Raw genomic sequence first — 57,671 nt, forward strand, 5'->3', positions numbered from 1 at the left:
AGGCATCCGCAGCCCCCGCTGCCGCACCGCCTCGTACACGCCCAACGCCATCTGGTCACTCGACGCGAAGATCGCCGTCGGCGGCTCGGTGAGCCCCAGCAACCGCACCCCACCGGAGAACCCGGCCTCGTGGTAGAAGTTGCCCGCCTGGATCAATCGGTCGTCGATCGGGATCCCGGCGGCTTCCAGGGCCGCCCGGTAGCCGTCCATCCGCGCCCGGCTGCACATCAACTGCGGCGGCCCGGCGATGAACCCGATCCGCCGGTGCCCCAGCCCGATCAGATACTCCGTCGCCCGCAGGCTGCCCGCCCAGTTCGTGGCGCCGATGGTCGGCGCGTCCTGAGCCGGTACCCCGGCCGGATCGACGATCACGGCCGGGATGTTCAACCGGCGCAACTCCGCCTGCTGCGGCGGTTCGAGGGTGGAGGTCACGAAGATGACCCCCTCCGTGGACCGGGTCCGGATGTTGTCCAGCCACTGTTTGGCAGAGGAGGAGCGTCGGTGGATGGCCGACACCACGGTGCCCACCCCCGCGGCGTGCGCCACATCCTCCACACCCCGGATGATCTCCACCGCCCACGGACTGTCCAGATCGTTGAAGACCAGGTCCACCAACCCCGAACTCGCCCGCATACTCGGCGGCCGACGCCGGTAACCATGCCGCGTCAGCAACTCCTCCACCCGCTCACGGGTCTGCGGAGCCACATCCGAACGACCATTGATCACCCGGGACACCGTCGGCACCGACACCCCCGCCAGGCGGGCGATGGCCGCGATGGTCACTGTCCGGTTGTCGTTGGCAGCCATGCGCCCTTCCTTTCTCGCTCATCCCTTGACACTGCCGGCGGGGGGCGCCGACGAGCTGGCGTTCGGCTCCGACACGGGCCGAGCGCCGCCCGCTACTGCTTCTTCGCGACCCGGGTGATGTCCTTGACGATCTGGTCCGGCTGCTTCGTGCCGGCGATCAGCTGGGCCACGCTCTCGTTGACCTGCTGACCCACCGCCGGCGGGTACGCCTGGTCGAGATAGAGCTGGAAGCCGGTGGCGATGCCCAGGTTGGCCGCCACGACCTGGTTGTTCAGATCCTTGATCCCGCCGGCCGCGGCCTGGTTGGTGGGCAGCACCGCACCGGTCTGGGCGGCCCGGCGCTGGTTGCGTGCCTGCAGCAGCGTCCGCAGGAAGTCCACAGTGGCGGCCGGCGCGTCACGACCGACCACGAAGCCGTTGCCGCCCCCGAACGCGTCGGTGACCGAGCCCTTGCCATCCTCGACCGCCGGGAAGGGGAAGAACGCGAGCCGGTCACCGAGCCCGCGCTTGCTTGTCGAGGAGGAGGCCTGCACCGACGGTGCCCACTGGCCCATCAGCTCCATGGCGGCGTCCTCGTTGCCCATCGTGGCGGCCTGCCCGGTGTCGGAGCCGTACTCCGCACGCAGGTAGCCCTTCTGGAAGGGCTGCATGTCGACAAGTTCCCGGAGCCGCTCACCGGCGGCGATGAAGACCGGGGTGTTGAAGTTGCGGTCCTCGGCCGCGCGCTGCAGCGCTTCCAGGCCGCCGATCCGCATCGCCAGGTACGCCCAGTAGTAGTGCCCGGGCCACTTGTCCTTGCCGCCGAGCGCGATCGGGGCGATGTTGACAGCCTTGAGCTTGGTCACCACCCCCAGCAGTTCGCTCCAGGTCTTCGGCGGCGTCTCGATGCCGGCCTTGGCGAAGTGGTCCCGGTTGTACCAGAAGCCGACCATGCCGATGTCGAACGGGATTCCGTAGATCTTGTCGTTCACCGTGTACGGCTGCAACGAGGCGGGCAGCAACTGCCCGATCCATCCCTGGACCTCGTTCGTGATGTCCTTGACCAGGCCGGCCTCAACCTGCTGCTGCAGCGCGCCGCCGCCCCACGACTGGAACAGGTCCGGTGGCATCGCCGCCTCGACCGCGCCGTTCAGCTTGGTCTTGAAAGCCTCGACCTCCAGCGGCTGCACCTCGACCGTGACGTTGTTGTGCACGTTCTCGTACTGCCGTGCCAGATCAGCCCAGACGCTGAGCATCGGCTCGGCGTCCTGGACGTGCCACCATCTGATCTTCTGCGGGCTCGCGGAAGCGCCGCTGTCCCCATCCCCACAGGCGCCGAGCAGGAGCGCGCCGGCGCCCGCGCCGGCCAGCCCCAGCAACGACCGGCGGGAGAGGTGCGATGTCATGGTTCATCCCTTCGGGAGGCGTAATGCACGGAGGGAGCACCACCGCGATCAGCGGCGGTCATGAAAACGGGATCGCAAGTTTCGCTTCGATACCGGTATTTTCGATGTGATGGCCGGCACGTTACGACGGCTTTGCGCCGCCGGTCAAGGGGGTGTCGCGAGCCGACGCGAGCCGATACCGTGAGCGCAATCTTGGCACTTCCGGAGTATTTCCGGGAAAAAACCGGGATCGTGACCTGAAGGAGTCGAACATGTCGACCGAGATCGCAGACGTGGCTATCGCCCGGTCGATCCGCAACCCCGTCCTCACCGGCTTCCATCCCGACCCGTCCATCCTGCGGGTCGACGACGACTACTATCTGGCGACCTCGACCTTCGAGTGGTACCCGGGCGTCCGGGTGCACCACTCGAAGGATCTCGTCCACTGGCGGGAACTGGGCGGGATCATCACCGAACGCCGCCTGCTCGACCTGCGCGGCTGCGGCGACTCCAACGGGATCTGGGCGCCCGACCTGACGTACCACGACGGACTGTTCCACCTTGTCTACAGCGACGTCGCCAGCTTCGCCAGCGGGTACTGGGACGCGCAGAACTTCCTCACCACCGCGCCGACCATCACGGGACCGTGGTCGGACCCGGTACGGCTGCACTCGCACGGCTTCGACGCCGCGCTGTTCCATGACGACGACGGCACCTCCTGGCTGTTGGCGATGAGCGCCGACTGGCGGCCGGGCCGCGACCGCTTCGGTGGCATCGAGATTCAGCAGTATGACCCGGCCCGGCGGCAACTGGTCGGCCGACCCCGGATCATCTTCACCGGCACCGATGTCGGGCTGACCGAGGGACCACACATCTACCGGCACGACGGCTGGTACTGGCTGGTCACCGCCGAGGGCGGCACCAGCTGGGAGCACCAGGTCACTGTCGCGCGGTCGCGCGACCTGTTCGGACCGTACGAGGTGGACCCGGCCGGACCGCTGCTCACCTCGGTCGGCCGGCCGGACCTGACGCTGCAGAAGGCCGGCCACGGCAGCCTGGTCCGCACCCAGCGTGGCGAGTGGTACCTGGCGCATCTGGTGGCCCGGCCGTACACGCCGCTCGGCAACTGTGTCCTCGGGCGGGAGACCGCACTACAGAAGGTGGAGTGGCCGACGGGAGGCTGGCCGTGCGTCTCCGGTCGCGTTCCGGCCGACGAGATCCCCGCCCCGGACCTGCCGGCCCATCCGTGGCCCGACGAGTCGCCCACCGACCACTTCGACGGCCCACTGCTGGGCGCCGGCTGGTCGACCCTGCGCCGGCCGGCGACGGACGACTGGATCGACATGCGCTCCCGCCCGTCGCACCTGCGCGTGCACGGTGGTCAGTCCCCGGTCGGTAAGCAGACGCCGAGCCTGGTGGCGCGGCCCGTGGGTGCGGTCCGCTGCTCACTGGAGACCGTCGTCGAGTTCGACCCGGGCGACTACCGGCACCTGGCGGGCATCACCGGCTACTACAACACCGAGAACTGGCACCACTTCTACCTGACCCGGGCCGACGACGGCCGGTCCGTACTGGAGTTGCTCAGCTGCGACGGCGGTCGCCGCACCGCGTACCCGCAGCTGACCGTCGACACCGGCGGCCGACTGCGGGTGGGCCTGCGGGTCACCTTCGACGGTCCGGCCCTGCGCTTCGCGTACGACCTGGGGGAAGGCTGGCAGCAACTGCCTGTGGAGCTGGACGCGACGATCCTCTCCGACGAGCACGCGGCCAGGATCACCGACGGCGAGCCGGCGGCCTGGGGCTTCACCGGCGCTCTGCTGGGCCTCTGGGTGCAGGACATCGGCGGTGACGGTCGCTTCGCGGACTTCGACCACGCCACCTATCTCGAACACTGACCCGGTCGGCCGACGGTGTGCGCCGTCCGCCGATCGACCCGCTGCCGGCGGGCCCTCGACCCGGGCCGGCTCGACCCCGTCACGGAACCCGCGGGAGCGAGCCGGCCCGGCCAGCTTCCCGGATGTGTCAGGAGGTTGACCGGCCGCCCCGGGAGCGGAGCTGTATCCGGAAGTTTCCGGTTGGAAACTGGACGTTCCAGCAGTGCCCACGGCCCACTTCCGGAAGTTTTCGTGGTTGACTGCGGCCATCGACGGGCCCTAACGTTTCGGCCAAGTTACCGATCGACATCCGGAAAAATATCGGTGCCCTCCGCGACCATCTGACGGTCCGGTCACGGCACCGTTCACCGCTGCCAACCTGCTCAGCACCGGCCCGGAACCTGCACTTCATGATCGACATCTGTCGATTGAAGACCGAGAGGAACGCAGATGAAGTTGAGACGGTGGATGACCGTAGGCGCGGTCGCCGTCGCGACCGTGACGACGTTGAACATGGTGCCGGCGACCGCCGGCCGACCGTACGACCCGACCGCGCAGACCTTGGGCGCCCTCGGCCTGCGCCACGGCCTGCAGATCGGCACCGCGGTCAGCGCGGACGCCCTCAACGACACCGCCGACCCGGAATACCGCAAGATCACGGCATCCGAGTTCGTCTCGGTCACCGCCGAGAACGCGATGAAGTGGGAGAGCCTCGAACCCACCCGCGGCACCTACAACTGGGGCCCGGCCGACCAGCTCGTCGAGTTCGCCAAGCGCAACCGGCAGAGCGTACGGGGTCACGTGCTCGTCTGGCACAACCAGCTGCCGCAGTGGCTGACCGAAGGGGTCGCCGACGGCTCCATCAGCAAGCAGGAGCTACGCGACCTGCTGCGCAAGCACATCACCACTGTGGTCAAGCGCTACAAGGGCAAGATCTGGCAGTGGGACGTCGTCAACGAGGCGGTGAGTGACCCCTGGGACAACCCGCCGACCCTGCACTACAAGGGCTTCTGGGCGCAGAACCTCGGCCCCGGCTACCTCGCTGACGCGTTCCGGTGGGCCCGCGCCGCCGACCCGAAGGCGCTGCTGTTCTACAACGACTACAACATCGAGGCGTTCGGCTCCGGCAACCCGGCCGACGACAAGACCCAGTTCGTCTACGACATGGTCAAGCGGCTGCGCGCCCAGGGCGTACCCATCGACGGTGTCGGCGCCCAGGGCCACCTCGGCACCCAGTACGGCAACTTCAGCACCTTCCAGGTGACCGAGGCGCTGAAGAAGTTCACAGCGCTCGGGGTGGCGACCGCGTTCACCGAGGTCGACGTCCGTAGCCAGATGACCGAGGCCGTCCAGGCCGGCAACTCCGAGGAGATCAACCCCAGGTTGCAGGCGTCGGCCGCCAACCACAGCGTGCTGATGAAGGCCTGCCTGGCGGTGCGCAGCTGCCTGTCGTACACCGTCTGGGGTTTCAGCGACAAGCACTCCTGGGTGCCGGGTTGGTTCGAGGACCCGCCTGAGGGTCTGGCCACCATCATGGACGAGAACTACCAGCCCAAGCTGGCCTATCACGAGATCAAGTCTGACCTGATCCTCGCCGGCCCGCCGTACGTCCTGCCCCGCATCGCAGCCAAGCCCCGCCGCTGACGTTCGTCACGGCGGGCGGACCAGCCATCCACCACCAGCGGGCCGTGCGGGGCGTCAACCGCCCCGCACGGCCCACCCAGCGGAAGGTCCGAACGATGTCGTCAATCACGCAGCCCCTGCGTCCACCGCGTGCCGCGCCCGGGCCGGGCACCGGCCCGCCGCCGGTACGGCCCACCGAGGTGATCGGCACCGAGCGGGCCGTGTGCCTCACCTTCGACGACGGACCGCACCCGGAACACACCCCGCACCTGCTCGACATCCTGGCCGCCCACCATGTCCGGGCGGTCTTCTTCGTGCAGGGCGATCGCGTCATCGAGCACCCCGACCTGGTACGCCGGATCGCCGCGGCCGGCCACGCGCTCGGCAACCACAGCATGCACCACGACGACATGGCCTCCTGGACTGCCGGCCGGATCGCCTCCGACCTGCTGGAGACCAACGCGGTCATCCGGCACGCCGTCCCGCACGCCCGGGTCCCCTACTTCCGGGCACCCTACGGCGCCTGGGGCCAGACTCCCGGCGTGGCGACGGCGCTCGGGATGCGGCCGATGGGGTGGCGGCTCGCCGTGACGGACTGGGAGCCACCCGGCACCGACGAGCTGCTGCGACGCCTGATCGAGGGCGTGGCACCGGGCGCTGTGGTGCTGCTGCACGACGGCGGCGGCGACCGCAGCCAGACCGTCGACGCCGTCGACCGGGCCATCCCGACCCTGCTCGCCGACGGTTGGCGCTTCGCCCTGCCCGCCAGCGCGGACGGGCGCTGACGGCACCCGCCCGGCACGCAACTCACCGCAGCAGGGACAGATCCGGCCCGGAGCCCGCCGGCGCGGATTCGCGCGGGACGTGCAGCGACAGGTCCGGGGACAGGGCGGCGAGGAAGTCCGGCGCGTCGAAGGCCGCGCCCGCCGACGCGACGCCGACGGTCCTGGTGCGGCCGGTGAGGATGCGGTCGACGGCCTCCACCGCGAGCGGCGCGCTTATCGCGTAGATGTCCTGACCGGTCGCCGCCAGCCGACGCGACGTACCGCCGGCGCGGACGAGAACGTCGACGACGAAGGTCTGCCCGGATCGGCCACGCCCGTCGACGACAGTCGGAGCCGACGTGTCCGCAGCGGACAGGTCCGCCGCCGCCGTGGCCGCCATGTAGGTGCGGACCAGGGGGACGGTCAGGTGGCTGGGCACGGTGACGACGTCGGCCATGGTGAAGTCCCCGATGACGCGTCGCGGGCCGAGCGGCGCCGGGAAGGGCCATTGCAGGGTCGGCAGCGCGTCGTCGTGGTATTCCAGCTTCCCGCCGGTGTAGCGGACCCGGCGGTGACCGCGCCGCTGTGCCGACACCGATCCCGAGGCGCGGGTTCCGGCGGTGGGCCGCCAGTTGCTCAGACCGTAGGCGACGTGCACCTCGTCCGCCGCCGACCAGTCATCCATGACCGTGGTCACCAGCAGGTCGCCGAGACCGCCGAAGAAGGCCATCGCGGGGACCACCACGATGCCCGCGGCGCGGGCCGGCGCCGCGAAGTGCCGGAAGGTGTCGAGGTTCGCCTCGATCTCCGCCGCCACGTCGACGTACGGGATGCCGGCGCGCAGCGCCGCCGCCACCAGCGCGGCGGCGGTCGACGCGAACGGCCCGGCGCAGTTGATCACTGCGGTCGCGCCGCGCAACGCGCGGTCGAGGGAGGCCGGATCGTCGACCGACGCCTGCCGCGCTTCCAGCCCCGGTCGGGTGCGCGCCAGCGCCAGTAGCTTCTCCTCGTCGCGGCCGACAAGCAACGGCAGGTACCCGCGCTCGCCCAACTCATCGACCACGAACCGGCCGGTGTGTCCGTACGCGCCGAACACCGCCACCTGTGCGTCCGATCCCATGCCTGCTCCCTGCTCGAAGTGATCCTCCGGGCATCACTCTGTCGGGGTTCGTCCGGCGGCACGAGTGTCTGGAACGACACGACCCGTACAATTCCCGACATGAGCGCTGCCCCGCACTCCGTCGCGATCGCCACCACCGACGGCATGCTCCACTTCGAACTGGCGCTTGCCTACGAGGTCTTCGGCTCCGCGCCGGACGCCGTGCCCGGCCCCTGGTACGACGCCCGGGTGTGCGGCACGCACCCGGTCCGGGTCGGTCGGTTCCTGCTGGAGCCGGACCACGGGCTCGACCGGCTGGCACAGGCCGACACGGTGATCGTGCCCGCCCTGGCGGATGTCACCGACGATCCACCCGGCAACCTGGTCGAGGCGGTACGCACGGCACACGCGTCGGGTGCGCGGGTGGTGTCGCTCTGCACCGGCGTCTTCGTGCTCGCCGCCGCCGGCCTGCTCGACGGGCTACGGGCGACCACCCACTGGGCCCACACCACGGACCTGGCCGCGCGCTATCCCCGGGTGACTGTCGACCCGGACGTGCTCTACGTCGACAACGGCCGCGTGCTCACCTCGGCGGGCAAGGCCGCGGCCATGGACCTCTGCCTGCATCTGGTCCGCCGCGACCACGGCCCGGCGATCGCCAACGTGGTCGCCCGTCGCCTGGTGGTGCCGCCCCACCGGGCCGGCGGACAGGCCCAGTTCGTCAGCACACCGGTGCCCGCCCAGGACGGCCATCCGCTTACCGCACTGCTCCCCTGGGTCATGCACCGGCTCGACCAGCCGCTCACCGTCGAGGATCTGGCCCGCCGGGCGAACCTCAGTTCCCGGCAGCTCACCCGCCACTTCCGCTCGGCAACCGGCACCACGCCGTTGCAGTGGCTGCTGACGCAGCGGATCCGGCGGGCGCAGGAACTGCTGGAAGGCACCGACGACAGCATCGACACGATCGCGGTGGCCGCCGGCATGGGCACGGCGACGACGTTGCGCCGGCACTTCCACCGCACGGTCGGCGTGCCGCCGGACACCTACCGGCGGACCTTCCGAGCCTGAGTCGGGTGCTCGCGCGGCTGTGCGCTGCCGGAGAGGTGAACAGTGCTGGTGGGCGATACTGGGTTTGAACCAGTGACCTCTTCCGTGTCAAGGAAGCGCGCTCCCACTGCGCCAATCGCCCGTGGTGAACCGGCGACACCCGTGGATGTGGCCGGACCGCGAGCGGACGACGGGATTCGAACCCGCGACCCTCACCTTGGCAAGGTGATGCGCTACCAGCTGCGCTACGTCCGCATGCTCCCGTCAAGCGCCGGGAACGGGCCTACTGTACCCGACGGCAAGATCGCCTGTGGCGCCGCCCCCGGGACGCCTGTGATTGCGCCGCTCATCCCCCGGGTACAGACGTTCCTCGACAGCACACCGCACCCCCCGGACAAAGGAGGCTGTCGTGGGTATCGGCACCAGCATCTTTCTGTTGGCGCTCGGCGCCATCCTCACCTTCGCGGTAAACGCCAGCATAGGTGGGCTCGACCTGGACGTGGTCGGGTGGATCCTGATGGCCGCCGGCGTACTCGGCCTGATCATGACGACGCTCGTCTGGGGCCGCCGTCGGCAGACGGTCGCCACCACCACCGAGGAGCCGGTGGAGTACCGCCGGGTCGAGGAGCGTCGGGACATCGCACCGCCGCTGTGACCGGCAGCGGGCGGTGGCGGTCACCTGAGGGTGGCCGCCACCGCTGCGCGCCGGCTCAGGCGGAGCCGACAGCCAGTTCCGTGGTGACCGGTGCGTCCCAGTCGATCCGGTAGCGCTGCTCCGGGCCGAGGGTCCGTTCCGGGTTCAGGAACGTCCGCAACGCCAGCGGCATCATGAGCCGCATCATCCGTTTCCCGACCGGCCCCACGGTCTTGGTGGAGGTCGTCTGCCGGCCCCGCCGGAGGACCTTCTCGACCCGTCGACGGCGCAGTCGCTCGTACGCGTCGAACGCGGCCGGCAGTTCGGCGTGGTCCCGCAGGCAGCGGGCCAGCTGCACGGCGCTCTCCACGGCCAGCGACGCACCCTGACCGGAACTGGGCGAGGGCGCGTGCACCGCGTCACCCACCAGCACCATCCGACCGCCGTGCCAGCGCGGTACCGACGGCATGCTCTCGATCGATCCGATGGCCACCAGGCCGTCCGGTTCGGTGTGGGCGAGCACCTGCCGGGCCGGTACGTCGTCGGCGAACACCTCACGCAGCCGGTGCAGCCACTGCTGTCTCGGGATGCGACTCGCCTCGGCGTAGCTGGTGGGCCGCCGGTCCGGCACGTTCGCGAACCAGGCGGTACGACCATCGGGCTGCACCCAGTAGCCGAAGAAGGCCCGAGCGCCGAAGACGAAGTACATCGCCTCCGGATCGGCGTCGGGCACCGCGTACCGGGCCGCGCCGCCGAGGTTCAGCAGCGGCAGCACCTGGGGCGCGGGGGCCTGCGGGTCGATGAGCGTACGCACCCGGGAGCGGATGCCGTCCGCGCCGACCAGCAGGTCGGCGCTGGCGGTGGAGCCGTCGGCGAATCGGGCGAGCACCCCGTCGTCGCTCTCCTCGGCGTCGACGAGCCGCTTGTCGTACGCGATGCGCACGCCCTGGGCCTCGGCCTGTTCGCGCAGCACCCGGGCCAGGTCGTCGCGCCACAGCCCGAGGGTGACCGGCTCCACCGCCACGTGCGGGAAGGCACCGATGCGGCCCCCGCGACCGTCGGTGACCACTGTCCGTCGCATGGGCAGGCCGACGCCCTCGACTGCCTGTTCCGCACCGACACAGTCCAACGCGGCCAGCCCGTTGGGCGCCAGGGTCAGGGTGACCCCGCTCCCCTCGGTCACCGCCGGGTACGCCTCGTGGACGGTGGCCTCGATGCCGGCGCGACGCAGCGCCATCGCGGTCACCGGACCGGCGATCCCGCCGCCGATCACCAGCGCGGTTCGGACGGCTGTCATACCCGACCCCCCATGGTCTCCTGCCAGGACTTCGCATAGTCCGGCTGTTTGAGTGACTCGATCAACTCGGTGACGAACCTGCGCTCCGCCTCCAGCAGCGCAAGCGCGTACTGCTCCTCGACCAGGAAGATCCACGCGACGCCGTCGGCGCGGGCCTCGTCCATGGTCGTGCGGGTCTCCTCGATCCGGCCGGCCAGCGCCGCCGACCGGCGGCGCAGCACCTCGACCGCCTCGTCGGGCGGGAGCAGGCTGAGCAGTGACAGCGCGACGGCGAAGTGCGGATACTCCGCGCGCGGCTGGGCGAGCAGGGAACGCAGCCAGTCGTGCACCTCGTGCCGCCCCGCTTCGGTGATCGCGTAGACCGTGCGCTCGGGCCGGGCGCTGTCCCGGACCGTCTCCTGCGCGGTGACGAAACCGGCCCTGTCGAGTTGCTCGATGACCATGTAGAGCGAGCTGCGGGTGTACCGGATGTGCCGGTCCTTGCCCGTCTGTTTGAGGCGGCGGCCCAACTCGTAGGGATGCATCGGCTCCCACAGCAGCCAGGCCAGCACGGCCAGGGCCAACGGGTTGGGCACTCTCCGACGTCGCTCCACCACACCCCCTTTAGTCAGGGCTGACTATCCAGCACTGACTAAGGGAGCGTCAACCCCGGGTCGGTGACTGTCGTACGGAGACACGTGAAAGGCCCGCTACCGGATCTCCGGTAACGGGCCTTGTCTGCTGGATCTGATGGTGGGCGATACTGGGTTTGAACCAGTGACCTCTTCCGTGTCAAGGAAGCGCGCTCCCACTGCGCCAATCGCCCTTGCCGTTCTTACCGAGGTGGGGACGGGATTTGAACCCGCGTACACGGCTTTGCAGGCCGTTGCCTCGCCTCTCGGCCACCCCACCGAGGTTGCCCCCGTCACGCGTGGCGGCAGCTCCGAGCGGACGACGGGATTCGAACCCGCGACCCTCACCTTGGCAAGGTGATGCGCTACCAGCTGCGCTACGTCCGCACGCCCCGGGCATTCCCGGTGACGGATGAGAACTCTAGCCGAGCGGTGGAACGGATGCCAAATCGGGCTCCCGTCCCGGCGAGTCCGGAACTGTCCGGCTTCCGACTGTCGCAAGCCGGATCAGCAGGGGTTTGGTGACCGGCCGTATCCGCCTCGATCGGATACGGTGACGGGCGTGACGAGACGTGCGGCCGAGATCCGCCTGGATGCCCTGCTGCGCACCGCATGTGACGTGATCGGGCAGCGCGGGTTGGCGAACACCCGCACCGCGGACGTGGCGCAGGCCGCCGGGGTGAGTCAGGCACTTGTCTTCTACCACTTTGCCACTAAGGAACGGCTGCTCGCCCAGGCCTTCGCGTACGCCGTCGAGCAGGATCTGGCCCGGCTCGACGCGGTGACCCGCTCCAACGCCCCACCACTGACCAAGCTCCGCCGGATCCTGCGTCTCTACACCCCGGCCGGGCGTGCCACCTCCTGGTCCATGTGGATCGACGGCTGGGCGGAGTCGCTGCGTACCCCCGAGTTGGAGAAGGTCTCCCGCAAGCTCGACCTGCGTTGGCGGCAGGACCTCGCCACGGTGATCTCCGACGGGGTCCGGGAGGGCATCTTCGTCTGCACCGACCCGGCCGGCGCCGCCTGGCGGATCAGCGCCGTGATGGACGGCCTGGCGGTGCAGCTCGCGGTGCACGAGCGGGTGATCTCCCGCCGGCAGTTCGCCGAGTGGGTGCGTCTGGTCACCGCCCGCGAACTGGGGCTGGACCCAGCCCAGCTGGAGTAGGGCCCGGCTGCGGCAGCGCCGCCACCGGCACGGCGACCCGCCGAGGGTTACCCGCGCCACCGAATCCGGCGGGTTACCCGCGCCCCCGACGGGAACAACTGCGACATGGAGCTGCTGAAGACCTACCGGCGCAGCCTGGCCGAGTTCACCGACCGGGTGGAACAGGTGCACCCCGGCCAATGGTCGGCCGCCACCCCCTGCCCCGGCTGGGACGTCCGCACACTTGTCAACCACGTGGTCAGCGAGGAACGCTGGAGCGTGCCGCTGCTCGCCGGGCGCACCGTCGACCAGGTCGGCGACCGCTACGACGGCGACCAGCTCGGCGCCGACCCGATCGAGACCGCCCGCGAGGCCGCGGCGCAGGCAGAGGTCGCCGCCACCAGTCCGGGCGCCCTGGACCGGGCGGTGCACCTGTCGGCCGGCCTCACCCCGGCCGAGGAGTATCTGCACCAGTTGCTTGCCGAACACCTCGTACACGGCTGGGACCTGGCGGTGGCGATCGGTGCGGACCCGACCATGGACGTCGACGCGGTCGCCGAGGCGGCCCGCTGGTACTCCCGTCATGTCGAGGACTACCGACGTGACGGGCTCGTCCAGTCCGAGGTAGCGCTGCCCGCCGGGGCCGGTGAACAGGATCGGCTCCTCGCCGCGTTCGGCCGCGACCCCGACTGGGCACCGTGACGCGCTGCCACGGTGGGGACGGTTTCGCCCGCCCCCACCGTGGCCCAGGTCAACTCAGGTAACCACCGTCGCGGGGCACCGTCCGCCACCGGCTCCGCGGCGCCGACCGCCGTTCCCAACGTCCGGGCGTCGGACCACCGGCCTCGACCGCGGGTTCCGGCTCCCGAGTCAGCTGCCGCAGCCGCAGCAGCAGGCCCACCCCGAGGAAGAGCAGCAGACCGCCGAGGAGGAAAGCCACCTCGGTCAGACCGAGCCCGCTCCCTGTCTGGTTTCCGGCCGCGTCGGCGGCCGGCGGATCGACAGCCCCACCCGCGTACCCCGCGTCGTCGGCAGGAGCGCTCTCCTCCTCGGTCGGATCGACAGTCGGCACCTCGACCGGCTCCTCCGTCGGATCGACAGTCGGCGCCTGCGACGGGGTCGGTGCCGCGGTGGTGGGACGAGCGTCCACGCCCCGACCCACCACCTCGCGGGTCGCCGTCTGGCGGGACAGCAGCCGCAGGTTCCGGTCGTACGCCTCGGCGGCGAGACTCACCCGTCCCCGGTCGACGTCCCGGGCGAACGCGATCCGGTACTGCGCGGTGACGGTACGCCCCGGGCAGAGGGTGCCCGGGTCGAGCTGACGGTCGGTCAGCCGGGCCGAATCACCCTCGGCACGCACCTCCACCGGGAACGAACCGGTCTCCTCGATCCGGTCCACCCGCACCTGGTCCAGTCGCAACCCCTGCACACCCAGCACCATCGACCAGCGCACCTTGATGCAGTCACCCTGGTCGGAGCGGGACACCACAGCGGAGACCGTCGCCACCCGCCCACCGGCGGTGAACTGGTCCGGCAGGCCGCCGAGTTCGGTGGCGAACGCCGCATGCGCCGGCGCAGCCATGGCAAGGTCCACCCCGGTGAGACATGCCAGTGCCACCCCGATCCGTAGCGTGTGACGCCACAGCCTCTTCACGATCCGTCCTCCCGTTGGTCGCCTCCATTCGCAACGCTAGGAGCGCGGGACGCCACCCGGTAGACGGGCGTGTTCGCACGGACCGTGAAGCGAGATGCCCGTTTTCACGTACGGTATTGAACCGGTAACGGATCACCCGCGACACGCCGGGCGCGGTGACGCGGTGCACAATCACCTGATGTCCGCGCTCTCCGCCGCTTTCGTCCGGCTGCACGCCCGGCTCACGCCCGTCGCCTTCGTGCCCGAGGTGCGGCTGCACCAGGCGGACGAGCCGATCGGGTTGTGGGAGCTGACCGAGGGCGAGTTCCGCAGCGACAGGCCACCGCCGTTCTGGGCCTTCGCCTGGGCCGGTGGGCAGGGCCTGGCCCGCTACGTCACCGACCATCCGGAGGTCGTCGCCGGCCGCCGGGTACTGGACCTGGCCTCCGGCTCCGGCCTGGTGGCCATCGCCGCCGCCCGCGCGGGTGCCGCCGCCGTCCGCGCGGTGGAGGTCGACGAGCTGGCCGTCGCGGCCGTCGCGCTCAACGCCGAGGCCAACGGGGTACGCGTCGACGCCGAATTCGGCGACATCCTCGACGGCGACGCGGGCGACGCGGAGGTGGTCCTCGCCGGCGACGTCTTCTACAGCGGGGCGATGGCCAACCGGGTGCTGCGGTTCCTGCTGCGCGCCACCCGGGCCGGGGCGTCGGTGCTTGTCGGTGACCCGGGACGGGCCTTTCTGCCCCGGGAACGCTTCGACGAACTCGCCGCCTACGACGTGCCGGTCAGTGCGGCGCTGGAGAGCGTCCAGGTGAAGCGCACCACGGTGTGGCGGTTGCGCGCCGGCCGGCCGGCGGCGGCCGACTAGCGTGACGCCGTGCTGTTCCGCAGCTGGGAGCAGGCCCCGACGGCGACCGCAGGCCCCGGGGCCGGTGGCGGCGTCACCCGCTGGCCCGACGTGGCCCGGGTCACCGACCACGTGGGTGTCGAGCACCTGCTGGTGACCCGGCACGCCCTGGTCCGCCAGGTGCTCGCCGACCCCGACACGTTCCGACCCGACAACGCGCTGGACGCGGTCACCCCGATGCCGGTGGCCGCGCTGCGGGTGCTCGCCGCCCACCGGTTCCGGCTGCCACCGACCCTGGCCAACAACGGCAGTGTCAGTCACCCGGAAATCCGCGCCCTGGTCGCCGAAGCGCTGCACCCGAGCCGGGTGGCCGCCCAACGCGACTGGCTGGCCACGCTGGTCCGGCAGCGGGTCGCCGAGCTGTCCGCCACCCTCGACACCGGCGCACCTGTCGACCTGCACGCGGGCCTCTGCGCCGACCTGCCGCTGCTGGTCCTGGCCCGGCTGGTCGACCTGCCCGACGCGCCGGTCACCGCGGTGAAGGAGTTCGCCCGCGCGGCGCTGGAACTCTTCTGGGCACCGCTGGACGCCGACCGGCAGCAGGCGCTCGCCACCGAGGTGGGGCGCTTCCACAGGCTGTTGCGGGAGTTCGCGGCCACCGGCGACGGCCTGGCCGCAGCCCTGCGGGCCGCCGGGCACCCGCCCGACGTGGTCGTCGGCGCGCTGTTCTTCCTGCTGGTCGCCGGGCAGGAGACCACCTCGCAGTTCCTCACCCTGCTGCTGCACCGGCTCACCGGAGAGCCGGCGGTGCTCGCCGGGCTACGGGACGGCTCGGTGAGCGCCGCCGACGTGGTCGAGGAGGGGTTGCGACTCGAACCACCCATCGTCACCTGGCGGCGGATCGCCGCCGTGGACACCACGCTGGGCGGGGCTGTGGTGCGGGCGGGCACGAGTGTGGTGCTGTGGCTGGCCCGAGCCGGACGCGATCCGGCGGTCGTGCAGTCGCCTGACGAGTTCCGCCCGGGACAACGCGGCTCACGCCGGCATCTGGCCTTCGGGGCGGGCGCGCACCGCTGCGTCGGCGACCAACTCGCCCGGATGGAGGCGACCACGCTGGTGAGCGAGGCCGCACCACTGCTGACCGGGGTACGCGTGGTGCGCCCGCCGCACTGTCCCGACAATCTCACCTTCCGGATGCCCGACACCTTCGTCGTCCGTCGCTGAACCGGGCGTGAGGTGACGAAAGTCAGTACCGGATGGTGCCTTTCGGGCACGGTGGGCCGGGCCGCCGCGGACCTACCGTCCGGACATGATTACGTTACGTGCGTTGACCAAGCGGTTCAGGGAGACCACAGCCGTCGACGGGCTGACTGTCGACATCGCTCCCGGCCGGGTCACCGGCTTCCTCGGGCCGAACGGCGCCGGCAAGTCGACCACCATGCGGCTGGTCCTGGGACTGGACCGGCCCACCGCAGGCCAGGCGCTGATCGGCGGGCGGCCGTACCGCGAGCTGCGCCGGCCGCTGCACGAGATCGGTGCGCTGCTGGACGCGCGAGCTCTGCATCCCGCCCGCTCCGGCCGCGCCCACCTGTCGGCGATCGCCGCCAGCAACGGCATCCCCGCACGCCGGGTGGACGAGGTGCTCGCCACCGTCGGGCTTGACGATCGGGCGGCGGCGAAGCCGGCTCGCGCACTCTCCCTCGGCATGGGTCAGCGGCTCGGCATCGCCGGTGCCCTGCTCGGCGACCCGCCGGTGCTGATGTTCGACGAACCGGTGAACGGCCTCGACCCGGACGGGGTGCGCTGGATCCGGCAGCTCAGCCGGTCGCTGGCCGCCGAGGGCCGGACCGTGCTGATCTCCAGCCACCTGATGAGCGAGATGCAGCAGACCGCGGACTGGTTGGTGGTGCTCGGCCAGGGCCGGCTGATCGCCGACGCGCCGACCGCTCAGGTGATCGCCGGCGGCGGACTCGCCGTACGGGTCCGCAGCCCGCGACCGACCGGGCTGGCTGCCCTCGCCGACCGGCTGACCGCCGCCGGTGCGGTGGTCGAGCCCGGCGGAACTGACGAACTGACCGTCACCGGCAGCACCGTCGAGCGCGTCGGTGAGCTGGCGTACGAACTCGGGGTGCCGCTGCACGAGTTGGCCACGCACGAGGCATCCCTGGAGCGGGCCTTCATGGCCCTCACCGCCGACCACGTCGATTACCGGGCCGGTGCGGGAGGTGCGGCGGCATGACCACGATCCGCGCGGAATGGACCAAACTCTGGACGGTCCGCAGCACCTGGTGGACGATGCTCGCCGCGGTGGTGCTGATGGCCGCCACCGCCGGGCAGCTGGCGATCTACGTGGCCAACGGCAACACGAACGACGATCCGGGCGACGACGCCGGGGTGGTCCCAGTGGGCGCCGTGCTCATCGATTCGCTGGAGCTGGTCCAGTACGCCGTGCTGGCCCTCGGCCTACTGATGATCACCAGCGAGTTCACCACCGGGACGATCCGCACCACCTTGCAGTGCACGCCGTCGCGGGCTCGCGTACTGCTGGCCAAGGCTGCGGTGACCGCGGCCGTGACCTTCGGGCTCGGGTTGCTGCTCGGCGGCGTCGGCGCGCTCGTCGCTTCGCCGGTGCTCGGTGAATGGGGTACCGCTCCGCCGGCCGGCACCTTCCGCGACGTGGTCGCCCTGGCCGCCTACCTGGCGTTGATCGGTGTCCTCGCGCTCGGCCTCGGCGCCGTGTTACGCAGCGCGGTGCTGACGTTGACGGTGCTTCTCGCGGTGCTGATGATCGTGCCGCTGTCGTTGCGCGAGCCGGACATCACAGCGCTGCACCGGATCGCCGACGCCTTCCCGGGCGAGGCCGGGCACCACCTCCTGGCCGGCGACGGGCAACCGTACCCACCGGCGGTCGGGCTGCTGCTGCTCGCCGGCTGGGCCGCCGTGGCACTGCTCGCCGGCCGAGCGGCGCTCCGCAGACGCGACGCGTGAACCTCAGGCGGGGCTGGTTCCTACTCGACCGGTTCGACCAGCCCCGCCTCGTACGCGAGGATCGCCGCCTGCACCCGGTTACGCACCTCAAGCCGAGTGAAGATGCTTGTCAGGTAGGTCTTCACGGTGCCCTCGACCAGATACAACCGGCGGGCGATCTCGGCGTTGGACAGTCCCGACCCGACCAGCGCCAGCACCTCCCGTTCCCGGGTGGTCAGCCCGGCCAGCCGGTCCTGGGCCAGCGGTCGACGGGCGACCCGGTCGCCGCCCAGCTCGATCACCCGGCGGGCCACGGTTGGGGACAGGTACGCGCCGCCACCGGCTACCGCGTGTACCCCGGCGATCAGTTCCCGCGGGTCGCCGGCCTTGAGCAGGAACCCGCTCGCCCCGTGACCCAGTGCCCGGGCCACATGGTCGTCCTCGCCGAACGTGGTGAGCATGATGGTGGCCGTCTGCGGCACCGACCGGCGGATCTCGGCGGCGGCGGCGAGCCCGTCCAGCTTCGGCATCCTGATGTCCAGCAGGGCCAGCCGAGGTCGGTGGGCCCGGACCAGTTCCACAGCCGTCCGGCCGTCGCCGGCCTCGGCGACGACCTCGATGGCCGGGTCGGTGGCCAGGATCGCCCGGACCCCGGCCCGGATCATCGCCTCGTCGTCGGCCAACAGCACCCGGACCGGCTCCTGCGGGACACTCGTCATTCGTTCATCCGCTCCTTGCTGACCAGCCGCCCGTCGACGAAGCACAACCGCCACGTCGGCTGGGCCAACGGGAAGTTGCCGTCGGTGTAGTACTCGCAGTCCGGCCGGGCCCCGGCCGGCCGGTCGACCTGCCGGGGCGGCAGGCCGACCAGGTCGCCTCGGGCCACACCCACCGACAGTTCCTCGAAGGTGCTCCGGTCCAGCACCGTGCCGACGGTGGCGACCGGGTAGTAGATCAGCGACAGTGCCAGCGTGAGGCCGACCGGCGCGCCGAGCGCCACCAGCAGGCTGCGCCGGACCTGCCGGCGGGCTGCCGCGCCAACCGGGTTGCCGCCGGCAGCCGCAGCCGAGCCGGCCGGAGCCACGTCGGGCAGGTCGATCACGTCGGGCCGGGCCGCGAAGGCGGCGTCAGCGTTGGTGGCGGGGGTAGGTACGGGTAGCCGGGCTCGGACGGCGAAGCCGCCCTGCGGGCATGCCCCGGCGCTGAGTGAGCCGCCGGCGAGCCGGACCCGTTCGGCAAGTGCGAGCAGGCCGGAACCGGTGGCGGGCGGCCCCGGCAGCGGACCGGCCGGCGGTGTCTCGTTCACCACCTCCACCACCACACCGTCCCCCCGCCGGACCAGACTGACCGTCACCTCGGCTCCGGGGGCGTACCGGGCGGCGTTCGTCAGCGCCTCGCGCACCAACCCGGATGCGGCGTGCCACGTCAGGTCCGGCAGGGCCGGCGGTGCGTTCGGCAGGCCCGGCGGCACCTCATCCGGGTTCGGCGACATGTCCCGTAGGTTCAGCCGTACCGCCATGCCGGCCTCCCGTGCGCCGTCGACCAGGTCGGCGATGTCCTCCCCGGCGGGACGGGTGGTGACAGGTGCGGTCTCCTCACGAAGCACCCCGATGATTCCGTGCAGCCGCTCGGTCGCCTCGGCCACACTGGCCCGCAGCTCACCGGCGGCGGCGCGGTGCCGGGAGTTGAGGTCGTCGGCGAGTTCCAGTGCGGCGGCACGCAGCGCGATCAGGCTCAACGCGTGCCCGAGCGAGTCGTGCATCTCCCGCGCGATGCGGGCCCGCTCACGCAACCGGATCCGTTCCGCCTCACCCTGTCGTTCGTGCGCGCGGGCCTGCTCGTAGCGGCGACCGGCGTCGACAAGCGCGGCCTGTTGTCGCCGGTACCTGCCGATCAGCCAGGGAAAGACGCCTGCGAAGAGCAGCACCGTGGCGAGCAGGAACCAGGTGGCCATGCCGGTGCCGAGCAGCCCGAGATTGAGCACCGTGCCACCGGCCGCGATCACCGCGAACACCACGGCCACCGGCAGCGTACGTGGACTTCGTCGGCCGGCCAGGTAGCTGAACACCGGGATGGCGAAGACGAAGTTGCCGTCGAGCAGCGTACCGAGCACCACCACGAGCAGGGCGACAAGCGGCAGCCGCCGACTCACCGCGACCGCGACCCCGGCCCCGCCCAGGCCGACGAGCAGCGACACCACGGCATCACGGGAGTGAGGCGGAGTGACACCGACGTACCCGAACGGCGCGGACAGCACCGCCCAGAGCAGCAGGTCACGCCACCTCTTGTGCACGACGGTCACGCTACCCACGCCCGGCCGGGGTCGGCACTGACGAAAGTCAGCAGGTCGACGGGTTCGGCTCAGGTGGCCTCGTCGGCCCAGGCCCGCCAGTCGTCGAGGACGCCGTACAGGGCCGGGGTGAGCCAGCCCGGGGCGGAGCGCCGGAACACTCCCGGGTCCATCGACCCGGCGCCGGCCGGCAACGCGCCGAGCAGGTTCGGCAGCAGGTCGCTGAGGTTGGCCCAGTGCACCAGCTCCGGCTCCGCCGGCCAGGCGCCGATCACCACGCCGGCCGGCACGGCCCGCCGCTCCAGCGCCTCCAGGGTGAGCGCTGTGTGGTTGAGGGTGCCCAGACCGGCACGGGCCACCACCACCGCCGGAGCGCCGAGCGACACGGCCAGGTCGGCGACCGTCCACGGCTCCCCCGAGGGCCGCAGCCCCATCGGGACGAGCAGCCCGCCGGCCCCCTCGACCAGCACCAGGTCGTGCTTGTCCGCCTCTTCCCGGATGGCGTCCACCGCGTTGTACAGCTCCAGCGGTGGCAGCTCGGCCACCCGGGCTGCGGCCAGCGGCGCGAGCGGGTCCGGGTAACTGGCCAGCGTACGCCCGGTCATCGGGGCGGCCAGCCGGGTGACCACCTCGACGTCACCGGGATCGCCGGTGGCCGTACCGGTCTGGCCGGGTTTGACCACCCCGACCCGCAACCCGGCCGCCTGTGCCGCAGCCGTGATCGCCGCGGTCACCACCGTCTTGCCGACCTCGGTGTCGGTGCCTGTGACAAGCACCGGTCCGCGCCACTGATCCGTCATGGCGCACAGTCCACGATGACCTCCAGGGCGTGTTCGAAGTCCACTCGCGGCACCCCGGCGCTGATCGTCAGTCGCAGCCTCGACCGGCTGTCGGGGGTTGACGGCGGGCGGAAACAGCCGACCGCCACCCCTCGGTCCCGGCAGGCGGCGGCCCACGCCGTCGCGGCCTCTGGTCCGGGTGCGGTGACCGAGACGACGGCGGCGTCGGCAGCGGAGACGTCCAGGCCGGCGGCGCGCAGCCGGCCGACCGCGAGGGCGGCCCGCTCGGCCAGTTCGGCGCGCAGCCCGGTACCGGAGCGCGCCAGCCCGACGGCGGCCCCCACCCCGGCGGCCACCGCGGGCGGTAGAGCGGTGTCGTAGATGAAGGTCCGCGCGGTCTCGACCAGGTGCCTGACGAACTCGGCAGGGCCCGCCACCAGACCACCGGCCCCGCCGAGCGCCTTGGACAGGGTCGCGGTGATCACCACGTCGGGCGAGCCGGTCAGTCCGGCCTCGGCGACCGCGCCGGCCCCGTTTGGGCCGATCACGCCCAGCGCGTGGGCGTCGTCGACGAGCAGCAGCGCGCCGTGTTCGCGGGCGGTGGCGTGCAGCCGCGCCAGCGGAGCGAGATCGCCGTCGACGGAGAAGACCGACTCGGTGACCACCACCGCCGGCCGGCCCGGAGCAGCCGCCAGGGCGGCGGCGACCGCAGCCACATCGGCGTGCGGGGTCACCACCGTTTCCGCACCGGAAATCCGGCAACCGTCGAGGAGTGAGGCGTGATTGTGCGCGTCGGAGACCAGCAGCGTACGGGGACGCACAAGCGCGCGGACCGCGCCCAGGTTGGCCAGGTACCCGGAGGAGAAGACAAGCGCCCGGTCGGTACCGAGCCAGTCGGCGAGCGTCTCCTCAAGCGTGTGGTGGGCGTCGGTGGAGCCCCGGACCAGCCTCGATCCCGTCGCACCCAGCCCGTATGCGGCGAGGGACCGGGCCGCGGCGGCGATCACCTCGGGGTGCGCGGCCAGGCCCAGGTAGTCGTTGCCAGCCAGGTCGACCACGCCGTCGGCGGCGGTACGCGGATGCAGCCGACGGGTCAGCCCCGCCTTCGCCCGCAGCTCGGCGCGGCGGTCCAGTGCTGCCAGCCAGTCCGCCACCGCCACTCCCTTCCCCGCCGGTTCCCGCCCGTCAGGCGCTTCCGCCGGGCGAAGTTACCACCCGCCGCGCCTGACCCGGCGTGGCGTGGCACGGCTCGCCGCGCCAGGCCGGCACGGCTCCGGGCCCACCGTCCGCGCTCGTTTACCGCCCGCGAAGGGGCCTTGTAGGGTACGTGCCATGCCAGAGATCCTCGACCAGGCCCGGGACCAGGTGCTGCACAACGGCGTCGGTCTCGACGAGGCCGGTGTCCTCGCCGTGCTGAACCTGCCCGACGAGCACCTGTCCGCCCTGCTCCAGCTCGCCCACGACGTGCGGATGCGCTGGTGCGGCCCGGAGGTCGAGGTCGAGGGCATCGTGTCGCTGAAGACCGGCGGCTGCCCGGAGGACTGCCACTTCTGTTCCCAGTCCGGCCTGTTCACCTCGCCGGTGCGCTCGGTCTGGCTGGACATTCCCTCGCTGGTGCAGGCGGCGAAGCAGACCGCCGCGACCGGGGCGACGGAGTTCTGCATCGTGGCCGCCGTACGCGGTCCGGACGCCCGGCTGATGAAGCAGATGCGGGAGGGCGTCGCCGCGATCAAGGCCGAGGTCGACATCCAGGTCGCCGCCTCGCTGGGCATGCTCACCCAGGAGCAGGTCGACGAGCTTGTCGACATGGGCGTGCACCGTTACAACCACAACCTGGAGACCTGCCGCTCGTACTTCCCGAACGTGGTCACCACCCACTCCTGGGAGGAGCGGTGGGAAACCCTGCGGATGGTCCGTGAATCCGGCATGGAGGTCTGCTGCGGCGGCATCCTCGGCCTCGGCGAGACTGTCGAGCAGCGGGCCGAGTTCGCCGCGCAGCTCGCCGAGCTCGATCCGCACGAGGTGCCGCTGAACTTCCTCAACCCGCGGCCCGGCACCCCGCTGGGTGACCGCCCGGTGGTGGAGGGCAAGGACGCGCTGCGGGCCATCGCCGCGTTCCGGCTGGCCATGCCGCGCACCATCCTGCGGTACGCGGGCGGCCGGGAGATCACCCTGGGCGATCTCGGTACCCGCGACGGGCTGCTCGGCGGCATCAACGCCGTGATCGTCGGCAACTACCTGACCACTCTCGGTCGCCCGGCCACCGACGACCTCAAGCTCCTCGACGAGCTGAAGATGCCGGTCAAGGCGCTGTCGGCGACCCTGTGACACCGGCTGTGGCAGCTCAGACCTGGTGCGACAGGTGCGGCGAGGCGGCTGCGTCCGGCGCACACGAGGAGTGTGCGGCGGCTCGGGCCCTGGAGCCGCCCCGGTACTGCGCCAGGTGCCGGCGTCGGATGAAGGTGCAGGTGCTGCCGGTCGGCTGGTCGGCGATCTGCGTCGAGCACGGCGAGATCCGGAGCTGAGCGGATGTTGCACGGCAAGGCGGTGACCCTGCGACCGGCGACGGCCGCCGACGTACCAGCCCTGGCCGGGATCCGCGCCGAGCCCGAGGTCCGCCGCTGGTGGCGGGGCGGCGACGACCTGGTCGCCGCCGTCGAGGAGGACCTCACCGCCGAGGGCCTCTCGGTGTACGCCATCGAGCACGACGGCCGGGTGATCGGCGCGATCCACTGGCACGCCGAGGACGACCCGGACTACCGGCACGCCGGCATCGACATCTTCCTCGACCCTTCGGTACGCGGCGCCGGGCTCGCCGGGGACGCCATCCGCGTCCTGATCCGCCACCTGATCGACGTCCACGGCCACCACCGCTTCACCATCGACCCGGCGGCGGCGAACACCGCAGCCATCCGGGCGTACGCGAAGGTGGGTTTCCGGACCGTAGGGGTGATGCGCCGCTACGAACGTGGCGAGGACGGCCGCTGGCACGACGGCCTGCTGATGGACCTCCTCGCCGACGACCTGCGCTGACGCCGCCCGGGCGGACTCGGCCGGCGGAGGCTGCCCTCCTCCCCCACGCTGCTCCTGACAGACCGTGACGTCTGCCCCCCTCCAGCCACTCCACTCCGCGCCCTTTGCTCTGCTTCAACCAACGCAACGCTCACCGACAGTGGCGGCAATCGTCGCCTGCTTGGCCACCGGCCGATGCGGAGCCCCTGCTCAGGCGCTATTGCGTGGGTTGAAGCAGAGCAAAGCGTGCGAGGTGAGGCAAAGGTCCGACGCCGCCTATGCCACGCAGAGTGAGCATTGCTCGCTGTGTTCGACCTGGAAGCGCCACCAGCCGCAGGTCGCCCCAGCCACAGGTCGGCCTCCGCCGTGCAGGACGCCCGGTCGCAGCAGCGGTCCCGAGCGGACGCCGCTGTGCGCTGGCATGTCACACAGGCACGATCGTTCCTGTGTGACATGCCAGCACGGAGCGTTACACCGGCCGGCCCGGCTGCGACCGGGGGAACCGGTATTCGGGTCAGCCGATGGTGCAGGTGGCGCCGTTGAGCGTGAACGCGGTGGGCTTCGGGTTGCTGCCGGTGTGGGTGCCGTTGAAACCGATGCCGACCGACGCACCCGGCGCCAGGTTGCCGTTGTAGGACATGTTGGTGGCGGTCACCGCCGCGCCGGTCTGGGCGTAGGTGGCCGACCAGCCCTGGCCGACCCGCTGCCCGGCGTTCGGGAAGCTGAACGCCAGCGTCCAGCCGTTGATCGCAGTCGTGCCGGTGTTGGTGATGGTGATGTTGGCGGTGAAGCCGGTGCTCCAGTCGTTGCTGCCGTAGGTGACCCGGCAGGGTGAGGTGGGCAGCGGCGCCGAGGTGGTCACCGTCACCCGTTCCGAGGGTGACGAGGCATTGCCGGCCGCGTCGATCGCCACCACGTAGAACGAGTAGGTGCTCTCGGGTTGCAGGCCGGTCACCGCGTACGTGGTCCCGGTGACTGTGGCGACAAGCACGTCACCCAGCGCCGGACCCCGGTAGATCCGGTACCCGGTCACCCCGACGTTGTCGGTCGACGGGGCCCAACTCAGTGTGGCACCGGTGGTGGTGATCGCCGACGCCGTCAACGAACCCGGCGCGCTGGGCGGCACCGTGTCACCGTCGTCGACCGCTGGCACGGTCACGGTCAGCTTCGGGGACGCGGCCGAGGTGTTGCCGGCCTTGTCCCGGGCCTGCACGGTGATCTCGTAGGTGCGGGCCGGGGAGACGTCGAGCACCAGCGAGTTCGTCGTGGAGGGGTACCAGCTGTAGGTGTCGCTGCCGACCACGTGGGTGTTGACGATGTAGACGTCGATCCCGCTGCCCGCGTCGGTGGACGCTGGCCAGGTCAGCGTCACCGAACGGGAGGTGACAGAGGTCGCCACCGGCGTGCCGGGAGTGGTGGGTGGCGTGGTGTCACTGCTGGACGCGGGCTCCTCGCCCCACACCCGCACGCCACCGACGTAGAGCGGCACGTTGCGGTTCGGGCCGGCGGTGGCCTGGAACGACGGGTCGTCGCTCGGATCCCAGGCGACGCCCTCCCGCACTCCGATCTTGAACTGCACCTCCATCCGGTGCTGCGACTGGCCGGCCGGGGCGATGGTGTGTCCGGTGCAGTCGACCTCGACGTAAAAGAGATCGCCGCTGACGTTCCTGGCGGTCGTGGGCGCCGGGCAACCCTGGGTGTAGCCGGGCGTGACCACAATCGGCTCCAGGCCCAGACCAGGGGCACGGAAGTAGTAGCGGAACTTGGCGTCGGTGAGTGCCCGCGCCGGGAAGGCCGACTTGTTGTAGACGATGGCCTTGATGCCGGTGGACCGGGTCTCGTTCTGCATCACAGTGGTTTCCACTGTCAGCTCGTCGATGTCGGGCTGCTCGGGGACCGGGAAGTTGGCAAGCGGGGTGCCGCCGTACTCCTGGGACAGCCGGGCCAGCGCGGAGGTGAAGCCGGCGTTGTAGTCGGTGGCGACCTCGTTCATCACGTAGTCCGACCGGTTGTCGGTGTACGCGTCGTTCGGCGAGGACGGCCCGCCGACAAGCGCGCCGTAGAGGGTGTGCCGGGTCTCGGTGGGCACGGTCTGGCTGTCCCACCAGGAGCCGTGCGCGGTGCGGTGGTGGGGGTTCTTCGGCGGGTTGGCGCCGAACCCGATCACGTAGCTGGAGTTGCGCGGGTTGTCGCCGAGCGCGTAGTTGATCTGCCGAACGGCGAAGTCGTGGTAGCGCGCCTTGCGGGTCGCATCGGTGATCTTGTCGCTGTAGACGAGCGCCGCGAACGAGGTGTTGGCGGCGTACCGCAGCGCACCCCACGAGTCGAGCACCGCCATCCCGCCCGGCGAGTACCGGACCCGCTCGCCGTTGACGCCGACGGTCCAGTAGTCCAGCCACCGGTTGGCGTCGTCGATGTACTTCTGCTTGCCTGTCAGGTTGGCCAGCAGCACGTACGCCCCGAACTGCTTGTTGTCCCAGGCGACTGTCCACTTGTAGGAGCGGGTGGTGGTCTGCGGCTCGGTGCCGAGCTTGTCGTACTCGCTCTCCGCCTTGGCCAGGTACGCGGCGTCACCGGTGGCCCGGTACAACCAGATCGCGCCCCAGACCAGCTCGTCCTGGTAGCCGCTCCAGGAGCGGTAGAAGCTCGTCGCATCGGTGATGCACTCGTGGTAGTTCTTCCGCACCGTGTCGGCGAAGGTGTAGAGCTGCTTCGCGTGGGTCAGCAGCTTGTCGGCGTACGCGGCGTCGGTGGGTCGGAACACCATGGAGGAGGCGGCCATCGCGGCGGCGGTCTCCCCCGCCAGGTCCGCGCCGCCACAGCTCGCGTCGATCTTGTACGCGGGCCGCGCCATCGGCATCACCTCGGCCGGTCCCCACCACTTGTGGTCGGCGTCCCCGTTGCCGACCTGTCCGTAGAGGACGTTCGGCGACGGGTGCGCCTTGACGAAGTAGTCGTTGACGTAGCGCAGGTTGTTCAGCAGGTGGGTGAGCTGCCCCGACGCGGCGTACCCGGCCCGGTACTCGACCGCGCCCCAGGCCAGCATGGTGGCGCTGAACGCCATCGGGAAGCCGAACTTCACGTGGTCACCGGCGTCGTACCAGCCGCCGGTGAGGTCGAGCCCGACATCCGAGCCGTCGCGCAGCGCCGAGTCGCCGCGCCACGAGACGCGGTTCCAGTCCGGCAGCTCACCTGACTGCTGCGCCTCGTAGAACAGCAGTGACTTCTGCAGCGCCTCGGCGTAGTTGAAGGCCGGCGCGGCGGCGGCCACGGCCCCGTCGGTGGGTGCGGCGGCGGCACCGGTCGCGGGTACCCCTGTCCCTAGCGCGAGACCGGCGGCGAGCGCGCTGACGGCGGCCAGCAACCGGCGGGGCCAGGGCTGGTCGGAACGGCGACGCGGCCACGGTTGATCCGGCAGGGGTCGATCACCGTGGACGCGGCCCGACCGGGAAGGTTGATGCATACGACTGCTCCTGTCGATGCGTGCCCGACGGCATCGACCGGACGCGTGGCCGCGTCGGTGTGGACGGGTGCCGGCGGTGGTGGTGGCGAGGTGGCTCCATCAGGACCGGGAGCGCTCCCATGGATAGCTGACAATGTAATCCGACCACCGGCGGTTGGGAAGCCCGCCCGATCGCGACGCCGCGCGATGCCACTGCCGAATGGCTGCGATCGTACCCGCCAGTAACAAAGGGGGATTGTTCACACCATCGATGTTGCTCGATTTTTGGTCGATGAAACCGCAGGTGGAAACGGTCACCCGACACATGGCGAGGTTCTCCACTGAGGACCGACCACCCCGCGATACAGAACGTGCTGTTGCCGTCGCGCTGGGCCGCGCGCGACAGTACGCGGCACCTGGCGGCGCCCCTCAACGGCCGCTCCCCGCCCACCTGAGGAGATCGCGATGGCTCTACGACTGGCCGACGGAACCTCCTGGTCCGACACCCTCGCCCGGGCGGTGGCCGTCACCGGTGAAGCGTTCGACAGCGCGGCCGGCGGCACCACCACACTGCGGAACCTGGTAAACGGCGAGTGGCGCACCGGTGGCGCGCCGACGCCGACGCGTACCCCTGTCGACAACAGCGTGCTCGTCAACCTGCCGCGACTTGACGCGGCGACCGCCCGCGACGCCGTCGCCCACGCCGCGGCGGCCCACGCCAGCTGGGCCGACACCCCGCTGGCCGAACGCAAGTCGCGGGTCACCGCGGCCCTGGACGCCCTCACGGGGCAGCGCGACCTGCTGGCCCTGCTGCTGGTCTGGGAGATCGGCAAGCCGTGGCGACTGGCCTGCGCCGACGTGGACCGCGCCCTCGACGGGGTGCGCTGGTACGTCGACGAGATCGACCGGATGCTCGCCGACGGCCGCACCCCGCTGCCCGGCCCGGTCAGCAACATCGCCTCCTGGAACTACCCGATGAGTGTGCTTGTGCACGCCGAGCTGGTGCAGTTGCTGGCCGGCAACGCGGTCATCGCCAAGACGCCGTCCCAGGGCGGCGCGGTCTGCCTGACCGTGGCGCACGCACTGATGCACCGCGCCGGGCTGCCGGCCACCCTGCTCTCCGGCAGCGGCGAGTCGTTGTCCGAGGTACTGGTACGGGCACCGGAGATCGGCGCGGTGGCGTTCGTGGGTGGCCGCTCCAACGGGGGCAAGGTGGCCGCCGCGCTGCTCGACTCGCACAAGCGCCACTTCATCGAGCAGGAGGGCCTCAACGCCTGGGGCATCTGGAACTTCTCCCAGTGGGATCTGCTCGCCGCCCACCTCAAGAAGGGCTTCGAGTACGGCAAGCAGCGTTGCACCGCGTACCCCCGGTTCGTGGTCCAGCGGGACCTGGTCGACGAGTTCCTCGACATGTACCTGCCGGTGGTCCGCTCGGTCAGGTTCGGACACCCGCTCGCGGTCGAGGACACCTGGCGTACCGGCGACCCGTTGCCGGAGCTGGACTTCGGTCCGTTGATCAGCGCCGCCAAGGCCGACGAGCTGCGCCGCAAGGTCGACGAGGCGGTACGCGGCGGTGCCGTCCCGTTGTACCGGGGCAAGCTCGACGGCGCGCCGTTCCTGCCCGGGCAGGACACCTCGGCGTATGTCGCGCCATCGGTGCTGCTCGCCCCGCCCGGCCGGTCCCGGTTGATGCACGCCGAGCCGTTCGGCCCGGTCGACACCATCGTCGTGGTGGACACCACCGACGAGCTGCTGGCCCAGATGAACGCCTCCAACGGCGCCCTCGTGGCCTCCCTCGCCTGCGACGACACCGACGAGGCGGCGAAGCTGGCGGTCGACCTGCAAGCCTTCAAGGTGGGCATCAACAAGCCCCGTTCCCGGGGTGACCGCCAGGAGCCGTTCGGCGGTCGGGGCGCCTCCTGGAAGGGTGCCTTCGTCGGCGGTGACCTGCTGGTCCAGGCGGTCACGGTGGGCAACGACGACCAGCTCTACGGCAACTTCCAGGACCGCACCGCGCTGCCCCCGAACATCTGACCCACCCACGGTCGGCAAGCACGCGGTGGGCAGGACCCCCGCACCGGGAGTCCTGCCCACCTCACCGGCCTCCGCACCGGAGGTCGGTCGTTCGAGCCGTCAGCCGGCGCTCTTCGCCCGTGCCGGCGCCTCGGCCGCGAGCGGCACGGTCAGGGTCAGTAGAGGGCCGTCCCGCTCGACAGTGGTCGGCCGGGACAGCCGGCGCAGCGTACGCAGCATCGGCGTGTTGTCCCCCTGGACATGCGCCACCATCGCCGCGTAACCGGCCGACTCCGCCTGCCGGGTCAGCCGACGCAGCAGGGTCGAGCCCAGCCCCCGGCGCTGCCAGTCGTCGCGTACCAACAACGCCAGCTCGGCCTCGTCGCCTTCGGCCAGCAGGTTCGCCATCGCGACGACCGACTCCGCCGCCCCGCCGGAGCCGGTCGTCGCGGCGACCAGGGTCAGCCCGCGGGCCGGCTCCAGGAGCCGACGCAGTCGGGCCGGGGAGGGAAGACCCGCCCCCAGGTAACGGCGCTGCCGGCTGCGCACCGAGCAGGCCTCGTGCAACTCGACCACGGCCGTCAGGTCGTCGGCCACGGCGGGGCGCACGGTCAGCTCGGCACCGTCCGGCAGGACCACTGTCACCTGCTCGGCGCTACGGCGGGCCGCCGTCGCCCCCAGTTCGAGCAACGCCTGAGCCCGGGCGTACTCGGCCGGGGTGAAGCTCGGCGCGACCCGGCGCAGGGCGTACGACCCACCGTTCGGGTCGACCAGCAGCATCGTCGTCCCGTCGATCCCCGGTCGGGCCGGTGCCGCCGCGGCCCGCCACGTGACCTCGTCGGCGCCGAGCAGGGCCCGCAGCACCTCGCCTGTCGCGTCCGGGTCGTGCACCAGCCGGGTCGCCAGCCCGAGCACCCGGGTCGGCTGGTCGGCCAGGCCGCGCGCCTCGCTACGCGCCACCCAGCAGTCCCGCCCCCGGCCGCGTTCGACGGCGGCGAGCAGTCCCGCCTCGTCGAGGGTGTCCGGCGCGTCGACGAGGAAGTCGTCGACGGCACCGCGTTCGGTGGTGTGCACCTGCACGGTGAGGATGTTGACTCCGCGCAACGCGAGGCTCGCCGTGAGCACCGACAGGTAGCCCGGCCGGTCGTCCACGGTGGCTCGGATCCGCCACAGCGTCATCGTTGCCTCCCTTCCCGTGCCACAGTCGTCCGCGGCTGTTGCCTGCCGGTTGCCTCACCATGTCCAGCCGCGACCGGCCCTGCGGTCTTCGTCACAGCTCCCGGTCAGGGGTTGGCGCTCACCGGTGGGGTGCCCACCAGGTCGAGCCGGTCGCCGAGGATCACCGCGCAGGCACGGACCAGTTGGGCCAGCCGGTCCACCTCGGTGGAGTGGAAGGCGGCCGGCGTGAGGGTCTCGCTGTGCTCGCGGGACACCACCAGGACCAGCCCGGCCCGACCGAACGGCGCGACAGCGAAATGGCCGCCGTCGGGGGCGGTCATCGACCGGGCGCGCAGCGGGGTCACCTCCGGCAGCTTCGGCGGCACCGGGGTACGCCAGCTGGCGTGCCCCACAGTCGCGCCGCCACCTCCGGTGCGGGACGCCCAGTCGACAGGCACCATCGCGGCGACGGACCAGTCGGCGGCGAGCAGGCCGGGTACCGCGTCGACAAGGGTGGCCAGCCCGTCGGCCGGGTTGGCCGCGACCTGGGCCAGCAGCTCGGCGTCCTGGCCGGTGGTGGTGGGCGCGCCGATCGCCCGCCAGACCCCGTCCACCCGTACGCCGGGGATGGCCGCCAGTCCGGCCAGCAGCCGCTCCACCCGCGCCGCGCCCGGCCACACCACAGTGAAGTCGTCGACCGCCCGCCCGCCGAGGCGTTCCAGTACGACCACCTGGACGATGTCCGCCCCCGACACGCCGAGGGTGCGCGCCACCTGACCGAGCGTGCCTGGACGGTCCGGCAGGGTGACCCGAACGCGCAGCAACATTTCAAACCCCTCCGCTCGGCGGGCCGGCACACTGGCCGGCAGGCTGGTTCCAGCCTGGCAGTTGACCATTTCGTCCCTGTTGCGGCGGCATGTCCCGAGGGTCAAACCTGACCTTGACAACCCGCCGGAGCTGCCATGAACTGTCCGGATGACCGAACCGACCGCCGGCTCGCCTGCCGGTCTGGATCTGGACCGGCTCGGTGGGTACCTCGCGGCACACCGCCCCGTCCTGGCCGCCGGGCCGTTACGGGCCGAGCTGATCGCCGGTGGCCGGTCGAACCTGACCTACCTGGTGCACGTCGGCGACCGGGAGGTGGTGCTGCGCCGCCCACCGCTCGGGCATGTGCTGGCCACCGCGCACGACATGGCCCGGGAGTTCCGGGTCATTTCCGCGCTCGCCCCGACAGACGTCCCGGTGCCCGGCGCCCTGTTGCTCTGCCCGGAGCCGGACGTGCTGGGCGCGCCGTTCTACCTGATGGAACGGATGCCGGGCGAGGTCTTCCGCAGCCGCTCCCGGACCGACCGGCTCACCGGCGCGCAGCGGCACGGGTTGGCCATGGCGATGATGGACACCCTGGCGGCGCTGCACACGGTCGAGCCGGCAGCTGTCGGCCTGGCCGACTTCGGTCGCCCGGAGGGGTTCCTGGCCCGGCAGGTCCGTCGCTGGTCGGGGCAGCTCGACCGGTCCCGGAGCCGGCCCCTGCCGGGCATCGACGAACTGCGCGACCGACTCGCCGCCACCGCACCCGAGGGCGCGAACGCGGGCCGGATCGTGCACGGTGACTTCCGGCTGGACAACCTGCTCGCCACCGTGCAACCGGTGACCGTGACGGCGGTGCTGGACTGGGAGATGGCCACCCTCGGCGATCCGCTGGCCGACCTCGGGCTGTTGCTGACCTACTGGGACGTGCTCGGCGGCAGCGAGGTCTCCGACGGCAACCCGGTCGCCGACGGCCTCGGCCCGCGCGCCGGCTTCCCCAGCGGTGCCGAGCTGATCGACAGGTACGCCGGCCGCAGCGACGTCGATGTCGGCCCCCTGCACTGGCACATCGCGCTGGGCTGCTTCAAACTCGCAGTCATCTGTGAGGGCATCCACTACCGGCACACCCTCGGCCAGACCCTCGGCGAGGGCTTCGACACCATCGGCGGCCTCGTCGCCCCGCTTGTCGCACACGGACTGACCGCGGTGAGGGAGACCTGATGGACTTCGCGTACGACGCCCGGACCGAGCAGCTTCGCGTGGAGCTGACCGATTTCCTGGAGCAGCACGTGTATCCGGCCGAGCCGGTGCACGCCGCCCAGGTGGCCGCCGCCGGTGACCCGTGGGCCCGCCCTGCGGTGCTGGCCGAGCTGAAGGCCGAGGCCCGCCGGCGTGGCCTGTGGAACCTCTTCCTGCCCGATCCGCGCCACGGTGCCGGGCTGACGAACCTCCAGTACGCCCCGCTGGCCGAGCTGACCGGGCGCAGCCCGCACCTCGCCCCGGAGGCGTTGAACTGCGCCGCACCGGACACCGGCAACATGGAACTGCTCGCCGAGTTCGGCTCTCCTGCACAACAGGAGCGCTGGCTCACCCCGCTGCTGGCCGGCGAGATCCGCTCCGCGTTCTGCATGACCGAGCCCGACGTGGCCTCCTCCGACGCGACGAACATCGCCACGTCGATCCGCCGCGACGGTGACCACTACGTCATCGACGGCCGCAAATGGTGGTCCTCGGGTGCGATGGATCCGGCCTGCGCGATCCTCATCGTGATGGGCAAGACCGACCCGAGTGCCGACCGGCACCGCCAGCAGAGCATGATCCTGGTCCCCCGCGACACCCCCGGGGTCACGGTACGCCGGGGCATGCGGGTCTTCGGCTACAGCGACGCCTCACACGGCGGCCACGCCGAGATCGACTTCGAGGGCGTACGCGTGCCGGCGGAGAACCTGGTCGGCGCCGAGGGCACCGGTTTCGCCATCGCCCAGGCCCGGCTCGGCCCCGGCCGCATCCACCACTGCATGCGCCTGATCGGCGCGGCCGAGCGAGCGTTGGAACTACTCTGCCGCCGGGCCGCCGAGCGGGTCGCCTTCGGCCGCCCCCTCGCCGAACAGGGCGTGGTACGCGAGTGGATCGCCGAGGCCCGGGTCCGCATCGAACAGGCCCGGCTACTGGTACTCAAGACGGCCTGGCTAATGGACACCGTCGGCAACAAGGGTGCGCACACCGAGATCCAGGCCATCAAGATCGCCACCCCCGCGATGGCCGAGTGGGTCATCGACAAGGCCATCCAGGCGTACGGGGCAGCCGGAGTCAGCCAGGACACTCCCCTCGCCCAGCTCTGGGCCCAGGCCCGCACACTGCGCCTCGCCGACGGCCCCGACGAGGTGCACCGCAACAGTCTCGCCAAGCGCGAGCTCCGCCGCTGGGCCTAGCGGCCAGCCGCATCCCACCGAACCGCCGGAGCAGCCAGCACAGGGTGACCGCCGGACCTGGTGGCTGACCTGGTGGCGGGCCTGCTGGCGATCCATGCGGTCGCCGCACCCGAACACTCCCCGAGCGATCACCTTCCGTATCCGTCCCGCCCGCCCCCCGATGTGGTGCACGGCCCCTTTGCTCTGCTTCAACCGACGCAACAGTCACGCTCAGTGTCTGGATCCGGTCGATGACCGTATCCGCGCTTCGCGTTACCGCTGTCCAGCCACCATTGCGTGGGTTGAAGCAGAGCAAAGCGCGCGAGGCATTGCTCCTGGACCTCGGTGGATAGTCACACAGCGTCAGATGCACGGGGAGTCACATCGGTCAGCCTGGGGCCCAGCCCGCGAGCGGCACGGCGTAGGCGATGCCGGGAAGGACGTACGCGGCGCGAGGGCGAAGCTCGGCGGCGGGAGTCCGGGGCGGCGCGGGGTCAGGCGGAGGCGCGCTCCACGAACTGGGTGTCCAGGACGACGTGTGGGGCGGGGATCTCGTCGCCGCGGATCCGGGCGACAAGTAGTCGGGCCATCTGCCGGCCCATCTCCTCCACGGGCTGGAAGACCGACGTCAACGGCGGGTTGGCCTGTCGGGCGATCGGCTCGTCGCCGAAGCCGACCACTGCCACGTCCTGCGGTACCCGGCAGCCGGCCTCCCGCAGCGTCCGCATGGCGCCGAAGGCCATCAGGTCGGCGGCCACGAACACGGCGTCCAGGTCGGGGCAGCGCTCCAGCAGCTTCCGCATGGCCGTCGCCCCGCTCTCCTCGCTGAAGTCGCCGTACGCGATCAGGTCGGGGTCGACGCCGAACCCGGCGGTGCGGACCGCGTCCCGGTAGCCGGACAACCGGGCCAGGCCGGCGCCCATGTCCTGCGGGCCGGCGATGGTGGCGATGCGCCGCCGGCCCCGGTCGGCGAGGTACTCGACGGCCTGCCGTGCCCCACCGGCGTTGTCGACGTCGACGAACGAGACGGGCTGCGCCTCGGGGTGCAGCATCCGCGCGGGCCGCCCGCCGAGCACGGTGGGCAGGTCACGCTCTTCCAGCAGGGTGGGCAGTGGATCGTCGTCGTGCAGCGAGAGCAGCAGCACCCCGTCGACGTGCTGGTTGGTCAGGTGGTGCTCGACCCGCTCCCGCTCCAGCGGCGACTGGGCCATGGCCAGCCACAGCTGCAACGGTGTCTCCAGCAGGGCTGAGCTGATCCCCCGGACGATGCCGGCGAAGAACGGCTCGGCGAAGATCCGCTCACCGGACTCGCTGACCACCAGGGCCACCGAGTCGGTCCGTTGGGTGACAAGTGCCCGGGCGGCACGGTTCGGTACGTACCCCAGCTCGGCGATGGCCTGCTGCACGGCGGCCCGGGCCTCCGGACTCACCTGCGGAGAGCCGTTGACCACGCGGGAAACCGTGCCGCGGCCAACTCCGGCGCGGGCGGCGACCGCGTCGAGCGTCGGCCGCCCGAGCGACCGGGTGCGCTGCGTTGTCATCGTCTGCTCCTCCGACATCAGGCGGCCCCGGCACCTTCACCAGCGTTGGTGCCGGGCCGCCCGTTACTGGCTGGCCATCGCCCTATTGTGCGGCCAGACCGTTGCGTCGGATCACCTCCGCGTACCACCTGGCACTGGACTTGGGGATGCGCGTCTGCTTGTCGTAGTCGACGTAGATCATGCCGAACCGCTTCGTGTAGCCCCAGGCCCACTCGAAATTATCCATCAGCGACCAGGCGAAGTATCCACGCAGGGGGACGCCCGCGCTGATCGCCTCGTGCGAGGCGCGCAGGTGCGCGTCGAAGTAGGCCAGCCGGTCCACGTCATCGACCTGCCCGTCGACCACCTCGTCGATGAAAGCCGAGCCGTTCTCGGTGACGTAGAGCGGAAGGTCCGTGTACTCCTCGTGCACCCGGCGCAGCGTCTCCACCAGACCGGGGGCGTCGATCTCCCACCCCATGTCGGTCACCGGCACACCCCGGGTGACGAACCGGACGTCCTCGCTGCCCGGCCAGCAGGCCTGGGCCCGCCAGTAGGCTTCCGGCTGCTCGCCGGGGACCGGCGCGGCCACCACGTGCCGGCTGTAGTAGTTGACCCCCACCACGTCCAGCGGCGTGGCGATGGTGGCCAGGTCACCGTCGTGAACGTGGCCGAAGTCGGTCACCTTCGCCAGGTCGGCGACCAGGTCATCGGGGTACGCGCCACGCAGGATCGGGTCGAGGAAGAACCGGTTGGCCAACCCGTCGATCCGCCGGGCCGCGTCGATGTCGCCCGGCGCGTCGCTGGCCGGGGTGACCGGGTACAGGTTGACCGTCACCCCGAGCTGCGCCCCCGGCACCGCCGTACGCAACGCCTGCACGGCGAGCCCGTGCCCGAGCATCAGGTGGTGTCCGGCACGGACCGCGTCGGCCCCGTCGGAACGGCCCGGGGCGTGCACCCCGGAGCCGTAGCCGAGGAAGGCCGAGCACCATGGCTCGTTGAGGGTCGTCCAGTACTTCACCCGGTCACCGAGCGCGTCGGCCATCAGCAGGGCGTAGTCGGCGAACCGGGCTGCGGTGTCCCGGGCCGGCCAGCCGCCGGCGTCCTCCAACTCCTGCGGCAGGTCCCAGTGATAGAGGGTGAGCCAGGGCTCGATCCCGTTGGCCATCAGCTCGTCGACCAGCCGCTGGTAGAAGTCGAGCCCTTCGCGGTTCGCCGGGCCCGACCCGCCCGGCTGCACCCGGGGCCAGGAGACCGAGAAGCGGTACGACTTCAACCCCAGCTCGGCCATCAGCCGGACATCGTCGGTGAGCCGGTGGTAGTGGTCGCAGGCGACATCGCCGGTGTGCCCGGCGACCGTCCGGCCCTCGGTGTGGCTGAAGGTGTCCCAGATCGACGCGGTCCGGCCGCCCTCGTTCGCCGCGCCCTCGATCTGGTAAGCGGCGGTCGCCGCGCCCCAGAGGAAGCCGGGCGGGAAGGTCAGCGGCGGACGCTCGTCGAGGACGCCGACAGCGGGCGGGGTGGCGGGGTTGCTCACGACTTGACTGCACCTTCCATGATCCCGCCGATGATCTGGCGGCCGAAGAGAAGAAAGACGAGCACCAGCGGGATGGTGCCGACCGCCGTGGCGGCGAAGACCTGGGAGTAGTCCGTGTAGTAGGCGTACGACAGGAAGGAGAGCGAGACCTGCAGGGTCGGGTTCTCCGGGGTGAGGATCGCGTACGGCCAGAGGAAGGAGTTCCAGGTCTCCATGAAGGTGAGCAGACCGAGCACGCCGGCCGCCGGCCGCAGCGCCGGCAGCACGATGTTCCAGTAGATCCGGAACGTACTGGCACCGTCGACCCGACCGGCCTCGATCAGCTCGTCGGAGATCGCCTGGCTGGCGTACTGCCGCATCATGAACACGCCGAAGGCGCTGACCAGGAACGGCACGGTGACCGCGTAGAGGGTGTCGTACCACCCCAGCGACTGCATCATGCTCCAGAGCGGGATGAGGCCCATCTGGGTCGGGATCATCATGGTGACGATGATCGCCAGCAGCAGCACGTTGCGACCGCGGAAGCGCAGCTTCGCGAAGGCGAAGCCGGCGAGTGAGCCGGTGAGCACCACCGACACGGTGACCACCGACGAGACGATGATCGAGTTCATCAGGCCCTTGAGGAAGTTGGCCGCGTCGTTGTCGAGCACCCGCCCGAAGTTGTCACCGAATGCGCCAGCCGGGGTCATCGGCGGTGGCACATCGTTGATCGACTCCAGGCTGCGGGTGCCGATCACGATCATGTAGTAGAAGGGGTAGATCGACAGCAGCGCCGCCAGGACGAGCGCCATGTAGGTGAGTGGACTGGTGCGCCACAGGCGCTTTGAAGCCGAGATCATCGATCTGTCCTCACTTGGACGCGCGGCGGACGAGTACGAAGTTGATCAGCGACACGAAGACGATGATCATGAAGATCGCCCAGGCGACCGCGGCTCCGTAACCTGCGGTACTCAGGTTGTAGATGCCCTTCTCGTACATGTACATGGCCAGCGTCTGGTACTCCCGCTGGTTGCCGCCGATGATGCTGCCGTTGCCGAAGAGCAGCGGCTCGGTGAAGAGCTGCATGCCACCGATCGTGGAGAGGATGACCACGAAGATGAAGGTGGGCTTAAGCATCGGCAGGGTGATCTGCCAGAACTGCCGCCACGGGCTGGCCCCGTCGATCGCGGCGGCCTCGTACAGGTCCTTCGGGATGGCCTGCATGCCGGCGAGCAGGATCAGCGTGTTGTAGCCGGTCCACCGCCAGTTGACCATGGTCGCGATCGCGGTCCAGGAACTCCACTCCTGGGCACGCCAGTCGATCTGGTCCACCCCGACGAGGCCAAGCAGCCAGTTGAACAGGCCGAAGTCGCGCTGGAACAGCATGCCGAAGACGATCGCGACGGCGGCCACCGAAACCACGTTCGGTACGAAGATGGCCATCCGGAAGAAGGTCTTGGCGCGCAGCAGGGTCTGGTTGAGCAGGTTCGCCAGGAACAGCGCCATCAGCAGCTGCGGAATGGTCGACAGGGCGAAGATGCCGAACGTGTTGACCAGCGCGTTCCAGAAGTAGTCGTCCTTGATCAGCGCGGTGTAGTTGTCGAACCCGATGAAGGTGTGCTCGCCGATCATGTCCCAGTCGTGCAGCGACATCCAGGCGGTGCGCAGCATCGGGTACAACCCGAAGGCCCCGAAGATCAGGAAGAACGGCGCGATGTAGAGGTACGGGGAGTACTTGAGATCCAGGCGGTTGAAGAGATAGCCCCGGCGGCGGTGGGAGGGGGCGTCGGGGGGTGGTGCTGCTGGCGACGGCGGTGCCGTCGTGGCCGACAGGCTCATGCGAATTTCCTTTTCCAGCGAGGCCCGGGGGCCCTCGCGCAGGATGCTGCGCGGTGGGGACCGACCGGTGGCGTCCGGGTAATCCCGAACGCCACCGGAAGGGAATCACTCAGAAGACACCCTGAGTCTTCGCGTCATTCGTGAACTGCTCCCAGGCCGCATCCTTGCTGGCCTGCCCGTTCTCGAACGCCCGCATCGCCGGCTCGAACGCGTTCTCCTTCACCGCCTGGTGCTTCGGGCCCAGGTGCACCGGCTGGATCTTGGCGACGCTCTCGCCGAAGATCTTGCCGGTCGGCGCGTTGCTGAAGTACTCGTTGGTGTAGCTGAGGAAGGCCTCGTTCTTCAGCGCCTCCAGGTTGGTGGGCAGCGGGCCCTTGGCCTTGAAGGCCTCCACCTGGCTGGTGGCGTTGGTCAGGAACTCGGCGAGCTTCGCCGCCTCCTCCGGGTACTTGCTCTGCTCCGGCACGGCCAGCCACGAGCCGCCCCAGTTGCCGCCGCCACCGGGCACGGCCGCCACGTCCCACTTGCCCTTGTTGGCCTCACCGGAGTTGTCCGCGACGATGCCGAGCATCCAGGACGGGCAGAAGGTGGCCGCGAAGGTGCCCTGCTTGAAGCCACCGGACCACTCCGGCGACCAGGTGGACGCCTTGGCGGAGATGTCCACCATCGAGGTCGCGGTGTCCCAGGCGGCCTTCACCGCGGGGCTGGTGTCCGCGATGATGTTGTTTTCCTTGTCGTAGAACAGGTCGCTGCCCTGCTGGAACAGCACGCCGTTGGAGACGGCGGTGATCGAGTCGACGAACGCCTTACCGGTGGCCTGCTTGTACTTCTGGCCAGCCTGGTGGAAGCCGTTCCAGTCCGGCCAGAGAGCCGAGACCGCGTCCCGCTCGGTGGGCAGGCCGGCCGCCTCGAACAGGTCCTTGCGGTAGCAGACGGCGAGGCTGCCGACGTCGGTCGGCACGCCGATCAGCCGACCGTCAGGCGCCTTGCCCAGCTCCCACTTCCAGGGCAGGTAGTCGTCGGCGATCTCGGACGACACAAGCGGAGTCAGGTCGGCCCAGTTGCGCGGGTTGGCCTTGAACTCGTTGAGGATGCCCTCTTCCAGGGCGGTCACGTCGGCCGCGCCCTTGCCGGTGGCGAGGTAACGGACCAGCTTCGGCCGGTACTCACCGAGCTGGGCGGTCTTGCGCAGCTCGACCTTGATGCCGGTCTGCTGCTCGTACTGCTTGACGAGCTCGTCGTAGCCGAACTCGCCGAAGGTGTCGACGACCAGCTTCTCGGGCTTCTCGCCCTCGGCCGGCGTGTCGTCGTCATTGCCGCAGGCCGCGAGCCCGCCGATGGCGGTGATCGCGGCCAGGGTGGCTGCCGCCATGCGGGAACGCCGCGTGGTGAGGCTCATCCTGACCCCTCTTTCGATGGTGAGGCTGCTATGTCTGTGGTGGGGGGTGCCGCAGCGCCTGCCGACACCGGCTCGGTCAGTCGGCATCGGCGCCCAGGAGCGCGGGTATGTGATCCACGCCTCTTGGGAACGCTCCCATGAGATTGCCGGCAGGTGTCGGGAGTGTCAATAGTCCAGTGGGAGCGATCCCAGATCGTTACCACGCAGCTCGTTTGACCCGGCAAACAATTGGGAAACGCCGATGGGCTGCGCGTTCGTAAGGGGCAGTGGAGACAGCGTCGGTCAGCAGAGGCGACGCAGCAGGGTGTCGACCCGGCCGGCGTCGAAGGCCCCCGGATCGAACCCGGCACCCACCCAGTCCCGCATCGTCCGATGCTCCGGATGATCCGGCTCGGCCAGCGCGGCGAGCAGCACCAGGTAACCCTGCGGGCCGCCGACGTCCTCCGGCGGGCAGGCCCGCTCTCCGTCCAGGCAGCTCGGATAGCGTACGTCCGCCTCGGCGGTGAAGGCGTCCTCCACCAGCAGGTCGTGCTCCCACCAGTCACCGAAGTCGTACGTGTAGTGGAACCGGCTGCCCTTGCCGACCACCGCGTCCAACCGGACGTCCAGCTCGTCGTGCAACGCCAGCTCGCCGTCGGGATCCGGTTCGCCGTACTGGATCCCGTCGATCTCGAACGAGTGCAGGTGGCAGTCACGCCAACCCATCGCGTGCTGCACCACCCGGTGCAGCCGATCCAGGGTGTAGCCGCCGGGTACCAGCACCCGGCGCCAGATCGCCGGACGAACCCCGGACAGGGACATCCTGAGCTGGAAGATCTGACGCGGCATGGGTGTCCCATCCTCCCTCGGCATAGGCTGCGAGCATGATCTGCCGAGCGTGCCGGGCGCGGCGGCACGACGACTGCCCGGGCCGGAACTGGTGCGACTGCCAGCACCGTACCCCCCGACCCACCCCTCCCGTCACCGGTCCGGCCGGCGAATGAGCGACGGAGCGCCGATTTCCGTCCTCTGGCCGGACCCGTCGGCCGGCCCGGTGGACGACGACACGCTCATCGCCCGGTACGGCCGTGCCGACCGGCCGCACCTGCGCATGAACTTCGTGACGAGTGTCGACGGCGCGGTGAGCGTCGACGGCTACTCGGCCGGGTTGTCCGGCGCACCCGACAAGCGGGTCTTCGGTCTGCTCCGGATGCTCTGCGACGCGCTGCTGGTAGCCGCCGGCACGCTGCGCCACGAGGGTTACCGGGCGATCCGCCTCGACGAGCGTCGCCGGGCCTGGCGACGCTCGCACGGGCTGACCGAGTACCCGACCCTGGTCGTGGTCTCCGGCTCGCTCGACCTCGACCCGGCCCAGGCCGCCTTCGCCGACGCACCCGTACGTCCCGTGGTGCTCACCCACCAGAACGCGGCGGCACCCCCGGGCCTGTCCGCCGTGGCCGACCTGGTGCGCCACGGTGACGGCCGGGTCGACCTGGTCGCCGGACTGGCCGAACTGCGCCGTCGCGGACACGGTCAACTGCTCTGCGAGGGTGGTCCGCACCTGTTCGGTGCCCTCACCGCCGCCGACCTGGTCGACGAGGTGTGCCTCTCGGTCGCGCCCCTGCTCGCCGGTCCCGGACCCGGTCGGATCACCGCCGGCGATCCGAGTGCCGCCCGGCACCTGCCGCTGCGTCACGTGCTGCTCGCCGACGACGGCACTCTGCTGCTCCGCCACGCCCGGCACTGAACGGCCGATCCGCCGCGGCCCTCCGGCGGTCACCGCGAGTTGCCCGAAAGACCACGAAACCGCAGGTCAGCTCACTACCGTGGACCGGTGTCGGCGGCTGCCGGAGGGCCGGGCCGTGGCGTACGAGGTGGTCGAACTGCGGGCAGATGCGGATACGCGGGCGGCGCGGCCGTGGCTTGCCGGCAGCCTGCTGGCCGGCGCCGGTCTGGTCGACGTGATCGTGGCGTACGGCAACACGGTGACCGATCCCTACGTGGTCATCACGGCGGAGGGCAGTCACCACCTCGACATCACCGGGTGGGCCTGGGTGCACCTGGCCGTCGGCAGTGCCGCGCTGCTGGCCGGGTTGGCGGTGCTGACCGGCCGGCGGCGCTGGCGGCTGGTCGGCGTCGGTTGCGCCGTCGCCGGGATCGTCACAGCCGTCGTCGTGCTGCCGTACCTGCCGGTCCGGGCGGTGCTCGCGGTGGCGCTGTACGCGACAGCGCTGCGGCTGCTGCTCCGGCACCGCCGGGAACGCCCGGCCGGGCCGTAGCTCAGCGGCCCTCGCAGATCCGGCCGGTGCGGGCCGGGTCCGCCTCCCGGTTCGTCGACCAGATCGGGTTCAGCGACAGCAGCAGTTCCGGTGCCTGCCAGGCCGCACCCGTCCGTTGCAGCAGGTCGTACTCGTCGCGCGCCTGCTCGACCTGGTCACCGGCGATGAAGTCGACGAGCCGGTCCTGCACAGTGTGCCGGCCGAGCAGTCCGCCGTGGAAGGCGGGCTCCTTGTAGACCGGGATACCGCTGTACTCGCCGGGAGGCGCCTCCACCGCGCTCACCGTCGGCAAGAAGGCGATCATACGGACCCCGGCGACGGGGCAGAGCGTGCGGTTGCGGTAGAAGGGCGCCTCGGCGAGGACCGAGCGGACGAAGGGCTCGTCGGGGTTGCTGTCGACCTCACGGAACAGGTTCGAGGCGCCGAAGAGCAGCCGCAGCTCCCACCCGGCGGCCACCCCCCAGCCGGAGTGCCCGGGCGGCGGGTAGTAGGCCCGCCCGGGGCGGATCAGCGGGCTGAACAGCAGCGCGGTGTCGACAGGCGACCCCTGCGGCAACGTCTCCAGATAGGTGCTGATCACCATCGCGCCCTCGCTCTGTCCGACGAGCGCCACCGGCCGTCGGGTCCGCCGGTGCACCTCGTCGATCTGCTCGGCCAGCAGCGCCGCGCTGGAGCCCAACGTCCGGTGGGTGGCGTGCGGCCCGTACGGCCGGGGCCGGCGCTGGTCGTCGAGGCCCAGGTAGGAGTAACGCACCACCCGGGGGTCGGCAGGTGGGGTGCCGTCCCAGCTGGAGTCGTGCCCGGCCAGGACGATCACCGTGTGCCGCACCCGGTCCGGCAGCCGCTGGGTGACCACCGGCGGATCCCACTGCCGGTGACCGCCCACCGCGAGACCTATCGCGCCCTGCGCGGCCACCGAGGCGAACACCACGACGAGGATCATCAGCGGCGCCACAGGTACCCGGGCCCACCGGATCCGGGCCGGCTGCACCGCGGCGTGTACGGTCTGCCGCCACAGCAACCCGTTGACCAGGCCGGCGAGCCCGGCGAGCAGCACGTCCGCCCAGCCGGGGGTGGCCGCGATCAGGGCACCGGCCAGGGTGAGCACGACGAAGTTCAGCGATGACCAGCCGAGCAGCGCCAGCGACGGCAGCCCCCGCCACCAGTGCGCCGCCACCCCGGCCCGTTGCAGGAACGGCGAGACGAGCAGCATCGGCAGCAGCGAGGCGAGCAGGTACCAGGAGAGCGCCACCACGGAGAACGCCACAGACAGTGCCGCCCACGGCGAGATGATCACCGCGGCGAGCGCGGCGACCTCGATGTTCCTGCGGAGCAACCAGCGCCACGACGGTCGGGGCACGCCTGTCGGCCACGCCAGAGCGGTCAGGCCGGCGGAGAGCAGCCCGCGCAGCACCACCACGGCCAGCAGCCCGAGCAGAAAGCTGGACCAGGAGTCGTGGTAGACCAGCAGCCAGCGCAGGTCGTGGTAGGAGTCGTACGGCCAGACGGCGGTGACCTGCGGCGCGAGCGGCCGGGCGGACTGGAGGCCGACGGCCACCAGCACCGCCGCCTCCACTGCCGCGGGTACCGCGGCAAGCACCAGCAGCCAGCCCAGCCTGTGCCTCTCCGCCACTGCCCCTCCGTCCTCGTCACCTCGCAGGATCCCCCGGATCGGCGCGACGCGGTGCCGTTCCGACCAGACGGCGGCCACCCGGCGTCAGAACTCGGTAGCGGTGCGCGTTCGGCACTGTGTCGTTACGTGGCCTGCGCCGCGTCGCGTGGCGGCCTGTCGTACTCCTCCGGCAGGATGCAGGGCGTGTGTGCCGACCGCGACGACCAGCCGAGCGGAGTTGCTTGATGACCGACCAGGGGTTTGACGGCCCAGGCGAGGGGGTGGGCCGGGTGCTGGGCACCGCCGACGCCACTCCCCTGCAGTTCTGGACGGCTGTCGCCCCGGGCAGCTATCTCCAGCTCGACGACGTGGTGGTCACCCGACGGGAGCTGCCCGACCGGGAGCCGGTGACAATCGCCGGGGTGGTCACCCAGGTCCGGGCGCGGCACGAGGGCGCGCAGTTCGACTCCGACGTCTTCGCCATCGCCGACGGCACGCTGCCGGCGATGGTGCAGGAGGCCGCCGAGATCACCACCACCCGGGTCGACCCGGAGTTCTACGTGCCGCCGCAGCCGGGGGCCGTGGTGCACCGGGCGGAGGGCGACGCCAGGGCCCGGGCGCTGCACTTCGACCGGATGGAACGGCGGATCCCGATGGGCACCGGCCGCGACGGGGTGCCTGTCTATCTGAACGCCGACTTCCTCGACGGCAGCCGGGGCGCGCACGTGTCGATCTCCGGCATCTCCGGGGTCGCCACCAAGACCAGCTTCGCCACCTTTCTTCTCTACTCGGTGTTCCGCAGCGGCCAGCTCGGCGGCGACGCGGTGAACGCCAAGGCGCTGATCTTCAATGTGAAGGGCGAGGACCTGCTCTTCCTCGACCATCCGAACGCCCGGCTCGACGATCCGACCCGGGCCGCGTACGCCCGGCTCGGCCTGGTCGCGGACGCCTTCCCCGACGTACGGGTCTACGCCCCGCCCCGGGTCGGTGACTCCTCGGGCACGCCGGACGTGAGCAGCCGGCTCACCGGCGTGGACAGCTTCTACTGGACGCTCACCGAGTTCTGCGCCGACCGCCTGCTGCCGTACGTCTTCGCCGACGCCGACGACGAACGGCAGCAGTACACGATGGTGGTCCACTCCGTCGCCGCCCACCTGGCCCGCTACGCCCAGCCCGCCGACGGTGGGGTCAGCATCGACGGCGTCCGCCTGGGCAGCTACGGCGACCTTGTCGACCACATCGTCGAGCAGCTCAGCGACGACGAGACGCGCGCCGACTGGGCGGGCAGCGCGGTCGGTCTGGGCACGGTGAACGCGTTCGCCCGCCGGCTGATCGGCAGCAAGAAGGACCTGTCCCGGCTGATCCGTGGCGACCTGGCCACCCGCCGCCCGCACAGCATCAACACCGCCGAGTCCGCCCAGGTCACAGTGGTCGACCTGCACAACCTGCCGGACCGGGCGCAGCGTTTCGTGGTGGGTGTGACGCTCAAGACCGAGTTCGAGCGCAAGGAGAAGTCCGGCACCGCCCGGCCGCTGCTGTTCGTGGTGCTCGACGAGTTGAACAAGTACGCCCCCCGCGAGGGGTCCTCCCCGATCAAGGAGGTGCTGCTCGACATCGCCGAGCGGGGCCGTTCGCTCGGGGTGATCCTGATCGGCGCGCAGCAGACCGCAAGCGAGGTGGAGCGCCGCATCGTCACCAACTCGGCCATCCGGGTGGTGGGCCGGCTCGACCCGGCCGAGGCGTCCCGCCCGGAGTACGGTTTCCTCCCACCGGCCCAGCGGCAACGCGCGCTGCTGGCCAAGCCGGGCACGATGTTCGTCAACCAGCCGGACATCCCGGTGCCGCTCTGTCTGGAGTTCCCGTTCCCCGCCTGGGCCACCCGGGTGTCCGAGGCGGGAGCCGCGCCGTCGCAGACCCTGCGCTCGATCACCCAGTCCGCCGACCCGTTCGCGGTGGTCGGCTCCGGTGGCGGCACCGACGACGACATCCCGTTCTAGCGCAGAGGCTTGATCAATGAAGATCCTGCACACCTCCGACTGGCACGTGGGCAAGGTCCTCAAGGGGCAGTCGCGGGCCGAGGAGCACAAGCAGGTGCTGGCCGGGGTCATCGAGATCGCTCATCGGGAACAGCCCGACCTGGTCATCATCGCCGGCGACCTCTACGACACGGCGGCACCGACCCCGGAGGCGACCCGTCTGGTCACCCGGGCGTTGACCGCGCTGCGCCGCACCGGCGCGGACGTGGTGGCGATCGGCGGCAACCATGACAACGGCCCGGCCCTGGACGCGCTGCGCCCGTGGGCCGAGGCCGCCGGCATCACCCTGCGCGGCGGCGTACGGGAGGATCCGGCCGAGCACGTCATCGACGGCACCACCGCCGACGGGGAGCGCTGGCGATTGGCCGCGCTGCCGTTCCTGTCCCAGCGGTACGCGGTACGCGCGGTGGAGATGTACGAACTGACCGCCGCCGAGACCACCCAGACGTACGCCGACCATCTGGGCCGCATCATCGGCCGGCTGACCGAGGGTTTCGACGAGCCGGACCGGGTGCACCTGGTCACCGCCCATCTCACAGTGGTCGGCGCGGCCACCGGCGGCGGGGAGCGGGACGCGCACACCATCATGGGTTACGCGGTACCCGCCTCGGTCTTCCCCGGCACCGCGCACTACGTGGCGCTCGGGCACCTGCACCGCGCCCAGCGGGTGCAGGGGCCATGCCCCATCCGCTACAGCGGCGCCCCGCTCGCCGTCGACTTCGGCGAGCAGGAGAACGTCCCGGCGGTGACCCTGGTCGAGGTCACCGCGACGACGGCGGCGCGGATCCGCGAGGAACCGGTGACCGCGGCGACCGCGTTGCGCACCGTACGCGGCACCCTCGCCCAGCTCGCCGAGATCACTCCACCCGAGGGTTGGCTGCGGGTGTACGTACGCGAGCAGCCCCGCGCCGGCCTGCGCGAGGAGGTGCAGCAGCTGCTTCCCCGGGCCCTGGAGATCCGGATCGATCCGGAGCTGGTGCCGGCACCGGGCAGCGGCACCCGGGTGGCCCAACGGTCCGGTCGTTCGCCCCGGCAGTTGTTCGCCGACTACCTGGACAGCCGGGGGCATGCCGACGACGGGGTCCGGGAACTCTTCGACGAGCTGATCGAGGAGGTCGACCACTGATGCGGCCGATGCGGCTGGACCTGGCGGGCTTCACCGTCTTCCGCGACGAGACCACAATCGACTTCACCGACGCCGACTTCTTCGCCCTGGTCGGGCCGACAGGTTCGGGCAAGTCCACGGTGCTCGACGCGATCTGTTTCGCGCTCTACGGCACGGTGCCCCGGTGGGGTGGCACCCGAGGGCTGGGCAACGCGCTCGCCCCGTCGGCCACCGAGGCGCGGGTCCGGCTGGTCTTCGAGTCCGGCGGGGCCCGCTACGTCGCCACCCGGGTGGTGCGCCGGGACAGCCGGGGCAACGTCAAGACCGCAGGTGCCGGGTTGCAGCTGATGCCTGACGGATTCGACGTCACGAAGCTGGACACCGGGCTCAGTCCGGACGATCTGGGCGAGGTGGTGGCCGGCACCCCGGCGGAGATGGACGCCGCCGTGCTGGCCGCTGTCGGCCTGCCGTACGAACAGTTCACCAGCTGCGTGGTGCTGCCGCAGGGCCAGTTCGCCGACTTCCTGCACGCCCGCCCGGCCACCCGGCAACAGATCCTGGTCAACCTGCTCGGTCTCGGCGTGTACGAGCAGGTGCAGCAGCGGGCCACCACCCGGGCCGGGCAGGCGGAGGCGAAGCTGGAGGCGGTCGACCAACTGCTGGCCGGGCTGGCCGACGTCGACGACGCCGCACTGGAGCAGGCCGCCGGTCAGGTCGACCGGATGCGGGAGCTGGCCGGGGCGGTGACCGCCGCCGTACCGGAACTGGAGGCGGCGCGCACGACGGTGCGGGAGGCCAACGCGGCGCTGGCCACCCTCGACGCCGAGCTGGCCGCGTTGGACGAGGTTCGCGCGCCGGACGGCGTCACCGAGATCGCCCGGGCGGTGGTGGCGGCGCGGGCCGAGGCCGACGCGGCGGCGGCTGCCGTGTCGCTCGCCGAGGAACGCGAGGAGAAGCTGCGCGGCGAGTTGACCGCCGCCGGCGACGAGAGCGCCCTGCGGATGCTGCTGCGGGCCTACGCCGACCGGGAGCAGCTCTCCGACCAGGCGGAGCGGGTGCGGGTCGGGATGGAGGCGGCCGGTGTCGAGCACGACGCGGCGGTGCGGGCGCTGACCGGGGCGCAGGCGGCGGCCGAGCGTGCCGAGGCGGAGCTGGCGGCGGCGTTCCAGGCGCACGAGGAGGCGAAGACCGCCGACCAGGCGACGGCGTTGCGGGCGCACCTGGCCGACGGGGACTCCTGCCCGGTCTGCGAGCAGACGGTGGCCCGGGTGCCGGCTATTCCCGCCGGCTCGGCGGTGTCCAGGGCGGTGGCGGCCGGCAAGGCGGCCCGCGCGGCGAGCGAGGCGGCCCGGAAGGTCGTCGCCGAGCGGGACGCTGCCGCGCGGGACCTGGAGCGGGTGCTGCTGCGTGCCCGCACCGAACATGACGGGCTCCGGGCCCGCCTGGCCGAGCTGGACGACCAGCTCGCCGGTGCGGCCACCGCCGAGGCGCTGCGGGCGGGGCTGGCGGAGCTGGCCCGGCTGCGGCAGGGGTTGGACGAGGCGACCACGGCGGTCCGCGCCGGCCGGGACGCCGCCCGGCAGGCCCGGGGTGCGGTGGAGGCGGCGCAGGAGCGGCTCCGGGCGGCGTGGCGACGCTTCGACGGGGCCCGCGACGCGGTGGCCCGGTTCTGTCCGCCGGCCACCGACCGCGACGATGTGGCCGCCGCCTGGGCCACGTTGGCCGAGTGGGCGCAGGATCAGGCGCAGCGCCGCCGGTCGGAGCGGGCCGGGCTGGCCACCGCGGTGGTCGAGGCCGAGACGGCGGCCGGCGCGGCGGCGGACCGCATCGCCGGCATCTTCGCCGACGCCGGGCTGCCCGCCCCGGACGACCCGGTCCGCGCCGCGACAGTGGCGGTGGAGCGGGCCGAGGCCGACAGCCGCCGGCTGACCGAGCGGCGCGAACAGGCCGGGGCGCTGCGGGAGCAGCGGGCCGGGCACGAACGCGAGGCGCAGGTGGCGCGGGCGTTGGCCGGGCACCTGCGGGCCAACAACTTCGAGCGGTGGTTGCTGGCCGAGGCGCTGGATCTGCTTGTCGACGGCGCGTCGGGGATCCTGCGGGAACTCTCCGGCGGCCAGTACGACCTGGTCCACGACAAGGGCGAGTTCTTCGTGGTCGACCACCACGACGCCGGGCTGCGTCGGGGGGTGCGGACGCTCTCCGGCGGCGAGACGTTCCAGGCGTCCCTGGCGTTGGCGTTGGCCCTGTCGGAGCAGTTGGCCGGCATGTCCACCACCGCGGCCAGCCTGGAGTCGATAGTGCTGGACGAAGGGTTCGGCACCCTCGACGCGGCCACCCTCGACACCGTCGCCGCCACGCTGGAAAATCTGGCCGCCCGGGGCGACCGGATGGTCGGCGTGGTCACCCACGTGCCGGCGCTGGCCGAGCGCATCCCGGTCCGTTTCGAGGTGCGCAAGGATGCCCGCTCGGCCCGGGTGGAACGGACCGGCCGGTGAGCGGAACGGGGCCGGTGATGCCGACGTGAACCGGTTCTTCGTCGATGCCTGGGATCCGGGCTACGGGGCGTCGTTCGAGGCGGCGCCGGCCGGCCCGGCCGCGCCGAGCAGCGCGCAGGTCGAGGCGGAGCACGAACTGCCGGTGGTGGACTGGCGAGCCATCGGGCCCCGTCCGGGGGTCCGGGCACCCGACGTGGTGCTGCTCGTCGACGGGGTACGCCGGATCGACGCCAGCATCTGGACGGCCGAGGAGGACGGCGGCTCGTTTCCCGGGCTGGCCGCCTCGTACGCGGCCGGGGTGGTGCGGTGCGACCTGGATCGCGGTGCCGCGCAGCTGGCCGGCGCCACGGTGGAGCGCGGCCTGTTCACCGCCAGCCCGTCAGCGACCGACGTGGTGGCCGGCAACGTCCGCTACCCGGTGCACCGGGTCAGCGGCACCGGTGAGCTGGCCAAGCTGCCGGCGGCGGTGCAGGGCCCGCTGACCGCCCTGGAGGTGCAGGTGTCGGCTGCGGCGCGTACCGACGACGACCTGCTGGTGGTGGACGGGCCGCTGCGGAACCGGCGGCAGTTGCCCCGCACGCTCGGCTACATCAAGACCCAGCACAGCCAGTACCTCGACGCCCGACTCACCGCCGTGGTCACCGGCCTACCGCCGGGCCACCGCTCGCCGGTGTTCCGGCTCGGTACCGCCTGGGGCGGCTGGTCGTGGTATCTGCGGCTACCGGTGGCGGCGGGCGCGCCGTGGGCGGGGATCGTCCGGCTGGAGTGCTCCGCCGACCTGGAGATCGCCGAGGCGGTGCGGTTGGCCGACCTGTCGCTCGTCACCCTGCCCCGGTTCGCCTCCAGCCCGTACAAGGATCCCCGGGCCCCGCAGAACCTGGTCCCGATCGCCGGGCTGGAGCGGCTGCTGCGTTCCCGGCTGGGTGACGCGCGACTGCTGCACCGCGCGCTCACCGTCGCCGCCCGCAACGCCGCTGCCCGGGCCGACCGCTGATGGGCCGGCGGCGCGACACCGACCGGATCAGCGAGCCTGTCGACACGGGCCTCGCCGAGGTGGTGCCGGATCCGGACCGGTCCGGCTCGTGGACGCTGCTGCTCGACGGCGCACCGCAGTCGCATGTGGACCTGACCGACCCGACGCACCTGGAGTTCGAGTACGTCCGTCGGCTGGCCGCCGCGATCGACCTGGTGGCACCCGAGGGTGCCCCGCTGCGGGTGCTGCATCTGGGCGGCGGTGCGCTGACCCTGCCCCGGTACGTGGCCGCCACCCGCCCGGGCTCGACGCAGCGGGTGGTCGAGGTGGACGGGGCGCTCGTCGATCTGGTTCGACGCACGTTGCCGTGGCGGGCCGATCCGCGCCTGAAGGTACGCGTGGGTGACGCTCGGGCGGTCCTCGCCACCAGCCGCGAGGCCAGCTACGACGTGGTGGTCGCCGACGTGTTCGCGGGTGCCCGGACACCGGCCCGGCTCACCTCCGTCGAGTACGCCGCCGAGGCGGCCCGGGTGCTGCACCCGGCGGGCTGGTACCTGGCGAACGTCGCCGACGGGCCGCCGCTGCGCCACGCCCGGGGCCAGGTGGCCACCGTACGGACGGTGCTGCCCCGGGCCTGTCTGGTCGCCGACGCCGCCGTGCTGCGCGGCCGGCGCTACGGCAACCTGGTGCTCGTCGCCGGTCGCCAGGATCCGCCGGTGGCCGCGCTCGCTCGCCGTGCCGCAGGTGACTGGTTTCCCGGCCGGGTCCTAGCCGACGCGGAACTCGACCGCTTCACCGGTGGCGCCGCAGTGGTGCACGACGCCGACGCCATCGACTCGACGCCACCTCCGCCGGGGATTTTTTCCGTCCGGCGTTGATCCGTCCGGTGCCGCCGTCCGTACCAGTCAGCAGCCATGCCCGTGGGGGGACGGCTTTCTGTCCATGGACGTCGGAGGTCTGCATGCACGCACTGGCGGTCGGTTGGCAGGGCGACCGGGTGCGGGTGGACTGGATGTCCGCCCGGTCCCAGTCGCGGCCAACCACGTCCACCCGTGGGGTCGACTCTCGCGCGGCGTCTCGCCAGAATAGCCCGGTGACGCCGCGACCCACCCCTGGCCGCCACCAGGCTTCCACCACCGAAGCCGCCCACTCCGACCAGTTGGTCCGCACGCTCTACGCGGAACACGCCGGGCCGCTGCTGATGTTCGTGATGCGGTTGACCGGCGGCGACCGGCAACGGGCCGAGGACATCGTCCAGGAGACGCTGCTGCGGGCCTGGCGCAACGCTCATCGGCTGGGCACGCAGGGACAGGGGTCGCTACGGCCGTGGCTGGTGACGGTGGCCCGCCGCATCGCCATCGACGAGCACCGCAGCGAGCAGGCCCGGCCGGCCGAGACGTACGACCGGGACCTGACCGCGTTCGCCGAGGCCGACAGCACCGACCGGGTGCTGCGGTCGATGACTGTGGCGGACGCGCTGCGAACGTTGAGTCAGTCGCACCGGGAGATCCTGGTGGCGACGTACTTCCGGGGCCGGACGGTGCCGGAGGCGGCCGAGGAACTCGGTCTGCCACTGGGCACCGCGAAGTCGCGGGTCTACTACGCGCTGCGCGCGCTGCGCACAGCTCTGCAGGAGAGGGGGGTGACGGAATGAGCCGGGTTGACCACATGGACGTCGCCGCGTACGCGCTCGGCGTGCTTGACGAACAGGACATGGAGCGGTTCGAGGAACACCTCGCGACCTGCTGGGCCTGTGCCGGCGAGTTGGAAACGATGGTGCCGGTGGTCGGGATGCTCTCCGACATCGACGAGGAGTCGATCACGGCGCTGGAGCAGACGCACTCGGATCCGGTCCTGTTGGACCGGACGCTCGTGGCGCTGCGTACGCACCGTCGGCGGGCCCGGTTCCGGCAGGTCCTGGCGACCGCGGCGGCCGTGGTGGTCTTCGGTGGGCTGACCGGTGTCGTGTTCAGCAATCTCAGCGACAGCAGCACGGCACCGCCGATCGCCGGGCCAACCACGGCTCCGGTGGACCCGCCGAGCAACCGCCCCGGCAACCCCAGCGGCCCGAGCGTGGGTGGCAACGAGCAGGAGGGTGCGCAGGTCGACGTCGTCGACCCGGCCACCGGAGTCGACGCGACGTTCTGGCTGATCTCGAAGGATTTCGGCACGAAGATGGACTTCAGCCTGGGCAAGCTGCCGGGGCCGCGTACCTGCCGCCTGGTGGTGGTCCGCGAGGACGGCTCCACCGAGGTCGTCTCCACCTGGTCGGTACCGGACGGCGGTTACGGCACCAACGCCAACCCGCAGCTGCTGGCGCTGTCGGCGGCCACGTCGACGAAGCTTGACGACATCAAGCACTTCGAGGTGCAGGAAATCGACTCGCGGGGAGCCACCGACACGCTGGTGACCGTCCCCACGGCCTGATCCGCATCGACGAAGGCCCGCCTCCACCGAGAGGCGGGCCTTCGTCATCCTCGGGTTTCACCGGACTGGCAACGCCACCGACCTGGGGATATGGACTCACACGGACAGAGAGCCCAGACGGTTCAACCGATTCTTGTGAGCTTGCCCACGCTTTCGGATTCAACCTTGACAGCGCCCATCCCGTATTTCCCGGTGAACTTGTCAAGTATGAGGAGGGCACGTGGCACAGATGAAGCGGACCGTCATCGCCGTGGGCGCCATGTTCGCACTTACGGCCTGCGCTCCCGCGGGTTACGGCGGGGCGGACGCGGGCGCGGCCGAGCCGGTCGCCGTCGCCGCGGCCGAGCCCACCGTGACCGCCGACCCCGAGGCCAGCGCCGAGCCGGGCGCCTCGGCGTCACCGGGCGCGGAGGCCGAGACCGACGCTCCCCTGCCCGAGGGTGTCGAACTGACCGACAGCCTGACCGGCAAGAAGTTCCCCCGCATGGGTAGCGCCGTGGTCAACCAGGACGGATACATCCTGTACCGCTTTGACCGCGACAGCAACGACCCGCCGGCGTCCAACTGCGACGGCCAGTGCGCCGAGGTGTGGCCGCCGGCCCTGACCGACGGCGCCCCGGAACTGAAGGGTGTCTCCGACGACGCCGTCGGCACCATCACCCGGGAGGACGGCACCCGCCAGATCACCCTCGACGGTTGGCCGCTCTACACCTACATCGGTGACAAGAAGCCGGGCGCCTGGAAGGGCCAGGGCGTCGGCGGCACCTGGTTCGTGGTCAACCCGGACGGCAGCAAGAACCTGGAGTGCCTGCCCAAGGGCACCCCGAAGGCGGTAGCCCCGCCATCGAAGACCGAGTCGAACGACTCGGACTCCGACTACGACTACTGATCCGTCAGCACGCTGGGTGGCCGGCCGCAGCCAGCAATGGCGCGGCCGGCCACCGGCGTCTGTAAAGGCGTGCTCCAGCCATTGCACGCGGGAGGAGGGCGGCGACTGCTGCTGCGCCCAATTGGTTGAAGATCACCGATAAGCCGAACAGTCGGCAACGCCTGGACGAACGGCAAGTATCCTCACGATCTCCAGGCTGATACATTGCCACACGTCGCGCGCCGGCGCGTCCGGCCACGGCATGCCGAGCCTGACACCGCTCCGCGACCGACGAACTAATCGGGGAGTCTCCGGCGCGACCGGAGTGATACACGTGGGGATCTCGGCTTGTCTGCTGAACCTTTCCGGCAACACGATCAGCACGGCTCAGCCCTGCCAGAAGCGGACCGGCGATGATCGCACTGCGTATCTACCGGGCCCTGCCTCGGCGCTATCGTGTCCGACTCGTACAGCTTCTTCCGCCCCAGCGGCAGCTGTGGCTCGTCCGGCGGTTGACCAGACTGGCACCGCCTCGGGCCCACACCCCTGTCGGACGAGTACACCGGGTCCGCGATCGCGGTAGCTGGGTGGCCGCAGAGGTGGCTGAGCAGGCGACCCCGCTCGCCATGTGGCAACGCAACCTCGATCTGGTGACCAACGCGCTCGACGGGGCGGGCATCGACTACTTCTGCGTTCGCCACAAGAACGACCTGCAAAGTGCGGTCGCCGTCCCACTGGCACGCAAGGGCGAGGCGCTCCGGGCGCTCCAACAGCTCACCCAACAGCCGCAGGTCACAGTACGACTGACCAACGGTGCGGGAAAGCGCGCAACCCCCAAACAGCGTGCCGCGGTTGTTCAGGTGTTCAGCTCCGTGTCAGATCCTGACAGCGTCACCGTCCTCGGTAGCGAATTCGCCTGCGAGGTCGAGTTCTGGCACGTGACGACACCGGACGACCGACCAATCACTGAGATCGTCGCACCGCGTGGAAACCAGGTCGCCAGCTCCCTGCCAGCCCAGGGTCAAACCGTCGCCGTACCGACCTCGCGCCTTACCCGACTCGCGCCGGAACGCGGCGAGCCGGGCCGCTACCGGAGTCGGGCGGAGTTCGCGGGCTTGGGGTACGAGCACATAACGTTTCCGATCGACGCCGTCTACACCTGGGTGGACGGCAACGACACCGACTGGATGCAGCGGAAGAACCTCGCGCTGCTTGAGCAACAGCCAGGCTCCGAGATCAGCGATGTTGCTGCCAACGCCTCCCGTTATGTCAGCCGGGACGAGCTCCGCTACTCCCTCCGCTCCCTTGTGGCTTTCCTGCCCTGGATCCGGATGATCTATCTTGTGACGGATGATCAGGTGCCGCCCTGGTTGGATGTCGCTCACCCCATGATCAAGGTGGTACCCCACCGGGACATATTCGGCGGCACCGGCCGACTCCCGAGCTTCAACTCTCACGCGATCGAGTCACGATTGCACCGCATTGCTGGCCTCAGCGAGCACTTCATCTACATCAACGATGACATGTTCTTCGGCCGCCCGCTGCTGCCGACCAAGTTCTTCCACGCCAACGGACTCGCGAAGTTCTTCCCCTCGCCGGCCCAGCTCGATGTCGGACCAGCGACGATCCATGACGCACCAGTGACCGCAGCGGGCAAGAACAACCGCCGACACATCCAGGAACGGTTCGGTCGCACGATCACGCAGAAGATGCGTCACGTGCCGTACCCGCTTCGTAAGAGCGTCTTGGAAGACATCGAGCGGGAGCTCACCGACGAGGTGCTCGCGACGGCCCAGCACCAGTTCCGGCACCCGGGTGACCTGTCCATCCCCTCGTCGTTGCAGCACTACTGGTCCTACCTGTCGGGGAAGGCGGCCCCTGGATCGATCGCCTATTCCTACGCCGACCTGGGTCATCCCTCCGCGCCGATTCAGCTGGCAAGGCTGCTCACCCGTCGTGATCGTGACGCCTTCTGCCTGAATGACACCGACTCGGCCGAGGTCTCACTCCCCCAACAACACGCCATGCTCAGCGAGTTCCTCTCGGCGTACTTTCCGTTCCGCGCACCGTTCGAACTGCCTGCCCACCTTGAGGCGGAGCGATCTTCCCAAACCGCGACTGCACTCGCCGCTGCGAGCCTGCCGCTGGAGCACTCAACCGACCTGATCCGTCAGGGCTCCGGGAACAGCCAGGCAAGCATCTTCAGCAGCGGCCGTGAGCCTGTCCAATGAGTCCGAACGATCGTCGGAGATCCTCCCGGCCGCCGCTGCGGCTCCTGCAAGTGGTCTATGGTGCTCGCCGACGAGCGGGTGTAGTGGCGGATCGTCTCACCCGGCGGACTACCCGTTTACTGCGCGAACCCGTTGTAGACCTTCCCAGGGCGACCTGCGACTACTTCTCGGTTCTCGACGGGCGGACACTGCATGTGCACGCGCTACTACCGACCTCCGCAGTTGCCGTCGAGCAGGCGACCCTACTGTTCATCCAGAACTCGAAAGTGGTGGTGTGCCCGGCGTCGGCCGAGACGATTGGTGACCGGATCTCGGTGACCGCACGGGCCGCATTCGGAACGGGTCCTGATGAGATCTCGCTCGGCAAGGGGATCTGGTCGGTGGTGGTCGCTGTGCCGGAAGCAACCGGTGAGCGTCGGTTTGCGCTGCAGACGACAGAGCCGGCAGACCACGATGGGCCCACGGTGCAGAACCCGCCCCACCCGGTCTCCGGCTGGCGATTCGAGCCAGGTTGCGGCACCCAAGGGCTGGCGCACCTTACCGTCAAAGCTGCCAAGGCTCGGGCTGAGGTGCTCCGGTTGGCTACCGGGCCGACCGAGGCACGAATCTCCGGTCGGTTGGTCGGCGTCGGCTCTCTCCAAGACCCGATGATCGTTTTTACCCCGCGCGGTGACGGTGCCGATGTGATGGTCCCGATCGCCCCGGTGAACGGGCAGTTCGAGTTCACGGTCCCGGTGGCTGAGTTGGCCGTTGGACCGCCCGGTGCCGAGGTGATCTGGGAGGCCTGGGTACGCACGTCACCAACTCGAATGGTCCGCCTCGGCCGGTTTCTGCACGACCTACGTGATCCGCGGACCGTCCTACGGGTCAGCCGGACCACTGTGACGATCGAAGATCGACGGTTCGTGGGATACCGGCCCTACTACACCAAGGCCGGCAACCTCGCGGTGGCCTGCCTGCACTTTACGGGGGCATCCACATGAAGATTACTTACCTGCTGAACACAGCCGACGCCCTCGGCGGAACCGAACGGGCCATCTTCACGCAAGCCGACTATTTGGCGCGCCGCCATCAGGTCGAGGTCATCAGCGTCTTCCGTACCAGCGAGACGAGCTTCTTCGCGAACGACGCGCGAGTTCGGCGACGTTACCTTGTCGACCTTACCGGGCCCACACCTCGGCCTCTGCGGCCCTCGTCGGTCGACGACGCCGCATACGAGGCACTGGCTCGCAGCGATAGCCGGCTGATCCCCAAGCGATGGGAGAGGCAGTTCAATCGCCTGGCCGACCTTGAGGTCGAGCAGGCACTGCGGTCCCTGGATGCCGATGTTCTGGTCTCGTCGTCACCCGCGCTGATGTCACTGGCAACCAGGCTGGCACCTCCCGGGGTCGTTACGGTGCATCAGGAGCACCGACCGTCGCAACTGCGCGGCGGAACCGGTCAACCGCTCTTCCAGATGTCTCCACGGCTGGACGCTCTGGTGGTGCTCACCGATCGGACCAAGGACTGGTTCGTCGACACCTTTGGCACCTCCGCCCCACGCTTGGAGGTCATCCCCAACAGCATCCCCGACGGCTTCCGGCCCCAATCTGACCTGCGCAACCCGGTGGTGGCCATCGCCGGACGAATGGTGCCAGAGAAGCGGATCGACCACGCTATCCGGGCATTTGGGAAGGTCGCTGCAGCTCACCCGCAATGGACATTGCGGGTCTACGGCGACGGACCATTGCTGCCGGAGATGCGACGACTCGCCGCCGACCTCGGTCTGC

50 protein-coding genes and 5 tRNA genes (1 of these 55 running past the window's edge) are annotated in these 57,671 nt (G+C 70.9%); 30 read left to right on the forward strand and 25 right to left on the reverse strand.

Annotated elements, in window-relative coordinates:
- The coding region (locus Van01_RS23655; RefSeq protein ID WP_204011686.1) for a LacI family DNA-binding transcriptional regulator at positions 1-807 on the reverse strand (807 nt) is incomplete at its 3' end.
- Between the two features lie 92 nt (positions 808-899).
- On the reverse strand, positions 900-2,192 hold the full coding sequence (locus Van01_RS23660; RefSeq protein ID WP_204011688.1) for an extracellular solute-binding protein: 1,293 nt from the start codon (positions 2,190-2,192) through the stop codon (positions 900-902).
- 251 nt (positions 2,193-2,443) lie between these two features.
- Here Van01_RS23660 and Van01_RS23665 point away from each other — a divergent pair, with 251 nt between their 5' ends.
- From Van01_RS23665 to Van01_RS23675, 3 genes are all read left to right on the forward strand, one after another.
- Positions 2,444-4,066, forward strand: a complete 1,623-nt coding sequence (locus tag Van01_RS23665) for a glycoside hydrolase family 43 protein (protein WP_204011689.1) — start codon at positions 2,444-2,446, stop codon at positions 4,064-4,066.
- Between the two features lie 429 nt (positions 4,067-4,495).
- Positions 4,496-5,689 (forward strand): endo-1,4-beta-xylanase, encoded by a 1,194-nt coding sequence (locus Van01_RS23670; protein ID WP_204011692.1) that lies wholly within the window; start codon positions 4,496-4,498, stop codon positions 5,687-5,689.
- Between the two features lie 95 nt (positions 5,690-5,784).
- On the forward strand, positions 5,785-6,453 hold the full coding sequence (locus tag Van01_RS23675) for a polysaccharide deacetylase family protein (protein WP_204011693.1): 669 nt from the start codon (positions 5,785-5,787) through the stop codon (positions 6,451-6,453).
- 22 nt (positions 6,454-6,475) lie between these two features.
- On the opposite strand, the gene Van01_RS23680 is transcribed toward Van01_RS23675, so the two are convergent.
- Entirely contained in the window at positions 6,476-7,552 is a 1,077-nt protein-coding gene (locus tag Van01_RS23680) for a saccharopine dehydrogenase NADP-binding domain-containing protein (protein ID WP_204011694.1), read from the reverse strand.
- A gap of 99 nt (positions 7,553-7,651) precedes the next feature.
- Between Van01_RS23680 and Van01_RS23685 the strand changes: the two genes are divergently transcribed.
- A complete protein-coding gene (locus tag Van01_RS23685) occupies positions 7,652-8,599 on the forward strand; it encodes a helix-turn-helix domain-containing protein (RefSeq protein WP_204011695.1) in 948 nt (315 codons plus the stop codon).
- 46 nt (positions 8,600-8,645) lie between these two features.
- Here the strand turns inward: Van01_RS23685 and Van01_RS23690 are convergent.
- Together Van01_RS23690 and Van01_RS23695 are read right to left on the reverse strand one after the other, a co-directional pair.
- Positions 8,646-8,720, reverse strand: a tRNA-Val gene (locus Van01_RS23690).
- A gap of 40 nt (positions 8,721-8,760) precedes the next feature.
- Positions 8,761-8,833: transfer RNA gene (locus tag Van01_RS23695), tRNA-Gly, on the reverse strand.
- Between the two features lie 154 nt (positions 8,834-8,987).
- On the opposite strand from Van01_RS23695, the gene Van01_RS23700 reads away from it, so the two are divergent.
- Complete coding sequence (locus Van01_RS23700) at positions 8,988-9,233, forward strand: DUF6458 family protein (RefSeq protein ID WP_099846910.1); 246 nt, start codon at positions 8,988-8,990, stop codon at positions 9,231-9,233.
- 55 nt (positions 9,234-9,288) lie between these two features.
- Here Van01_RS23700 and Van01_RS23705 read toward each other — a convergent pair whose 3' ends face one another.
- The 5 genes from Van01_RS23705 to Van01_RS23725 form a co-directional block, all read right to left on the reverse strand.
- Positions 9,289-10,509, reverse strand: coding sequence for an FAD-dependent monooxygenase (locus tag Van01_RS23705; protein WP_204011696.1), 1,221 nt, complete (start codon positions 10,507-10,509; stop codon positions 9,289-9,291).
- Positions 10,506-11,102, reverse strand: coding sequence for a PadR family transcriptional regulator (locus Van01_RS23710; protein ID WP_099851955.1), 597 nt, complete (start codon positions 11,100-11,102; stop codon positions 10,506-10,508). Before Van01_RS23710 ends, Van01_RS23705 begins: the two co-directional genes overlap by 4 nt.
- A 137-nt stretch (positions 11,103-11,239) precedes the next feature.
- Positions 11,240-11,314, reverse strand: a tRNA-Val gene (locus Van01_RS23715).
- 15 nt (positions 11,315-11,329) lie between these two features.
- A tRNA-Cys gene (locus Van01_RS23720) sits at positions 11,330-11,400 on the reverse strand.
- A 34-nt stretch (positions 11,401-11,434) separates the two neighbouring features.
- Positions 11,435-11,507: transfer RNA gene (locus tag Van01_RS23725), tRNA-Gly, on the reverse strand.
- 175 nt (positions 11,508-11,682) lie between these two features.
- Here Van01_RS23725 and Van01_RS23730 point away from each other — a divergent pair.
- Both Van01_RS23730 and Van01_RS23735 read left to right on the forward strand, forming a co-directional pair.
- The gene (locus Van01_RS23730) at positions 11,683-12,285 is read left to right on the forward strand and encodes a TetR/AcrR family transcriptional regulator (protein WP_204011697.1); all 603 of its coding nucleotides are present in this window, start codon (positions 11,683-11,685) and stop codon (positions 12,283-12,285) included.
- A gap of 105 nt (positions 12,286-12,390) precedes the next feature.
- On the forward strand, positions 12,391-12,966 hold the full coding sequence (locus Van01_RS23735) for a TIGR03086 family metal-binding protein (protein WP_204011698.1): 576 nt from the start codon (positions 12,391-12,393) through the stop codon (positions 12,964-12,966).
- 49 nt (positions 12,967-13,015) lie between these two features.
- On the opposite strand, the gene Van01_RS23740 is transcribed toward Van01_RS23735, so the two are convergent.
- Positions 13,016-13,918, reverse strand: coding sequence for a hypothetical protein (locus tag Van01_RS23740; RefSeq protein ID WP_204011701.1), 903 nt, complete (start codon positions 13,916-13,918; stop codon positions 13,016-13,018).
- A 178-nt stretch (positions 13,919-14,096) separates the two neighbouring features.
- Here Van01_RS23740 and Van01_RS23745 point away from each other — a divergent pair, with 178 nt between their 5' ends.
- The 4 genes from Van01_RS23745 (at position 14,097) to Van01_RS23760 (ending at position 17,732) form a co-directional block, all read left to right on the forward strand.
- A complete protein-coding gene (locus Van01_RS23745) occupies positions 14,097-14,765 on the forward strand; it encodes a class I SAM-dependent methyltransferase (protein WP_204011704.1) in 669 nt (222 codons plus the stop codon).
- A 9-nt stretch (positions 14,766-14,774) separates the two neighbouring features.
- Positions 14,775-15,968, forward strand: coding sequence for a cytochrome P450 (locus tag Van01_RS23750; RefSeq protein ID WP_204011707.1), 1,194 nt, complete (start codon positions 14,775-14,777; stop codon positions 15,966-15,968).
- 85 nt (positions 15,969-16,053) lie between these two features.
- Positions 16,054-16,983, forward strand: a complete 930-nt coding sequence (locus tag Van01_RS23755; protein ID WP_204011722.1) for an ATP-binding cassette domain-containing protein — start codon at positions 16,054-16,056, stop codon at positions 16,981-16,983.
- Complete coding sequence (locus Van01_RS23760) at positions 16,980-17,732, forward strand: ABC transporter permease subunit (RefSeq protein ID WP_204011725.1); 753 nt, start codon at positions 16,980-16,982, stop codon at positions 17,730-17,732. Before Van01_RS23755 ends, Van01_RS23760 begins: the two co-directional genes overlap by 4 nt.
- Before the next feature lie 20 nt (positions 17,733-17,752).
- Here the strand turns inward: Van01_RS23760 and Van01_RS23765 are convergent, their stop codons facing one another.
- The 4 genes from Van01_RS23765 to Van01_RS23780 all read right to left on the reverse strand — a co-directional run bounded on the left by Van01_RS23765 (position 17,753) and on the right by Van01_RS23780 (position 21,934).
- Entirely contained in the window at positions 17,753-18,430 is a 678-nt protein-coding gene (locus Van01_RS23765) for a response regulator (RefSeq protein ID WP_204011728.1), read from the reverse strand.
- The gene (locus Van01_RS23770) at positions 18,427-20,004 is read right to left on the reverse strand and encodes a sensor histidine kinase (protein WP_239099257.1); all 1,578 of its coding nucleotides are present in this window, start codon (positions 20,002-20,004) and stop codon (positions 18,427-18,429) included. The genes Van01_RS23765 and Van01_RS23770 overlap by 4 nt, the downstream gene beginning before the upstream one ends.
- A 68-nt stretch (positions 20,005-20,072) precedes the next feature.
- On the reverse strand, positions 20,073-20,801 hold the full coding sequence (gene bioD / locus Van01_RS23775) for a dethiobiotin synthase (RefSeq protein WP_204011734.1): 729 nt from the start codon (positions 20,799-20,801) through the stop codon (positions 20,073-20,075).
- A complete protein-coding gene (locus Van01_RS23780; RefSeq protein WP_204011736.1) occupies positions 20,798-21,934 on the reverse strand; it encodes an 8-amino-7-oxononanoate synthase in 1,137 nt (378 codons plus the stop codon). The genes bioD and Van01_RS23780 overlap by 4 nt, the downstream gene beginning before the upstream one ends.
- A 178-nt stretch (positions 21,935-22,112) precedes the next feature.
- Between Van01_RS23780 and bioB the strand changes: the two genes are divergently transcribed.
- The 3 genes from bioB to Van01_RS23795 are packed head-to-tail and all read left to right on the forward strand — an operon-like array spanning position 22,113 to position 23,813.
- The gene (gene bioB, locus Van01_RS23785; RefSeq protein WP_204011737.1) at positions 22,113-23,108 is read left to right on the forward strand and encodes a biotin synthase BioB; all 996 of its coding nucleotides are present in this window, start codon (positions 22,113-22,115) and stop codon (positions 23,106-23,108) included.
- Positions 23,105-23,305 (forward strand): biotin synthase auxiliary protein BsaP, encoded by a 201-nt coding sequence (gene bsaP, locus Van01_RS23790; RefSeq protein WP_204011739.1) that lies wholly within the window; start codon positions 23,105-23,107, stop codon positions 23,303-23,305. The genes bioB and bsaP overlap by 4 nt, the downstream gene beginning before the upstream one ends.
- A gap of 4 nt (positions 23,306-23,309) precedes the next feature.
- Entirely contained in the window at positions 23,310-23,813 is a 504-nt protein-coding gene (locus Van01_RS23795) for a GNAT family N-acetyltransferase (protein WP_204011741.1), read from the forward strand.
- 493 nt (positions 23,814-24,306) lie between these two features.
- Here Van01_RS23795 and Van01_RS23800 read toward each other — a convergent pair whose 3' ends face one another.
- The gene (locus tag Van01_RS23800; RefSeq protein ID WP_204011743.1) at positions 24,307-27,255 is read right to left on the reverse strand and encodes a glycoside hydrolase family 9 protein; all 2,949 of its coding nucleotides are present in this window, start codon (positions 27,253-27,255) and stop codon (positions 24,307-24,309) included.
- Between the two features lie 444 nt (positions 27,256-27,699).
- Between Van01_RS23800 and Van01_RS23805 the strand changes: the two genes are divergently transcribed.
- Positions 27,700-29,268 carry an aldehyde dehydrogenase family protein gene (locus Van01_RS23805; protein ID WP_204011747.1) on the forward strand — a complete coding sequence of 523 codons (1,569 nt, stop codon included), beginning with the start codon at positions 27,700-27,702 and terminating at the stop codon, positions 29,266-29,268.
- Positions 29,269-29,367: 99 nt separating this feature from the next.
- Here Van01_RS23805 and Van01_RS23810 read toward each other — a convergent pair whose 3' ends face one another.
- Positions 29,368-30,426, reverse strand: coding sequence for a GNAT family N-acetyltransferase (locus Van01_RS23810; RefSeq protein WP_204011750.1), 1,059 nt, complete (start codon positions 30,424-30,426; stop codon positions 29,368-29,370).
- A gap of 104 nt (positions 30,427-30,530) precedes the next feature.
- The gene (locus tag Van01_RS23815; protein WP_204011754.1) at positions 30,531-31,232 is read right to left on the reverse strand and encodes an ACT domain-containing protein; all 702 of its coding nucleotides are present in this window, start codon (positions 31,230-31,232) and stop codon (positions 30,531-30,533) included.
- 148 nt (positions 31,233-31,380) lie between these two features.
- On the opposite strand from Van01_RS23815, the gene Van01_RS23820 reads away from it, so the two are divergent.
- Together Van01_RS23820 and Van01_RS23825 are read left to right on the forward strand one after the other, a co-directional pair.
- A complete protein-coding gene (locus Van01_RS23820) occupies positions 31,381-32,433 on the forward strand; it encodes a phosphotransferase family protein (protein ID WP_204011757.1) in 1,053 nt (350 codons plus the stop codon).
- On the forward strand, positions 32,433-33,644 hold the full coding sequence (locus tag Van01_RS23825; RefSeq protein ID WP_204011760.1) for an acyl-CoA dehydrogenase family protein: 1,212 nt from the start codon (positions 32,433-32,435) through the stop codon (positions 33,642-33,644). Before Van01_RS23820 ends, Van01_RS23825 begins: the two co-directional genes overlap by 1 nt.
- 473 nt (positions 33,645-34,117) lie before the next feature.
- On the opposite strand, the gene Van01_RS23830 is transcribed toward Van01_RS23825, so the two are convergent.
- The 6 genes from Van01_RS23830 to Van01_RS23855 form a co-directional block, all read right to left on the reverse strand.
- Positions 34,118-35,164 carry a LacI family DNA-binding transcriptional regulator gene (locus tag Van01_RS23830; RefSeq protein ID WP_099851969.1) on the reverse strand — a complete coding sequence of 349 codons (1,047 nt, stop codon included), beginning with the start codon at positions 35,162-35,164 and terminating at the stop codon, positions 34,118-34,120.
- 82 nt (positions 35,165-35,246) lie between these two features.
- The gene (locus tag Van01_RS23835) at positions 35,247-36,680 is read right to left on the reverse strand and encodes a GH1 family beta-glucosidase (protein ID WP_204011763.1); all 1,434 of its coding nucleotides are present in this window, start codon (positions 36,678-36,680) and stop codon (positions 35,247-35,249) included.
- On the reverse strand, positions 36,677-37,519 hold the full coding sequence (locus Van01_RS23840) for a carbohydrate ABC transporter permease (protein WP_093402872.1): 843 nt from the start codon (positions 37,517-37,519) through the stop codon (positions 36,677-36,679). The genes Van01_RS23835 and Van01_RS23840 overlap by 4 nt, the downstream gene beginning before the upstream one ends.
- 10 nt (positions 37,520-37,529) lie before the next feature.
- Complete coding sequence (locus tag Van01_RS23845) at positions 37,530-38,498, reverse strand: carbohydrate ABC transporter permease (protein ID WP_204011765.1); 969 nt, start codon at positions 38,496-38,498, stop codon at positions 37,530-37,532.
- Between the two features lie 109 nt (positions 38,499-38,607).
- Entirely contained in the window at positions 38,608-39,897 is a 1,290-nt protein-coding gene (locus Van01_RS23850; RefSeq protein ID WP_204011769.1) for an ABC transporter substrate-binding protein, read from the reverse strand.
- Between the two features lie 282 nt (positions 39,898-40,179).
- The gene (locus Van01_RS23855) at positions 40,180-40,725 is read right to left on the reverse strand and encodes a plasmid pRiA4b ORF-3 family protein (RefSeq protein ID WP_204011772.1); all 546 of its coding nucleotides are present in this window, start codon (positions 40,723-40,725) and stop codon (positions 40,180-40,182) included.
- Positions 40,726-40,876: 151 nt separating this feature from the next.
- Between Van01_RS23855 and Van01_RS23860 the strand changes: the two genes are divergently transcribed.
- Together Van01_RS23860 and Van01_RS23865 are read left to right on the forward strand one after the other, a co-directional pair.
- Positions 40,877-41,623, forward strand: coding sequence for a pyrimidine reductase family protein (locus Van01_RS23860; protein WP_204011774.1), 747 nt, complete (start codon positions 40,877-40,879; stop codon positions 41,621-41,623).
- A gap of 79 nt (positions 41,624-41,702) precedes the next feature.
- Positions 41,703-42,155: a DUF7144 family membrane protein gene (locus tag Van01_RS23865; protein ID WP_204011777.1), complete on the forward strand. Its 453-nt coding sequence runs from the start codon at positions 41,703-41,705 to the stop codon at positions 42,153-42,155.
- A gap of 1 nt (position 42,156) precedes the next feature.
- Here Van01_RS23865 and Van01_RS23870 read toward each other — a convergent pair whose 3' ends face one another.
- Positions 42,157-43,788 carry a hypothetical protein gene (locus tag Van01_RS23870; RefSeq protein WP_204011779.1) on the reverse strand — a complete coding sequence of 544 codons (1,632 nt, stop codon included), beginning with the start codon at positions 43,786-43,788 and terminating at the stop codon, positions 42,157-42,159.
- A gap of 224 nt (positions 43,789-44,012) precedes the next feature.
- On the opposite strand from Van01_RS23870, the gene Van01_RS23875 reads away from it, so the two are divergent.
- The 11 genes from Van01_RS23875 to Van01_RS23925 all read left to right on the forward strand — a co-directional run.
- On the forward strand, positions 44,013-45,764 hold the full coding sequence (locus Van01_RS23875; protein ID WP_204011781.1) for an ATP-binding protein: 1,752 nt from the start codon (positions 44,013-44,015) through the stop codon (positions 45,762-45,764).
- 16 nt (positions 45,765-45,780) lie between these two features.
- Positions 45,781-46,929, forward strand: a complete 1,149-nt coding sequence (locus Van01_RS23880; protein ID WP_204011783.1) for an exonuclease SbcCD subunit D — start codon at positions 45,781-45,783, stop codon at positions 46,927-46,929.
- Positions 46,929-49,403, forward strand: a complete 2,475-nt coding sequence (locus Van01_RS23885; RefSeq protein WP_204011784.1) for an AAA family ATPase — start codon at positions 46,929-46,931, stop codon at positions 49,401-49,403. The genes Van01_RS23880 and Van01_RS23885 overlap by 1 nt, the downstream gene beginning before the upstream one ends.
- 25 nt (positions 49,404-49,428) lie before the next feature.
- A complete protein-coding gene (locus tag Van01_RS23890) occupies positions 49,429-50,397 on the forward strand; it encodes a hypothetical protein (RefSeq protein ID WP_204011890.1) in 969 nt (322 codons plus the stop codon).
- A complete protein-coding gene (locus Van01_RS23895; RefSeq protein ID WP_204011785.1) occupies positions 50,397-51,254 on the forward strand; it encodes a spermidine synthase in 858 nt (285 codons plus the stop codon). The genes Van01_RS23890 and Van01_RS23895 overlap by 1 nt, the downstream gene beginning before the upstream one ends.
- Before the next feature lie 83 nt (positions 51,255-51,337).
- Complete coding sequence (locus Van01_RS23900; protein ID WP_099846938.1) at positions 51,338-52,030, forward strand: sigma-70 family RNA polymerase sigma factor; 693 nt, start codon at positions 51,338-51,340, stop codon at positions 52,028-52,030.
- Positions 52,027-52,803, forward strand: a complete 777-nt coding sequence (locus Van01_RS23905; RefSeq protein WP_204011786.1) for an anti-sigma factor family protein — start codon at positions 52,027-52,029, stop codon at positions 52,801-52,803. Before Van01_RS23900 ends, Van01_RS23905 begins: the two co-directional genes overlap by 4 nt.
- A gap of 220 nt (positions 52,804-53,023) precedes the next feature.
- Positions 53,024-53,692, forward strand: a complete 669-nt coding sequence (locus Van01_RS23910) for a COG4315 family predicted lipoprotein (protein WP_373306288.1) — start codon at positions 53,024-53,026, stop codon at positions 53,690-53,692.
- 566 nt (positions 53,693-54,258) lie between these two features.
- Positions 54,259-55,902, forward strand: coding sequence for a stealth family protein (locus Van01_RS23915; protein WP_239093350.1), 1,644 nt, complete (start codon positions 54,259-54,261; stop codon positions 55,900-55,902).
- 83 nt (positions 55,903-55,985) lie between these two features.
- Entirely contained in the window at positions 55,986-56,885 is a 900-nt protein-coding gene (locus Van01_RS23920) for a hypothetical protein (protein ID WP_204011788.1), read from the forward strand.
- Positions 56,882-57,671, forward strand: the start of a protein-coding gene (locus Van01_RS23925) for a stealth family protein (protein ID WP_204011792.1). The gene runs 2,060 nt beyond the window's last position; 790 of the gene's 2,850 nt are visible here — the first part of the coding sequence; it begins with the start codon at positions 56,882-56,884; its stop codon lies off the right edge, out of view. Before Van01_RS23920 ends, Van01_RS23925 begins: the two co-directional genes overlap by 4 nt.

The sequence above is a fragment of the Micromonospora andamanensis genome (assembly GCF_016863495.1).
Classification (GTDB): Bacteria; Actinomycetota; Actinomycetes; order Mycobacteriales; family Micromonosporaceae; genus Micromonospora; species Micromonospora andamanensis.

Bases quoted from the DNA above. Each gene is read 5' to 3' on its own strand.
- Van01_RS23825 (WP_204011760.1), top strand. From the start codon at position 32,433: ATGGACTTCGCGTACGACGCCCGGACCGAGCAGCTTCGCGTGGAGCTG.
- bioB (WP_204011737.1), top strand. From the start codon at position 22,113: ATGCCAGAGATCCTCGACCAGGCCCGGGACCAGGTGCTGCACAACGGC.
- Van01_RS23815 (WP_204011754.1), bottom strand. From the start codon at position 31,232: ATGTTGCTGCGCGTTCGGGTCACCCTGCCGGACCGTCCAGGCACGCTC.
- Van01_RS23845 (WP_204011765.1), bottom strand. From the start codon at position 38,498: ATGAGCCTGTCGGCCACGACGGCACCGCCGTCGCCAGCAGCACCACCC.
- Van01_RS23840 (WP_093402872.1), bottom strand. From the start codon at position 37,519: ATGATCTCGGCTTCAAAGCGCCTGTGGCGCACCAGTCCACTCACCTAC.
- Van01_RS23800 (WP_204011743.1), bottom strand. From the start codon at position 27,255: ATGCATCAACCTTCCCGGTCGGGCCGCGTCCACGGTGATCGACCCCTG.
- Van01_RS23665 (WP_204011689.1), top strand. From the start codon at position 2,444: ATGTCGACCGAGATCGCAGACGTGGCTATCGCCCGGTCGATCCGCAAC.
- Van01_RS23875 (WP_204011781.1), top strand. From the start codon at position 44,013: ATGACCGACCAGGGGTTTGACGGCCCAGGCGAGGGGGTGGGCCGGGTG.
- Van01_RS23675 (WP_204011693.1), top strand. From the start codon at position 5,785: ATGTCGTCAATCACGCAGCCCCTGCGTCCACCGCGTGCCGCGCCCGGG.
- Van01_RS23805 (WP_204011747.1), top strand. From the start codon at position 27,700: ATGGCTCTACGACTGGCCGACGGAACCTCCTGGTCCGACACCCTCGCC.
- bioD (WP_204011734.1), bottom strand. From the start codon at position 20,801: ATGACGGATCAGTGGCGCGGACCGGTGCTTGTCACAGGCACCGACACC.
- Van01_RS23660 (WP_204011688.1), bottom strand. From the start codon at position 2,192: ATGACATCGCACCTCTCCCGCCGGTCGTTGCTGGGGCTGGCCGGCGCG.
- Van01_RS23850 (WP_204011769.1), bottom strand. From the start codon at position 39,897: ATGAGCCTCACCACGCGGCGTTCCCGCATGGCGGCAGCCACCCTGGCC.
- Van01_RS23705 (WP_204011696.1), bottom strand. From the start codon at position 10,509: ATGACAGCCGTCCGAACCGCGCTGGTGATCGGCGGCGGGATCGCCGGT.
- Van01_RS23820 (WP_204011757.1), top strand. From the start codon at position 31,381: ATGACCGAACCGACCGCCGGCTCGCCTGCCGGTCTGGATCTGGACCGG.
- Van01_RS23885 (WP_204011784.1), top strand. From the start codon at position 46,929: ATGCGGCCGATGCGGCTGGACCTGGCGGGCTTCACCGTCTTCCGCGAC.
- Van01_RS23760 (WP_204011725.1), top strand. From the start codon at position 16,980: ATGACCACGATCCGCGCGGAATGGACCAAACTCTGGACGGTCCGCAGC.
- Van01_RS23905 (WP_204011786.1), top strand. From the start codon at position 52,027: ATGAGCCGGGTTGACCACATGGACGTCGCCGCGTACGCGCTCGGCGTG.
- Van01_RS23685 (WP_204011695.1), top strand. From the start codon at position 7,652: ATGAGCGCTGCCCCGCACTCCGTCGCGATCGCCACCACCGACGGCATG.
- Van01_RS23680 (WP_204011694.1), bottom strand. From the start codon at position 7,552: ATGGGATCGGACGCACAGGTGGCGGTGTTCGGCGCGTACGGACACACC.
- Van01_RS23830 (WP_099851969.1), bottom strand. From the start codon at position 35,164: ATGACAACGCAGCGCACCCGGTCGCTCGGGCGGCCGACGCTCGACGCG.
- Van01_RS23880 (WP_204011783.1), top strand. From the start codon at position 45,781: ATGAAGATCCTGCACACCTCCGACTGGCACGTGGGCAAGGTCCTCAAG.
- Van01_RS23670 (WP_204011692.1), top strand. From the start codon at position 4,496: ATGAAGTTGAGACGGTGGATGACCGTAGGCGCGGTCGCCGTCGCGACC.
- Van01_RS23765 (WP_204011728.1), bottom strand. From the start codon at position 18,430: ATGACGAGTGTCCCGCAGGAGCCGGTCCGGGTGCTGTTGGCCGACGAC.
- Van01_RS23735 (WP_204011698.1), top strand. From the start codon at position 12,391: ATGGAGCTGCTGAAGACCTACCGGCGCAGCCTGGCCGAGTTCACCGAC.
- Van01_RS23745 (WP_204011704.1), top strand. From the start codon at position 14,097: ATGTCCGCGCTCTCCGCCGCTTTCGTCCGGCTGCACGCCCGGCTCACG.
- Van01_RS23895 (WP_204011785.1), top strand. From the start codon at position 50,397: ATGGGCCGGCGGCGCGACACCGACCGGATCAGCGAGCCTGTCGACACG.
- Van01_RS23755 (WP_204011722.1), top strand. From the start codon at position 16,054: ATGATTACGTTACGTGCGTTGACCAAGCGGTTCAGGGAGACCACAGCC.
- Van01_RS23810 (WP_204011750.1), bottom strand. From the start codon at position 30,426: ATGACGCTGTGGCGGATCCGAGCCACCGTGGACGACCGGCCGGGCTAC.
- Van01_RS23855 (WP_204011772.1), bottom strand. From the start codon at position 40,725: ATGCCGCGTCAGATCTTCCAGCTCAGGATGTCCCTGTCCGGGGTTCGT.
- Van01_RS23900 (WP_099846938.1), top strand. From the start codon at position 51,338: ATGCACGCACTGGCGGTCGGTTGGCAGGGCGACCGGGTGCGGGTGGAC.
- Van01_RS23860 (WP_204011774.1), top strand. From the start codon at position 40,877: ATGAGCGACGGAGCGCCGATTTCCGTCCTCTGGCCGGACCCGTCGGCC.
- Van01_RS23795 (WP_204011741.1), top strand. From the start codon at position 23,310: ATGTTGCACGGCAAGGCGGTGACCCTGCGACCGGCGACGGCCGCCGAC.